This is a genomic window from Pseudomonas atacamensis, from assembly GCF_017167965.1.
GTDB lineage: Bacteria > Pseudomonadota > Gammaproteobacteria > Pseudomonadales > Pseudomonadaceae > Aquipseudomonas > Aquipseudomonas atacamensis.
The window spans coordinates 2,022,185-2,079,855 of sequence record NZ_CP070503.1 but is presented as its reverse complement, the minus strand read 5'-3'; the positions used below and the strand labels follow the sequence as shown (position 1 = coordinate 2,079,855).

General features: G+C 58.7%; 43 protein-coding genes, 2 tRNA genes and 3 rRNA genes (1 of these 48 cut by a window edge). 17 read left to right on the top strand and 31 right to left on the bottom strand.

Features of this window, described 5'->3' with window-relative positions:
* Positions 1–71 carry the beginning of a glyceraldehyde-3-phosphate dehydrogenase gene (locus JWU58_RS09490; RefSeq protein WP_016775482.1) on the bottom strand. 1,393 nt of this gene lie to the left of the window's left edge, so 71 of the gene's 1,464 nt are visible here — the first part of the coding sequence; the start codon lies at positions 69–71; its stop codon lies off the left edge, out of view.
* Between the two features lie 354 nt (positions 72–425).
* Between JWU58_RS09490 and mfd the strand changes: the two genes are divergently transcribed.
* The 3 genes from mfd to JWU58_RS09475 are packed head-to-tail and all read left to right on the top strand — an operon-like array spanning position 426 to position 7,154.
* Positions 426–3,875, top strand: a complete 3,450-nt coding sequence (gene mfd, locus JWU58_RS09485; protein WP_024013632.1) for a transcription-repair coupling factor — start codon at positions 426–428, stop codon at positions 3,873–3,875.
* 10 nt (positions 3,876–3,885) lie between these two features.
* Positions 3,886–4,452 carry a CsiV family protein gene (locus JWU58_RS09480; RefSeq protein ID WP_071173055.1) on the top strand — a complete coding sequence of 189 codons (567 nt, stop codon included), beginning with the start codon at positions 3,886–3,888 and terminating at the stop codon, positions 4,450–4,452.
* Between the two features lie 11 nt (positions 4,453–4,463).
* Positions 4,464–7,154: a DEAD/DEAH box helicase gene (locus JWU58_RS09475; RefSeq protein WP_206421821.1), complete on the top strand. Its 2,691-nt coding sequence runs from the start codon at positions 4,464–4,466 to the stop codon at positions 7,152–7,154.
* A gap of 123 nt (positions 7,155–7,277) precedes the next feature.
* Here the strand turns inward: JWU58_RS09475 and JWU58_RS09470 are convergent, their stop codons facing one another.
* The 4 genes from JWU58_RS09470 to JWU58_RS09455 form a co-directional block, all read right to left on the bottom strand.
* Positions 7,278–10,571 (bottom strand): DEAD/DEAH box helicase, encoded by a 3,294-nt coding sequence (locus tag JWU58_RS09470; protein ID WP_206421820.1) that lies wholly within the window; start codon positions 10,569–10,571, stop codon positions 7,278–7,280.
* 9 nt (positions 10,572–10,580) lie between these two features.
* Positions 10,581–11,318, bottom strand: coding sequence for an S-methyl-5'-thioinosine phosphorylase (locus JWU58_RS09465; protein ID WP_016775487.1), 738 nt, complete (start codon positions 11,316–11,318; stop codon positions 10,581–10,583).
* Positions 11,319–11,331: 13 nt separating this feature from the next.
* Complete coding sequence (gene nagZ / locus JWU58_RS09460; protein WP_241196155.1) at positions 11,332–12,342, bottom strand: beta-N-acetylhexosaminidase; 1,011 nt, start codon at positions 12,340–12,342, stop codon at positions 11,332–11,334.
* A 158-nt stretch (positions 12,343–12,500) separates the two neighbouring features.
* Complete coding sequence (locus tag JWU58_RS09455; protein WP_016775489.1) at positions 12,501–13,208, bottom strand: TetR/AcrR family transcriptional regulator; 708 nt, start codon at positions 13,206–13,208, stop codon at positions 12,501–12,503.
* A 229-nt stretch (positions 13,209–13,437) separates the two neighbouring features.
* Between JWU58_RS09455 and lexA the strand changes: the two genes are divergently transcribed.
* Positions 13,438–14,046, top strand: coding sequence for a transcriptional repressor LexA (gene lexA / locus JWU58_RS09450; RefSeq protein WP_123441984.1), 609 nt, complete (start codon positions 13,438–13,440; stop codon positions 14,044–14,046).
* Between the two features lie 10 nt (positions 14,047–14,056).
* A complete protein-coding gene (gene sulA, locus JWU58_RS09445; RefSeq protein ID WP_041477346.1) occupies positions 14,057–14,530 on the top strand; it encodes an SOS-induced cell division inhibitor SulA in 474 nt (157 codons plus the stop codon).
* Between the two features lie 97 nt (positions 14,531–14,627).
* Here sulA and JWU58_RS09440 read toward each other — a convergent pair whose 3' ends face one another.
* From JWU58_RS09440 to JWU58_RS09410, 7 genes are all read right to left on the bottom strand, one after another.
* A complete protein-coding gene (locus JWU58_RS09440) occupies positions 14,628–14,861 on the bottom strand; it encodes a hypothetical protein (RefSeq protein WP_206421819.1) in 234 nt (77 codons plus the stop codon).
* Between the two features lie 106 nt (positions 14,862–14,967).
* A complete protein-coding gene (locus tag JWU58_RS09435) occupies positions 14,968–15,492 on the bottom strand; it encodes a DUF6586 family protein (protein WP_095182364.1) in 525 nt (174 codons plus the stop codon).
* 144 nt (positions 15,493–15,636) lie between these two features.
* The gene (gene topA / locus JWU58_RS09430) at positions 15,637–18,270 is read right to left on the bottom strand and encodes a type I DNA topoisomerase (protein ID WP_041477349.1); all 2,634 of its coding nucleotides are present in this window, start codon (positions 18,268–18,270) and stop codon (positions 15,637–15,639) included.
* 114 nt (positions 18,271–18,384) lie between these two features.
* Positions 18,385–18,621: a DUF1653 domain-containing protein gene (locus JWU58_RS09425; protein WP_125918335.1), complete on the bottom strand. Its 237-nt coding sequence runs from the start codon at positions 18,619–18,621 to the stop codon at positions 18,385–18,387.
* A 92-nt stretch (positions 18,622–18,713) separates the two neighbouring features.
* A complete protein-coding gene (fadA, locus tag JWU58_RS09420; protein WP_016775495.1) occupies positions 18,714–19,889 on the bottom strand; it encodes an acetyl-CoA C-acyltransferase FadA in 1,176 nt (391 codons plus the stop codon).
* A 29-nt stretch (positions 19,890–19,918) separates the two neighbouring features.
* Entirely contained in the window at positions 19,919–22,066 is a 2,148-nt protein-coding gene (gene fadB, locus JWU58_RS09415) for a fatty acid oxidation complex subunit alpha FadB (protein ID WP_024013640.1), read from the bottom strand.
* A 526-nt stretch (positions 22,067–22,592) separates the two neighbouring features.
* On the bottom strand, positions 22,593–23,030 hold the full coding sequence (locus JWU58_RS09410) for a hypothetical protein (RefSeq protein ID WP_122699491.1): 438 nt from the start codon (positions 23,028–23,030) through the stop codon (positions 22,593–22,595).
* Positions 23,031–23,133: 103 nt separating this feature from the next.
* On the opposite strand from JWU58_RS09410, the gene JWU58_RS09405 reads away from it, so the two are divergent.
* Positions 23,134–23,571: a universal stress protein gene (locus JWU58_RS09405; RefSeq protein ID WP_016775498.1), complete on the top strand. Its 438-nt coding sequence runs from the start codon at positions 23,134–23,136 to the stop codon at positions 23,569–23,571.
* 192 nt (positions 23,572–23,763) lie between these two features.
* Here the strand turns inward: JWU58_RS09405 and JWU58_RS09400 are convergent, their stop codons facing one another.
* Positions 23,764–25,686, bottom strand: a complete 1,923-nt coding sequence (locus JWU58_RS09400; protein WP_039760799.1) for an ATP-binding cassette domain-containing protein — start codon at positions 25,684–25,686, stop codon at positions 23,764–23,766.
* 214 nt (positions 25,687–25,900) lie between these two features.
* Between JWU58_RS09400 and JWU58_RS09395 the strand changes: the two genes are divergently transcribed.
* On the top strand, positions 25,901–27,829 hold the full coding sequence (locus tag JWU58_RS09395) for a transglycosylase SLT domain-containing protein (RefSeq protein WP_071173063.1): 1,929 nt from the start codon (positions 25,901–25,903) through the stop codon (positions 27,827–27,829).
* Positions 27,830–27,934: 105 nt separating this feature from the next.
* On the opposite strand, the gene JWU58_RS09390 is transcribed toward JWU58_RS09395, so the two are convergent.
* Complete coding sequence (locus JWU58_RS09390; protein ID WP_206421818.1) at positions 27,935–28,963, bottom strand: Fic family protein; 1,029 nt, start codon at positions 28,961–28,963, stop codon at positions 27,935–27,937.
* A 55-nt stretch (positions 28,964–29,018) separates the two neighbouring features.
* Positions 29,019–30,803: an ABC transporter transmembrane domain-containing protein gene (locus JWU58_RS09385; RefSeq protein WP_206421817.1), complete on the bottom strand. Its 1,785-nt coding sequence runs from the start codon at positions 30,801–30,803 to the stop codon at positions 29,019–29,021.
* A gap of 258 nt (positions 30,804–31,061) precedes the next feature.
* Between JWU58_RS09385 and JWU58_RS09380 the strand changes: the two genes are divergently transcribed.
* Entirely contained in the window at positions 31,062–31,241 is a 180-nt protein-coding gene (locus JWU58_RS09380) for a PA1571 family protein (protein ID WP_016775501.1), read from the top strand.
* 154 nt (positions 31,242–31,395) lie between these two features.
* On the opposite strand, the gene pdxB is transcribed toward JWU58_RS09380, so the two are convergent.
* Entirely contained in the window at positions 31,396–32,541 is a 1,146-nt protein-coding gene (pdxB, locus tag JWU58_RS09375; protein ID WP_206421816.1) for a 4-phosphoerythronate dehydrogenase PdxB, read from the bottom strand.
* Between the two features lie 160 nt (positions 32,542–32,701).
* Between pdxB and JWU58_RS09370 the strand changes: the two genes are divergently transcribed.
* Positions 32,702–34,111, top strand: a complete 1,410-nt coding sequence (locus JWU58_RS09370) for an MATE family efflux transporter (RefSeq protein ID WP_123442355.1) — start codon at positions 32,702–32,704, stop codon at positions 34,109–34,111.
* Between the two features lie 48 nt (positions 34,112–34,159).
* Here the strand turns inward: JWU58_RS09370 and tusA are convergent, their stop codons facing one another.
* On the bottom strand, positions 34,160–34,408 hold the full coding sequence (gene tusA, locus JWU58_RS09365; RefSeq protein WP_016775503.1) for a sulfurtransferase TusA: 249 nt from the start codon (positions 34,406–34,408) through the stop codon (positions 34,160–34,162).
* 144 nt (positions 34,409–34,552) lie between these two features.
* Positions 34,553–35,626: a 23S rRNA (cytidine(2498)-2'-O)-methyltransferase RlmM gene (gene rlmM, locus JWU58_RS09360; RefSeq protein WP_041477361.1), complete on the bottom strand. Its 1,074-nt coding sequence runs from the start codon at positions 35,624–35,626 to the stop codon at positions 34,553–34,555.
* Positions 35,627–35,848: 222 nt separating this feature from the next.
* Here rlmM and acnA point away from each other — a divergent pair, with 222 nt between their 5' ends.
* Positions 35,849–38,590: an aconitate hydratase AcnA gene (gene acnA, locus JWU58_RS09355; protein ID WP_206421815.1), complete on the top strand. Its 2,742-nt coding sequence runs from the start codon at positions 35,849–35,851 to the stop codon at positions 38,588–38,590.
* A 314-nt stretch (positions 38,591–38,904) separates the two neighbouring features.
* Here the strand turns inward: acnA and JWU58_RS09350 are convergent, their stop codons facing one another.
* Positions 38,905–39,393 carry an SRPBCC family protein gene (locus tag JWU58_RS09350; protein ID WP_016775506.1) on the bottom strand — a complete coding sequence of 163 codons (489 nt, stop codon included), beginning with the start codon at positions 39,391–39,393 and terminating at the stop codon, positions 38,905–38,907.
* Between the two features lie 176 nt (positions 39,394–39,569).
* Between JWU58_RS09350 and JWU58_RS09345 the strand changes: the two genes are divergently transcribed.
* Positions 39,570–40,484 carry an ADP-ribosylglycohydrolase family protein gene (locus JWU58_RS09345; protein ID WP_123441977.1) on the top strand — a complete coding sequence of 305 codons (915 nt, stop codon included), beginning with the start codon at positions 39,570–39,572 and terminating at the stop codon, positions 40,482–40,484.
* A gap of 40 nt (positions 40,485–40,524) precedes the next feature.
* Positions 40,525–40,929 carry a lysozyme inhibitor LprI family protein gene (locus tag JWU58_RS09340; RefSeq protein WP_123441976.1) on the top strand — a complete coding sequence of 135 codons (405 nt, stop codon included), beginning with the start codon at positions 40,525–40,527 and terminating at the stop codon, positions 40,927–40,929.
* A 44-nt stretch (positions 40,930–40,973) separates the two neighbouring features.
* On the opposite strand, the gene mrdA is transcribed toward JWU58_RS09340, so the two are convergent.
* The 6 genes from mrdA to JWU58_RS09310 all read right to left on the bottom strand — a co-directional run bounded on the left by mrdA (position 40,974) and on the right by JWU58_RS09310 (position 48,272).
* Entirely contained in the window at positions 40,974–42,866 is a 1,893-nt protein-coding gene (mrdA, locus tag JWU58_RS09335; protein WP_206421814.1) for a penicillin-binding protein 2, read from the bottom strand.
* Positions 42,867–43,059: 193 nt separating this feature from the next.
* Positions 43,060–43,175, bottom strand: a 5S ribosomal RNA gene (rrf, locus tag JWU58_RS09330).
* A gap of 156 nt (positions 43,176–43,331) precedes the next feature.
* Positions 43,332–46,225 (bottom strand): 23S ribosomal RNA (locus tag JWU58_RS09325).
* Between the two features lie 246 nt (positions 46,226–46,471).
* Positions 46,472–46,547: transfer RNA gene (locus JWU58_RS09320), tRNA-Ala, on the bottom strand.
* 30 nt (positions 46,548–46,577) lie between these two features.
* A tRNA-Ile gene (locus tag JWU58_RS09315) sits at positions 46,578–46,654 on the bottom strand.
* Between the two features lie 81 nt (positions 46,655–46,735).
* Positions 46,736–48,272, bottom strand: a 16S ribosomal RNA gene (locus JWU58_RS09310).
* The 16S, 23S and 5S rRNA genes sit together here with 2 tRNA genes alongside, the layout of an rRNA operon.
* A gap of 667 nt (positions 48,273–48,939) precedes the next feature.
* On the opposite strand from JWU58_RS09310, the gene rhtA reads away from it, so the two are divergent.
* Both rhtA and JWU58_RS09300 read left to right on the top strand, forming a co-directional pair.
* Positions 48,940–49,827 carry a threonine/homoserine exporter RhtA gene (gene rhtA / locus JWU58_RS09305; RefSeq protein ID WP_206421813.1) on the top strand — a complete coding sequence of 296 codons (888 nt, stop codon included), beginning with the start codon at positions 48,940–48,942 and terminating at the stop codon, positions 49,825–49,827.
* A gap of 169 nt (positions 49,828–49,996) precedes the next feature.
* On the top strand, positions 49,997–50,278 hold the full coding sequence (locus JWU58_RS09300) for a hypothetical protein (protein ID WP_039759777.1): 282 nt from the start codon (positions 49,997–49,999) through the stop codon (positions 50,276–50,278).
* On the opposite strand, the gene JWU58_RS09295 is transcribed toward JWU58_RS09300, so the two are convergent.
* Positions 50,279–50,848, bottom strand: coding sequence for a TetR/AcrR family transcriptional regulator (locus JWU58_RS09295; protein ID WP_206421812.1), 570 nt, complete (start codon positions 50,846–50,848; stop codon positions 50,279–50,281). It lies immediately after the preceding gene.
* A gap of 91 nt (positions 50,849–50,939) precedes the next feature.
* On the opposite strand from JWU58_RS09295, the gene JWU58_RS09290 reads away from it, so the two are divergent.
* Positions 50,940–51,668 carry an SDR family oxidoreductase gene (locus tag JWU58_RS09290; protein ID WP_024013656.1) on the top strand — a complete coding sequence of 243 codons (729 nt, stop codon included), beginning with the start codon at positions 50,940–50,942 and terminating at the stop codon, positions 51,666–51,668.
* A gap of 41 nt (positions 51,669–51,709) precedes the next feature.
* Positions 51,710–52,306, top strand: a complete 597-nt coding sequence (locus tag JWU58_RS09285) for a 2-hydroxychromene-2-carboxylate isomerase (RefSeq protein WP_206421811.1) — start codon at positions 51,710–51,712, stop codon at positions 52,304–52,306.
* A 44-nt stretch (positions 52,307–52,350) separates the two neighbouring features.
* Here JWU58_RS09285 and JWU58_RS09280 read toward each other — a convergent pair whose 3' ends face one another.
* The 5 genes from JWU58_RS09280 to JWU58_RS09260 all read right to left on the bottom strand — a co-directional run bounded on the left by JWU58_RS09280 (position 52,351) and on the right by JWU58_RS09260 (position 57,048).
* The gene (locus tag JWU58_RS09280) at positions 52,351–54,159 is read right to left on the bottom strand and encodes an aminopeptidase P family protein (protein ID WP_206421810.1); all 1,809 of its coding nucleotides are present in this window, start codon (positions 54,157–54,159) and stop codon (positions 52,351–52,353) included.
* 68 nt (positions 54,160–54,227) lie between these two features.
* Entirely contained in the window at positions 54,228–55,394 is a 1,167-nt protein-coding gene (locus JWU58_RS09275; protein ID WP_206421809.1) for an aminotransferase class V-fold PLP-dependent enzyme, read from the bottom strand.
* 204 nt (positions 55,395–55,598) lie between these two features.
* Complete coding sequence (locus tag JWU58_RS09270; protein ID WP_206421808.1) at positions 55,599–56,213, bottom strand: LysE family translocator; 615 nt, start codon at positions 56,211–56,213, stop codon at positions 55,599–55,601.
* A gap of 101 nt (positions 56,214–56,314) precedes the next feature.
* Positions 56,315–56,584, bottom strand: coding sequence for a hypothetical protein (locus tag JWU58_RS09265; protein WP_123419085.1), 270 nt, complete (start codon positions 56,582–56,584; stop codon positions 56,315–56,317).
* Positions 56,585–56,685: 101 nt separating this feature from the next.
* A complete protein-coding gene (locus JWU58_RS09260; protein WP_206421807.1) occupies positions 56,686–57,048 on the bottom strand; it encodes an antibiotic biosynthesis monooxygenase in 363 nt (120 codons plus the stop codon).
* A 93-nt stretch (positions 57,049–57,141) separates the two neighbouring features.
* Here JWU58_RS09260 and soxR point away from each other — a divergent pair, with 93 nt between their 5' ends.
* Complete coding sequence (soxR, locus tag JWU58_RS09255) at positions 57,142–57,594, top strand: redox-sensitive transcriptional activator SoxR (RefSeq protein ID WP_056788635.1); 453 nt, start codon at positions 57,142–57,144, stop codon at positions 57,592–57,594.
* Positions 57,595–57,671 lie beyond the last annotated feature (77 nt).

Sequence of the window (57,671 nt, the reverse complement as noted above, 5' to 3'; positions counted from 1 at the left end):
GCGAGTGCTTCACGGTCGATCCATTCACCAAGACACTGGTCGGGCTTCTGAGTCACGGTAACCTTCCACATGTAGGGGCAGAAAAAAGGGGCTACATTATGCCGCCGACAAGCCCTTTCAGCAATGCGCGCTTGTCGCGCAATCGGTAACAAATTCCCGTTCAAAAAATTTACGCCTTTCTCCAGCCCAGTAAAACCGGGGCTTTCAGCGCAGTCAATTTTTCGACGACTGTTAGACGATGTCTGTAACCCTCCGTAACACCACCCGGTTTCGGCACTACATAACCATGAAAAAAGTGCTCGTTTTTATGGTTACCACTACATTTCGTCCAAACCGTGAAGATAGACGCAGTCTACAACTGACAGGCGGCACCGGAGGCCGCTACAATTACCGACTTTGTCGCAACGCCTGGAGCTCAACCTTCCGTGCCTGTTCTGCGTCTACCGCTACTCCCTGCCGAAGCAGGTAAACAGCACTGGGGCAATCTGCCCGGTGCCGCCCTCAGCCTGGCGATTGCCGAGGCTGCCAGCGCTGCCAAGCGCTTTACCCTGCTGCTGACCGCCGACAGCCAAAGCGCCGAACGGCTGGAACAGGAGCTGAGTTTCTTCGCCCCGGATTTGCCCGTACTGCATTTCCCCGACTGGGAAACCCTGCCCTACGACCTGTTCTCGCCGCACCAGGACATCATCTCCCAGCGCATCGCCAGCCTGTATCGCCTGCCGGAACTGGCCCACGGCGTGCTGGTGGTTCCGATCACCACCGCTTTGCATCGCTTGGCGCCGACCAAGTTCCTCCTCGGCAGCAGCCTGGTGCTGGACATCGGCCAGAAGCTCGACGTCGAACAGATGCGCGCGCGGCTCGAAGCCAGCGGCTATCGCTATGTCGACACGGTGTACGAGCACGGCGAGTTCACCGTACGCGGCGCGCTGATCGACCTGTTCCCCATGGGCAGCAAACTGCCGTATCGCATCGACCTGTTCGACGATGAAATTGAAACCCTGCGCACCTTCGATCCGGAAACCCAGCGTTCGATCGACAAGGTCGAGTCGGTCAAGCTGCTGCCGGCCCGCGAGTTTCCATTGCAGAAAGACGCAGTCACCCGCTTCAAGGCGCGTTTCCGTGAGCGCTTCGACGTCGACTTCCGTCGCTGCCCGATCTTCCAGGATTTGAGCAGCGGCATCACCCCGGCCGGCATCGAGTACTACCTGCCGCTGTTCTTCGACGAAACCTCGACGCTGTTCGACTACCTGCCCCAGGACACTCAGGTGTTCTCGCTGCCGGGCATCGAGCAGGCAGCGGAGAACTTCTGGAACGACGTGCGCAATCGTTACGAAGAACGCCGCGTCGATCCTTCGCGTCCTTTATTGCCACCGGCCGAACTGTTCCTGCCGGTGGAAGATTGCTTCGCGCGCCTGAAGAATTGGCCGCGAGTCGTCGCCAGTCAGCAGGACGTTGAAAGCGGCGTCGGCCGTGAGCGCTTCCCGGCCCATGCGCTGCCGGACCTGGCCATCGAAGCCAAGGCCACGCAACCGCTGGCGGCGCTGGCCGGGTTCCTCGAAGAGTTCCCCGGGCGCGTGCTGTTCACCGCTGAATCGGCGGGTCGTCGCGAAGTCCTGCTGGAACTGTTGGAACGCCTGAAGTTGCGGCCGAAAACCGTCGACAGCTGGCCAGACTTCGTTGCCAGCAAGGATCGTCTGGCGATCACCATCGCCCCGCTCGACGAAGGTCTACTGCTCGACGACCCGGCGCTGGCGCTGGTAGCGGAAAGTCCGCTGTTCGGCCAACGGGTCATGCAACGTCGCCGCCGCGAGAAGCGCAGCGACGTCAGCAACGATGCGGTGATCAAGAACCTCACCGAACTGCGCGAAGGCGCGCCGGTGGTGCATATTGACCACGGCGTCGGGCGCTACCTGGGCCTGACGATTCTGGAAATCGACAATCAGGCCGCCGAATTCCTCACCCTCGAATACGCCGAGAACGCCAAGCTTTACGTGCCGGTGGCCAACCTGCACCTGATCGCACGTTACACCGGCAGCGACGATTCGCTCGCGCCGTTGCATCGCCTCGGCTCGGAAACCTGGCAGAAAGCCAAGCGCAAAGCCGCCGAGCAGGTGCGTGACGTCGCCGCCGAATTGCTCGACATTTACGCCCGTCGTGCCGCCCGTGAAGGTTACGCCTTCGCCGACCCGAAGGCCGATTACGCCACCTTCAGCGCCGGTTTCCCGTTCGAAGAAACACCCGATCAGCAAGCGACCATCGAGGCGGTACGCGAAGACATGCTCGCGCCGAAACCGATGGACCGGCTGGTCTGCGGCGACGTTGGCTTCGGCAAGACCGAAGTGGCCATGCGCGCCGCGTTCATCGCCGTGCACGGCGGTCGTCAGGTGGCGATTCTGGTGCCGACCACCCTGCTCGCCCAGCAGCACTACAACAGTTTCCGCGACCGCTTCGCCGACTGGCCGGTGACGGTCGAAGTGATGAGTCGATTCAAATCGGCCAAGGAAGTCAACGCGGCGATCGCCGATCTGGCGGAAGGCAAGATCGACATTGTCATCGGCACGCACAAGCTGCTGTCCGACGACGTGAAGATCAAAAACCTCGGGCTGGTGATCATCGACGAAGAACACCGTTTTGGCGTACGCCAGAAAGAACAGCTCAAGGCCCTGCGCAGCGAAGTCGACATCCTCACCCTGACTGCGACGCCGATTCCGCGCACGCTGAACATGGCGGTGTCGGGCATGCGCGATCTGTCGATCATCGCCACGCCGCCAGCGCGTCGCCTGTCGGTGCGCACCTTCGTCATGGAACAGAACAAGAGCACGGTCAAAGAGGCCCTGCTGCGTGAACTGCTGCGTGGCGGTCAGGTTTACTACCTGCACAACGATGTGAAGACCATCGAAAAATGCGCCGCCGACCTCGCCGAACTGGTGCCGGAAGCGCGCATCGGTATCGGCCACGGGCAGATGCGCGAACGTGAACTCGAACAGGTGATGAGCGACTTCTACCACAAGCGCTTCAACGTGCTGATCGCCTCGACCATCATCGAGACCGGCATCGACGTGCCGAGCGCCAACACCATCATCATCGAACGCGCCGACAAGTTCGGCCTGGCCCAGCTGCACCAGTTGCGTGGTCGTGTCGGCCGCAGTCACCACCAGGCTTACGCCTACCTGCTGACGCCGCCGCGCCAGCAGATCACTTCCGACGCGGAAAAGCGTCTGGAAGCGATCGCCAATACCCAGGACCTCGGCGCCGGTTTCGTGCTGGCCACCAACGACCTGGAAATCCGTGGCGCCGGCGAACTGCTCGGCGATGGTCAGAGCGGGCAGATTCAGGCCGTCGGTTTCACCCTGTACATGGAAATGCTCGAGCGCGCGGTGAAGTCGATCCGCAAGGGCGAGCAGCCGAACCTCGATCAACCGCTGGGCGGCGGCCCGGAAGTCAATCTGCGGGTGCCGGCGCTGATTCCGGAAGATTATCTGCCGGATGTGCATGCGCGGTTGATTCTGTATAAACGCATCGCCTCGGCTACCGACGAGGAAGGCCTCAAGGATCTGCAGGTGGAGATGATCGACCGCTTCGGCCTGTTGCCGGAGCCGACCAAGAACCTGGTGCGGATCACCGCGCTGAAATTGCAGGCGGAAAAGCTCGGCATCAAGAAAGTCGACGGCGGGCCGCAAGGCGGACGTATCGAGTTCGAAGCGCAGACGCCGGTTGACCCGATGACCCTGATCAAGCTGATCCAGACGCAGCCCAAGCGCTACAAGTTCGAAGGCGCGACGATGTTTAAATTCCAGGTGCCGATGGAGCGCCCGGAAGAACGTTTCAATACTGTCGAGGCGCTGTTTGAGCGTCTCATCCCGAAATCCGCTTGAAGGACGCCCGATGCGCCTGTTCCGCTCTCTGACTTTGTTGCTTGCACTTGCAGCACCGACGGCGTTTGCCGATGACACGTATCAGGTCGAAATGATCCTGGTGCGCCAGAATGCCGTCCCGGCCATCGTCAGCCGCGCCGCCCCGGAAGACTGGGCCGCAGGCGCCCAGCGTCTGGGCAGCGACAGCCAGCGCACCCCAGCGCTGAATGATGTAGTGAGCAAACTCACCGCCAGCGGCGAGTACACCGTGCTGATGCACAAAGCCTGGCAGCAGAGCCTCGGCGAAGCGCCGGCGAAAGTCGCGGTGAGCGAAGGTCAGGAGCAGTTCGGCCAGTTCCCGATCGAGGGCACGCTGGAAATGAAACTCGGCCGCTTCACCGACGTGACCGCCGATTTCTGGGTCAATCAGATCGACGCCAATGGCCTGGTCACTGCCAGTGAGCGCCTGCGTCAGGACAGCCACACCAAGAACGGCCAGCTCAATTACCTCGACAACGGCCACCTGGCCCTGCTGATCAAGATCACTTCCCTGACCGCGCCAGCGCCTCGCGAAGCGCCTGAAGTCGTGCCGGACTGATCGAAGTCCTTATGCCGCCGCCCCTGAGCAAACCGCTGGCCCCGTCGTGGGTCAGCCGATTCAAAGAACAGAGTCTGGAGCGCGGCCGCCGCTACGCTTTGGAGAATCGGGTGCGCATCGCCCAAGTCGGCGATGCGACCATCACCGCCAGTTGCGAAGGTTCTGGCGGTAGCGTTTACCGGCAGACCATCCATCTGCGCGAATCGGCCAAAGCCACTCTGCTGCTGGTCGACGCCACCTGCACCTGCCCGGTGCGCAGCAACTGCAAGCACTGTGCTGCGGTGCTGCTGAAAATCCAGGAAACCCTCGACTACCCCGCCGCCGCGAAAGACGCCGAGCTGCTGGAAAAACTCCAGGCCGTGCTGGAAAACCGCAGCCCGAAAGCACCGCCGCAAGTGCTGGTGGACAACGTGCAACCGGTGCCGCGCCTGTGGCTGGCGAGCGTCGAGTTCAGCGCCTTCGAGCCGCGCAACGGCAAGATGCAGCGCTACATTCAGCATCGTGCGGCGCTGTCGTTCAGCTATCTGGACGAATACGTCAGCGGGCAAAAACACAGCGATATCCTGATCCGTCAGGAAGCCCAGACCCTGCGGATAAAACGTCACCCGGACGTCGAACAGTCCTACCGCGAACAGTTGCGCATCCTCGGTTTCCGCATCGCCACCCGGCAGAGCAAAGCGCTGACGGAAAGCGCCGGCGAACTCTACGAGATGGTCAACGACAGCGCCTGGCTGACCTTCACGCTCAATGACTTGCCGAAATTGCGCAGCCAGGGTTGGGAGTTGCAGATCGATGAGGAATTCGGTTTCGACCTGACCGCCGTCGACGACTGGTACGCCACCGTCGAACAGGCGCCGGAACGCGACTGGTTCGATCTGGAGCTGGGCATCATCGTCAACGGCGAGCGCCTGAGCCTGCTGCCGATCCTGCTGAATCTGATGCGCTCGCACACCGAGATCCTCAACCCGGAACGCCTCGCCCGGCGTCGCGATGACGAGCTGATTCTGGTGAACATTCCGCAACGCAGCAGCGAGCATGGGCCGTTGCAAGTGGCGCTGCCGCTCGGTCGCTTGAAGCCGGTATTGATGACCTTGGGCGAGTTCTATTTGCAGGAGCCGGGCGAAACAACGCTGCGTCTGAGCAAGGCTGACGCCACCCGGCTCAATTCGCTGGAAGGCCTGCCGCTGTTGTGGGAAGGCGGCGAGCAGATGCGCACCTTCGCCCAGCGCCTGCGCGACATCCGCGATTTCACGGCCGAAGCGCCGCAAGGTCTGAATGCAACGCTGCGCCCGTATCAGCTCGAAGGGTTGAGCTGGATGCAATCGCTGCGGCAACTGGAGGTCGGCGGGATTCTTGCGGATGACATGGGCCTGGGCAAAACCCTACAGACCCTGGCGCATATTCTCAGCGAGAAGAACGCCGGACGCCTCGATCGTCCGTGCATGGTGGTGATGCCGACCAGCCTGATTCCGAACTGGCTAGATGAAGCGGCGCACTTCACCCCGCAACTGAAAGTGCTCGCCCTGTATGGCGCCACGCGCAAGAAATACTTCGACAATCTGGCCGACTTCGACCTGATCCTCACCACTTACGCCCTGTTGCCCAAGGACCTTGAGCGCCTGGCCAAACAGCCGCTGCACGTGCTGGTGCTGGACGAAGCGCAATACATCAAGAACCCCAACAGCAAAGCCGCGCAGGCCGCCCGCGAGCTGAACGCGCGCCAGCGCCTGTGCCTCAGCGGCACGCCGCTGGAAAACCACTTGGGCGAACTCTGGTCGCTGTTCCACTTCCTGTTGCCGGGCTGGCTCGGCGACGTGAAAAGCTTTAATGCCGATTACCGTGTGCCGATCGAAAAGCGCGGTAGCGAAGTCAGACTGCAACACCTCAACGGTCGGATAAAACCGTTTCTGCTGCGCCGCACCAAAGAGCAGGTCGCCACGGAGCTGCCGCCGAAAACCGAAATCATCCACTGGGTCGAACTCAACGAAGCGCAGCGCGACGTGTACGAGACCATGCGCCTGGCGATGGACAAGAAAGTCCGTGACGAGATCACCCGCAAAGGCGTGGCGCGAAGCCAGATCATCATTCTCGAAGCACTGCTCAAGCTGCGCCAGGTCTGCTGCGATCTGCGCCTGGTCAACGACGCCACCCTGCCCGCGCGCGGCAGCACCTCGGGCAAGCTCGACAGCCTGATGGAAATGCTTGAGGAACTGTTCGAAGAAGGCCGGCGGATTCTGCTGTTCTCGCAATTCACTTCGATGCTGTCATTGATCGAAGAGGAGTTGAAAAAACGCAAGATCGCTTACGCCCTCCTCACTGGCCAGACCCGCGACCGGCGCACACCGGTGAAGGAATTCCAGAGCGGCACGCGTCAGATTTTTCTGATCAGCCTGAAGGCCGGTGGCGTCGGTTTGAACCTGACCGAAGCCGACACGGTGATTCACTACGACCCGTGGTGGAACCCGGCAACCGAAAATCAGGCCACCGACCGGGCCTATCGCATTGGCCAGGAAAAACCGGTGTTCGTCTACAAGATGATTGCCCGGGGCACAGTGGAAGAGAAAATTCAGCACCTGCAGAAGGAAAAGTCCGACCTGGCAGCGGGCGTGCTCGATGGGCGCAAGGCCGGGGACTGGAAGTTGCAGAGCGATGATATTGAAGCGCTGTTTGCGCCGTTGCCGGACAAGATCGACAAGCGTTGAAAGCGGCGTTGCTGGTTAGATAGCTTTTCGCGAGCAGGCTCGCTCCCACACGATCCAGATTCACTGAAGATCAAATGTGGGAGCGAGCCTGCTCGCGAATGGCCACACCGCGATTCAAACCCTTCAACCTCTGGAAACCGGCAACGGCGCAAACAACGCCTCGATATCACTCTGTTCCAGTTTGAATCCGCCCGTCGTGCCACCCTCCAGTACCGCCCCGGCCAGCGCCGCTTTCTCCTGCTGCAACGCCTGGATCTTCTCTTCGACGGTGCCTTTGGCAATCAACTTGTAGACGAACACCGGATTGTTCTGCCCGATCCGGTACGCCCGATCAGTCGCCTGATTCTCCACCGCCGGGTTCCACCACGGATCGAAGTGAATCACCGTGTCCGCCGCCGTCAGGTTCAGACCAGTGCCCCCGGCCTTGAGGCTGATCAGGAACAACGGCACCTTGCCGCCCTGGAAATCCCTCACCGGCGTGCGCCGATCGGTGGTGTCGCCGGTCAGCAACGAGTAGCCAAGCCCGCGTTGCTGCAATTCCTGCTCGATCAGCGCCAGCATCGAGGTGAACTGCGAGAACAGCAGAATGCGCCGACCTTCGCCGAGCAATTCTTCAAGCATCTCCATCAGGCTGATCAGCTTGCCGCTGCCCGAGCGCAACGCCTTCGCCGTCAGCGGCATATTGACCAGGCGCAGATCGCAGCAGACCTGGCGCAGTTTGAGCAGCGCATCGAGGATGATGATCTGACTGCGCGCCACGCCACTGCGGGCGATTTCGTCGCGGACCTTTTTGTCCATCGCCACACGCACCGTCTCATAGACGTCGCGCTGACCATCGCTGAGTTCGACCCAGTGGATGATCTCGGTTTTCGGCGGCAGCTCGGTGGCGACCTGATCCTTCTTGCGTCGCAGCAAAAACGGCTTTATGCGCGCGGTCAGGTGCTGCATGCGCTGCACATTGCCGTGCTTCTCGATCGGTGTGCGGTAATCGCGGTTAAAGGATTTGCTGTCGCCGAGCCAGCCGGGCATGAGGAAATGGAACTGCGACCACAGCTCACCGAGGTGGTTTTCCAGCGGCGTACCGCTCAGACACAAGCGCTGACGGGCCTGCAAGTCACGCGCGGCCTGGGCGGCTTTGCTCAGCGGGTTCTTGATGTTCTGCGCTTCGTCGAGAATCAGCACGCTCCACGACTGCGGCTGCAAGATTTCCAGATCCCTAGGCAGCAATGCGTAAGTGGTCAGCACCAAGTCGTATTCGCCCAGATTGGCAAAGTCCTTTTGCCGCCCGGTGCCGTGCAGCGCCAGGACTTTCAACTGCGGCGTGAAGCGCTCGGCTTCGTCGAGCCAGTTGGGAATCAGGCTGGTGGGCATCACCGCCAGTGCCGGACAGTCCAGACGCCCGGCGTGTTTTTCCGTGAGCAGATGCGCCAGGGTCTGTAGGGTTTTACCCAAGCCCATGTCATCGCCCAGAATGCCGCCGACCTCCAGCTCGCGCAGGGTCTGCATCCAGTTCAAGCCTTCGAGCTGATACGGACGCAGCTGCGCGTTGAGGCCGTCCGGCGCAGCAACCTGGGCGTGACTGGAATTCTGCAGACGCTTGGCAAAAGTGCGCAGACGTTCGCCGCCCTGCCAATCCAGCGGCACGCCATCGAGCATACTCAGACGCGCGGCGTCTGGAGCGGTCAAGCGCAGCGCATCACCCTGATGGCCGCCCAGGTACAACTCGCCCAGCGTCGCCATCAGCGGTTTGACCCGACTCAGCGGCAACGCGACTTTGGCGCCCGCCGGTTCGCCAAAACCGCTGGGCTTGAGCTCGATGAGGATTTTTTCATCATCGCTGCGCTGCGCCAGATTGACCGGGTCGAGCAAGCGCGGCTGGGTCCGCAACAGGTGCAGAAGGATCGGCAACAAGCTGTAACGTTCGCCGTTGACGACGATACCCAACTGCAGATCAAACCACTGATGCGTGGCCTCTTCTTCGACCTCGGCGTACCACTGTTCAACCGGTTGTACATCGAAATGGAAACCGGGACTGATCTCGATTTTCCAATCTGCGGCGCGCAGTGTGGCCAGCCCTTCGTGCATGAACCCGAGCCAGGCGGAATCATCCGGCAAGGTAAACATCTCGCCAGGACGGTCCATTGCACTCTTGCGCGTGGCTTTCTTGAAGCCATGTTTTTGCAGGTTCTGGCGCAGCTTCTTTTCCAGCGCCGGTTGACGCTGAATGCGCTGGGTTTCGCTGCCGTTGAGGATCATCACCTCCGGGTTGCGATCCACCGCCGGATGACCGTTGTAGGTAAACAGCAGAGCGGCGCGGTGCTCCAGCACATATTCCCAGCGCGAGCGTTCTCGGCCGCTGACCAGGGTCAGTTGCGGCTGCGGCAGCACGTCATCGATGATCCGTTCAGTGAGCTTGTGTGGTGGCGCAATTTGGGTCGCCGCGCTCATGCGATGGCTGAACTGCATGGCCTGACGCGCCGGAATGTCTGGCGCCAGGGTCAAATGGCAGGCGAGTTTTTCTTCCAGCTCAGTGAACAGCGGGCCAACCTGGCGCTGCTCACGATCAAGGTAATAAAGCGGCTCCAGCGCCAGCACGGTTTCCTGCGCGGCTTCGGCACTGCTCCATTGCGCGCGGAATCCGCCGTCAGCCTGCTCGGCCCAAGAGAACTGACCGACGCGTTTAGCCCCCGGTGTCAGCGCTCGCAGGTCTTCGAAGTCGAGGAACAGCCGCGAGGTGCGCAGGAGCATTTCCAGCAGTTCGGCGCCACTGCTGCCTTCCAGCGGATAGCCGCTGTAATAGGCGTGATGGGAATGCATGGCGACCAACAGCCGGGCGATGCGCAGATCCAGCTCGGACAGGTAGCCGGGCTGGCGCATGAGCATTTCCGCGAGCGAGTACATCGGTTTGACTTCGCGTAACTCGCCGCTCTTGAGCTGGTAGACCTTGAAAATATCCAGCAGCCACTTGCCGTTCGCAGACGTCGGCTTGAGCTTGTAAAACAGACGCGTACCTGCGGTTTGCGCACTTTCTTCAGCGGGCTTGGCCGGCACGGGAATTGTCGAAAGCCAATGCTCCAGCGCTCGTCCCAACGGGGTCTGCGCGTCACTTCCAGACGCATCCTCGCCAGTGCCCAGCAGGTGATAGAGCACCGCTGCGCTGTGCTTGCAGTCGATTGCAACAGGACAGCTGCACAGGCAACGCAGGTTTACCGACCCCAGCCGATCTTCGGACAGGTAAATGCTTTGCGCATACGTCTGAGGGTGAGAACCGACGCAGAACGCCTCAATCTTCCTGTCATCGATCTCGAGGATCTCGACCCGGTCATCGGCGGCATAAGCCCGGGCCTTGGCCAACGCCTTGCTACTGAATGCGTGGGTCCATGTCAGCCCTTTAAGCCGCTCGATGAAAATGCTCATGGACAGTCCTTAGCTGGCCAGCACTCGGGCCAACGTTGATTTCACCTTGCCCATGCCATCGTGCAGGGCCTGCTCGATTTCAGCCATGGTGATGACTTCGGTGGTCTTGCCGGCTGCAGGATTCACCACCAGCGCCAGACAGGCGTAATCCAGATCCAGCTCACGGGCAAGCGCCGCTTCCGGCATGCCGGTCATGCCGACGATGTCGCAGCCGTCACGCTCCAGTCGCACGATCTCGGCGACCGTTTCCAGACGCGGACCCTGGGTGCAGGCGTACACGCCTTGATCGCTGTATTCGCAGCCTTCGGCGGCGACCGCGGCAATCAGTTGCTGACGCAACGGCTCGCTGTAGGGAAAGCTGAAATCGATGTGGGTGACGTGCTCCAGATCATCGGCGAAATAGGTGTGCTCGCGCCCACTGGTGTAGTCGACGATCTGGTGCGGCACGCAGAAATGCCCGGTGCCCATGGCCGGATGGATCCCGCCAACGGCATTTACGGCGATGATCGCTTCGGCACCCGCCTGCTTCAACGCCCAGAGGTTGGCGCGGTAGTTGACCTTGTGCGGCGGGAAACGATGCGGGTGACCGTGACGGGCGAGAAACAGCACTTCCTTGCCGGCGTACTCACCAATCTGCACCTCGGCCGAAGGCGCGCCGTACGGGGTGTCGACTGCCAGCGACTGGCGAATGCTCAGGCCTTCGAGCTGAGTCAGGCCAGTGCCACCGATGATTGCGTAAACGGTCATAACGAAAAAATCCTTACTCGATCAGTTGAGCGTCTTTGAGCGCGCCGAGGGCGGTGAGCCAACGCGGGTCCTGACGATAATCGGTGCTGGCGAAGGCCTGCCCGCGCATCTTCGCGATGCGCGCGGAAGGCTTGACCTTCATACGCTGGGCGGCACTCAACGCCAGCTCGGCAGCGGCGCGGTCGTTGCACACCAGACCCATGTCGCAACCGGCACTCAGCGCGGCTTCGATGCGGCTGGCAGCGTCGCCGACCACGTGGGCGCCGGCCATCGACAGATCATCGCTGAAGATCACGCCGTCGAACTGCAACTCGCCGCGCAGGATCTCCTGCAGCCAGCGTCGGGAGAAACCGGCGGGCTGCGAGTCGACTTGCGGATAGATGACGTGGGCCGGCATCACGGCGGCCAGCTGCTTGCTCAAACGGGCGAAGGGCACCAGATCATTGGCGCGGATTTCGTCGAGACTGCGCTCGTCGTTCGGAATCGCCACGTGGGAGTCGGCTTCGGCCCAGCCGTGGCCCGGGAAATGTTTGCCGGTGGCGGCCATGCCGGCGCTGTTCATGCCGCGAATGAATGCACCGGCGAGCAAGGCTGCGCGCTCGGGATCGCCTTCGAAGGAACGGGTACCGACCACAGCGCTGCGCTGATAGTCCAGGTCCAATACAGGGGCGAAACTCAGATCGAGCCCGACCGCCAGCACTTCGGTGGCCATGATCCAGCCGCATTGCTCGGCGAGATACTCTGCATTCGGGTTGCCGGCGATGGCGCGCATCGCTGGCAGACGGACGAAACCCTGACGCAGACGCTGCACGCGCCCGCCCTCTTGATCCACCGCCAGCAGCAGATCCGGGCGAATCGCGCGGATCGCGGCGCTGAGTTCGCGTACCTGGCGTGGATGCTCGATGTTGCGGGCGAAAATGATCAGGCCGCCCACTTCGGGCTGACGCAACAATTGGCGATCTTCGGCCGTCAGCCAGGTACCGGCGACGTCCACCATCAACGAGCCTTGCAGGCCAGCAGTCATAGATATTCCTTGAAAACGAAAAACCCGATCTGCGCGCATTCGCTACCGTGGGCAATGCCCGGACGGTCAGCAGAATTCATGCAGATCGGGTTCAGTACGAGAGTCGGCATGGCCGGCTAGCTTAGCGGATACCAGCTGCCGCGCCCACCCGTGCGCGGTCAAACCTTGGCGGCGACCGGCATGGATTTGCTGCGCGGACGCAATTGCGCGCTGGCCATGGCTGTATCGGTGACGCCGGTTTCGGCGCGCATGCCGGCAGCGAGGAACGGCACCATCAGGCGCATCACTTGTTCGATGGAGGTATTGACGCCGAAATCGGTCTCGGCAATCGCGCGCAAGGCCTTGATCCCGGACATGCTGAACGCAGCGGCGCCAAGCATGAAGTGCACGCGCCAGAACAGCTCGATTGGCGGAATGCGTGGCGCCGCCTCATTGACCAGCAGCATATAGCGGCGGAACACCTTGCCGTACATGTCTTCCAGATAACGTCGCAAGTGGCCCTGGCTTTGACTGAACGCGAGGCCGAGCAAGCGCATGAAGATCGACAGGTCATTACCGCTGCGAGGCTGCACGACGAGCGCTTGCTCGACGAGAATTTCCAGCAATTCTTCGAGGGTCGGCTTGTTCTCAGGCTTGGCCTGACGGCGCTCCAGCTCTTTATCGAGACTGACGCAGAACGGACCGAGGAAGCGCGAGAATACCGCCTGGATCAGCGCCTTTTTCGAGCCGAAGTGATAATTCACCGCAGCCAGATTGACGCCAGCCTTGCTGGTGATCAAACGCAATGAGGTTTCAGCGAATCCTTTCTCCGCGAACAACTGCTCGGCAGCATCAAGAATGCGTTCAACGGTTTCCGACTGGGCCATGGCTACTCCGCCTGACAAACACTTGTTTGAAACATACGTTTCAGCCTGTGCCTTGTCAAGCCTGCCGGTTCGTTTTGGGAATGGTCGGTCAGCTATTTAACCACACAAGGCGCCGGCATTAATAAGTGCCCTGCGCGACCGCTCGGCGGGCGGCAAAAAAACGCCCATTGCCAAGACCGCTTCACTGTATATAATCCCAGTCACTGTATAAAAAGACAGAGCGATCAATATGCTAAAGCTGACGCCACGCCAAGCCGAGATTCTGGCCTTCATCAAACGTTGCCTCGAAGACAACGGCTATCCGCCCACCCGTGCGGAAATCGCTCAGGAACTGGGTTTCAAATCGCCAAATGCGGCGGAAGAACATCTCAAGGCCCTCGCCCGCAAGGGCGCGATCGAGATGACCCCGGGCGCTTCCCGCGGCATCCGTATTCCCGGCTTCGAGGCCAAGGCCGACGATTCCACCCTGCCGATCATTGGCCGAGTGGCTGCCGGCGCGCCGATCCTCGCCCAGCAGCACATCGAAGAATCCTGCAACATCAACCCGACCTTCTTCCATCCTCGCGCCGACTACCTGTTGCGTGTGCACGGCACGAGCATGAAGGACATCGGTATCTTCGACGGCGACTTGCTGGCAGTTCACACTACTCGCGAAGCGCGTAACGGTCAGGTTGTGGTTGCCCGCATCGGCGACGAAGTGACGGTCAAACGCTTCAAGCGTGAAGGCAGCAAAGTCTGGCTGATCGCCGAAAACCCCGAGTTCGCCCCTATCGAAGTCGACCTGAAAGATCAGGAACTGGTGATCGAAGGCTTGAGTGTCGGCGTCATTCGCCGCTAAAGGAGGCTCCATGCAGTTCCCACACACACCTCAGCAAACACAATTGCCTTTGTTTGAAGCGTTTCTGGCGCAGCCGATAGCGCCGATCCTCAAAGACGTGGTCGAGCGTGACTGGAATGCCAAACCTGACGCCTTCAGTGAGCTATCACTGCGCGGTGCGGCCGGGAACTGCCTGAACCTGCTCGCCCCGATCCTACGTGAGCTCAGCGAGGATCAGGATGCTCGCTGGCTGACGCTAATCGCCCCACCCGCCAGCCTGACGCAAACCTGGCTGCGCGATGCCGGCCTGAACCGCGAACGCATCCTGCTGCTGCAACCGCGTGGCACGCAGAGCGCTCAGCAACTGGCGTGCGAAGCGTTGCGACTAGGTCGCAGCCACACCGTGGTGACCTGGCTTAACCCGTTGAATGCCAATTCGAGGCAACAATTGATCAGCGCCGCGCGTACGGGCGAAGCTCAGAGCCTGAACATTCGTTTGGGTTGATTGATTGGTAATGCGCGCTGTGTGAAGCGCAGGGCTTCTCCAAGGACAGAGAAGCCGATCTGAAGCGCAAGCGACCGAGCAAAGGCCAAAGCGTGAATCAATGAAGAACCCGCGGCCCCTCTTCCTTATCAAACTCGCCTTCAACCATACGACCCGCCATCTGCACGCCGACGCTCAACATCGCTTTGGCGATTTCAACGTGCTGGCCCTGCAGGAACGTTTTGGCATCCTCGGAGAAATCCAGCGTCACCAGAGAACCTTCGTCCTCAGCCCTGCGCAGTTCGATTCGGCCGTCTGGTAACTCGACAATTTCTAGAAAGGACGTTGGCATATAGGTCTGTTCTCCACGAAAGGCAGCGATTATATAGACATCATTCGAGCTTCGCTCAGGATCTTGACCAGCAGCATGTTTCAGATTGCCACTGCGCCAAACTACCTCAGCACTCGTTCAAGCCTTCCCGGAAACGCAGGGCCAGGCCCTTGAGGTTCTGCCGCCAGCTCTCCAGCTCATCTCGACTGAGCTCTTCTGGCGCCTCTTCTTCATCAAGATTAATCGCTTGAATCAGCGGCTGCGTCACATCGCCTTTCGGCTTGCGTGGCGCCCTCGGTGGCTGAAACAGTGCTGCGTGCGCCGCCAGCAGTTTCGCCAGCCAGGTTTCCGGATTACCGGCCAGCTCGACCATTTCCGCCAGCTCCGGGATCGCTATCGATTCCAGCACTTCGCGCCTCAGCAACTCCTCCGCCCTCGGCGAATTGGCCTGCGGCAGACGATAAAAGCCAGCGATCTCATGACACAAGCCCAGCAGTGCGCCGTAGAGGTGAAACAGCGCCGACTCACGCCCGGCCTGGATCAGCGCCAGAGAATTCATCGCCCGCCCCTCTTCAGCACGCGCCAGAGCTTCGAGTGACAGGCCGGCGAAATAGATCTTCTGGTTGGTGCGGGTATAGAGTTCGTGGGCCATGACGGCAGCCTCCACAACGAAATAATTGCTTCACACAGGCCCGGCAGTGTCATGGATCAACCAATGCCAGCGCAAGCAAAAAACAAAAAGGCCGCATGAAACCCCGAAGGGTTCATGCGGCCTTTTTGCTGTTCAGACTAGCGCTTACTCAGCCTTGGCCTTTGCGCTGCGCTTGTCTTCAACAGTCCACTTGCCACCGTCGTAATACGCTTTCCAGCCTGTCGGCTTGCCGTCGACCTCGGTCTGTACGTATTGCTCCTTGGTCTTGCGGCTGTAGCGGATGACCGCTGGCAGACCGTCAGGATCCTTTTGCGGAGCCTCGCACAGGAAGTGGTACTTCGGATCGATCTCGTCCTTGTGCGGCAGAATCTCGATCACCAACGGAGCGCGGGTCTCGCGGTTTTTCGGGAACTGACTGGCGGCCAGGAACAGACCGGACGCACCATCGCGCAGGATATAGGTGTCGTTGACCTTTTCGCATTTCAGCTCAGGCATCTTCACCGGATCCATCTTCGGCGGCGCCGCGTCACCGCTCTTCAGCAGCTTGCGGGTGTTCTTGCACTCCGGGTTGGTGCAACCGAAGAACTTGCCGAAACGGCCGGTCTTGAGCTGCATCTCACTGCCGCACTTATCGCATTCCAGACTCGGACCTTCATAGCCCTTGATGCGATAGCTGCCTTCTTCAATTTCGTAACCGGCGCAATCCGGGTTGTTGCCGCAGATGTGCAGCTTGCGCTTTTCGTCCAGCAGGTAGGCGTCCATCGCCGTGCTGCAGATCGGGCAGCGATGCTTGCCACGCAGTACCAGCGATTCCGATTCGCCCTCGTCGTCTGCGGCGATTTCATCGCCCGGCACCAGGTTGACGGTAGCCTTGCAGCGTTCTTTCGGCGGCAGGCTGTAGCCCGAGCAGCCGAGGAACACGCCAGTCGATGCGGTACGAATCTGCATCGGACGACCGCAGGTGGTGCACGGAATGTCAGTCATGACCGGCTGGTTGGCGCGCATGCCGCTGTCCGGGTTTTCCGCTACTTCGAGCTTCTTCTTGAAGTCGCCGTAGAACTCGTCCAGCACATTTTTCCAGTCGCGCTCGCCCTGCGCCACGTCATCGAGGTTCTCTTCCATGCCGGCGGTGAAGCCGTAGTCCATGAGATTGGAGAAGCTCTCGGACAGACGCTCGGTGACGATGTCGCCCATCTTTTCCGAGTAGAAACGACGGTTGTGCAGGGTCACATAACCGCGATCCTGAATGGTCGAAATGATCGCAGCGTAGGTCGAAGGACGACCGATGCCGCGCTTTTCCATCTCCTTGACCAGACTGGCCTCGGAGTAACGCGCCGGTGGTTTGGTGAAATGCTGCGACGGATCGAGCTTGATCAGCTTCATCACATCGCCCTGGGCCATGTCAGGCAGCACGTCATCATCGCCAGGCTTGGCAATCTGCGGCATCACCCGGGTGTAACCGTCGAACTTGAGGATACGGCCCTTGGCGCGCAGCTCGAAGTCGCCAGCGCCGACGCTGACGGTGGTCGACAGGTACTGCGCCGGCAGCATCTGGCAGGCGAGGAATTGGCGCCAGATCAGCTCGTACAGACGCTCGGCATCACGCTCCATGCCCGCCAGCTTGCTTGGCGTAGTGTTGGCGTCGGACGGACGAATCGCTTCGTGAGCCTCTTGCGCGCCTTCCTTGCTGCTGTAGACGTTCGGCGTTTCCGGCAGGTACTTCTTGCCGAACTCGTCTTCGATGTAAGTGCGCGCCATCGCCACGGCGTCGGCCGAGAGATTGGTCGAGTCGGTACGCATGTAAGTGATGTAGCCGGCTTCGTACAGACGCTGGGCCATCATCATGGTTTTCTTCACGCCGAAACCAAGGCGGTTGCTCGCAGCCTGCTGCAAGGTCGACGTGATGAACGGCGCCGACGGCTTGCTGCTGGTCGGTTTGTCTTCGCGCTTGACGATGCTGTAGCTGGAGGACTTGAGCTTCTCCAGCGCAGCCATGGCCTGGGCTTCGTTCAGCGGCTTGAAGGCTTCGCCTTTTTCGCGAGCCACTTCGAAACGCACGGTCGAGCCTTTGGTGGTGCCGAGATCGGCATGCACTTCCCAGTATTCTTCGGGATTGAACGCACGGATTTCGCGCTCACGCTCGACCACCAGTTTCACAGCAACCGATTGCACGCGCCCGGCAGACAGACCACGGGCGATCTTGGCCCACAGCAGCGGCGATACCATGTAGCCGACGACGCGGTCGAGGAAACGACGCGCCTGCTGGGCGTTGACACGATCAATGTCCAGCTCGCCCGGCTCGGAGAAGGCTTCCTGAATCGCCTTCTTGGTGATTTCGTTGAACACCACACGCTTGTAACGGCTGTCATCACCACCGATGGCTTCGCGCAGGTGCCAGGCAATGGCTTCCCCCTCGCGATCCAAGTCGGTTGCGAGATAGATGGTGTCAGCATCCTTGGCGAGCCGGCGCAGCTCTTCGATGACCTTTTCTTTGCCCGGGAGGATCTCGTACTGGGCTTTCCAGCCGTGTTCCGGATCGACGCCCATGCGCGAGACCAGCTGCTTGCGCGCTTTCTCTTTCGGCGAGAGCACCGGACCTTCGCCCGCAGCAGCCTTGCCGCGCTTGGCGGCTGGCTCTTTGCTGGCGCTAGCCGAACCGCTGGTGGGCAGGTCTCGGATATGGCCGATACTCGACTTCACCACGTATTGGTTACCCAGATACTTGTTGATGGTCTTGGCCTTAGCCGGGGATTCCACAATGACCAGCGATTTGCCCATGGATCAGAAAATTCCTGAATTCTAGAAGTGAAAGGCGGTTGGCGCCTGACGCGGCACCGCTATATATAGTTGATACAAGGTGAGGTCAAGCGCAGGGTTGTCTGCGCAGCCGCCTCATGCCTTGTCAAAAAGGCTCGGTTCGGCTTGCACCAAAGCAAAGCGCGGCACCTGCTCGCCGTCAACCTCGACCGACTCGACGAACATGCTCAGCGGGCGCACCCAAAAACCGTAATCGCCATACAGGGCTTGGTAAAAGACCACTTCTTCTTCGGTTTCGGAATGCCGCGCAATACTGAATACACGGTATTGCGGACCTTTGTAATGTTGGTAGAGCCCAGGTTGTATCGGCATGCTTCGGCCCTCACTGAAATCTTTTCAAAAATAAATAAAAAACCCAAAACAAAAACCGGGGCACTGGGCCCCGGCTTCCATCGACGAGACGCTTAAACGCGTTCGAAGACGGTGGAGATGCCTTGGCCGAGACCAATGCACATAGTGGCCACCCCGAAGGTGCCGCTATTCTGCTTCATCACGTTCAACAGGGTGCCGGAAATACGTGCACCGGAGCAACCGAACGGGTGACCCAGGGCGATCGCGCCGCCGTGCAGGTTAACCTTCTCGTTCATCTTGTCGAGCACTTTCAGATCTTTCAGCACTGGCAAGGCCTGTGCGGCGAAAGCTTCGTTGAGCTCGAAGAAGTCGATATCGTTAATGCCAAGGCCCGCACGCTTCAGGGCTTTTTGTGTCGCCGGCACTGGACCATAGCCCATGATCGCCGGGTCCACACCCGCTACTGCCATCGAACGGATCACCGCCATCGGCTGGATACCCAGGTCCTGTGCACGCTGCGCCGACATCACGATCATGCACGAAGCACCATCGGTGATCTGCGACGAAGTACCGGCAGTCACGGTGCCGCCTTTCGGATTGAATGCCGGCTTGAGCGCCGCCAGACTTTCCAGGGTGGTTTCCGGACGAATGGTTTCGTCGTAGTCGTACAGTTTCAGGAAACCGTTCTCGTCGTAACCCTGCATCGGGATGATTTCGTCCTTGAACTTGCCTTCCACGGTTGCCTTGTGGGCCAACTGGTGGGAACGCACGCCAAAGGCATCCTGTTGCTCACGAGTGATGCCGTGCATCTTGCCAAGCATTTCAGCGGTCAGGCCCATCATGCCCGAGGCTTTCGCCGCGTACAGCGACATGTGCGGGTTCGGATCGACACCATGCATCATGCTTACGTGGCCCATGTGCTCGACGCCGCCGACCACGAACACGTCACCGTTGCCGGTCATGATCGCTTGCGCAGCAGTGTGCAGCGCGCTCATCGAGGAGCCACACAGACGGCTGACGGTCTGGCCGGCCGAGGTGTGCGGGATCTGGGTCATCAGCGACGCCATGCGCGCGATGTTCCAGCCCTGCTCCAGGGTCTGGTTGACGCAGCCCCAGATCACGTCCTCGACTTCCGCCGGGTCGACCTTGCTGTTGCGTTCCAGCAGTTTGCTGATCAGGTGCGCCGACATATCTTCGGCGCGGGTGTTGCGGTGCATGCCGCCCTTGGAGCGGCCCATCGGAGTACGACCGAAGTCGACAATCACGACGTCTCTAGGATTCAAGCTCATAAGTTCACTCTCACTCTAGTTGGGGGCGCTTAACCGAAGAAGCTCTGGCCGTTTTTGGCCATTTCGCGCAGCTTCGCGGTCGGGTGGTACAGCGCGCCCAAATCAGCGTACTGGTCAGCCAGGGCAACGAACTCGGCAACACCGATCGAATCGATGTAGCGCAGCGCACCGCCACGGAATGGAGGGAAACCGATACCGTAGACCAGACCCATGTCGGCTTCGGCGGCGGTTTCAACGATGCCGTCTTCCAGGCAACGCACGGTTTCCAGGCACAGCGGGATCATCATCCAGTTGATGATGTCTTCGTCAGTGACTTCGCGCTGCTCGTAAACGATCGGCTTGAGCACTTCGAGTACCGACGGATCGGCGACTTTCTTCTGCTTGCCTTTCTTGTCGGCCTCGTAGGCGTAGAAGCCCTTGCCGTTCTTCTGGCCCAGGCGTTTGGCTTCGTACAGCACGTCGATGGCCGAACGACGGTCATCCTTCATGCGATCCGGGAAACCTTCAGCCATGACGTCGCGACCGTGGTGACCGGTGTCGATGCCGACCACGTCCATCAGGTACGCAGGACCCATCGGCCAGCCGAATTTTTCCATGACTTTGTCGATGCGGACGAAGTCGACACCGGCGCTGACTAGCTTGGCGAAACCGCCGAAGTACGGGAACAGCACGCGGTTGACCAGGAAGCCGGGGCAGTCATTGACCACGATCGGGTTCTTGCCCATTTTCTTCGCATAGGCAACGGTGGTAGCGATCGCCAGTTCGCTGGACTTCTCGCCACGGATCACTTCCACCAGCGGCATCATGTGCACTGGGTTGAAGAAGTGCATGCCGACAAAGTTTTCCGGACGCTTGAGCGCCTTGGCCAGCAGGCTGATGGAAATGGTCGAGGTGTTGGACGCCAGGATAGTGTCCTCTTTGACCTTGTCTTCGACTTCAGCCAGCACCGCTTGCTTGACCTTCGGGTTCTCGACCACAGCTTCGACGACCAGATCGACGTGACCGAAGTCGCCGTACGACAGGGTCGGACGAATGCCGTTGAGCACTTCAGCCATCTTCGCAGCGGTCATGCGACCCTTGTCAACGCGGCCGACCAGCAGCTTGGCGGCTTCGGCCAGACCCTGCTCGATACCGTGCTCGTTGATGTCCTTCATCAGGATCGGCGTGCCTTTGGAGGCCGACTGATAGGCGATACCGCCACCCATGATGCCGGCGCCCAGTACGGCAGCCTGCTTCACGTCTTTGGCGATTTCGTCGTAGGCCTTGGCCTTTTTCTTCAGTTCCTGATCGTTCAGGAACAGGCCGATCAGGCTCTGCGCAGCAGAGGTCTTGGCCAGTTTGACGAAGCCTGCGGCTTCCACTTCCAGCGCTTTGTCGCGACCGAAGTTCGCGGCTTTCTGGATGGTCTTGATCGCCTCAACCGGCGCCGGGTAGTTCGGGCCGGCCTGGCCAGCCACGAAACCTTTGGCGGTTTCGAAAGCCATCATTTGCTCAATGGCGTTCAACTTGAGTTTTTCAAGTTTCGGTTGACGCTTGGCCTTGTAATCGAACTCGCCGGAGATGGCGCGCTTGATCAGCTCGAGGGCAGCTTCCTGCAATTTTTCAGGGGCGACTACGGCGTCGACGGCGCTGACTTTCAGCGCGTCTTCCGGGCGGTTTTCCTTGCCGGCGGCAATCCACTCGATGGCGTTGTCGACACCGATCAGGCGTGGCAGACGCACGGTACCGCCGAAGCCCGGGTAGATGCCCAGTTTGACTTCCGGCAGACCAATCTTGGCCTTGGTGGACATGACGCGATAGTCAGCCGCCAGGCACATTTCCAGACCGCCACCGAGGGCGATGCCGTTGATGGCCGCGACGGTTGGCACGTTGAGGTCTTCGAAATCGCTGAAGATCTTGTTGGCTTCGAGATTGCCAGCAACCAGCTCGGCATCCGGCAGCTTGAAGTTGTCGACAAATTCGGTGATGTCGGCGCCGACGATGAACACGTCCTTGCCGCTGCTGACGATCACGCCCTTGATCGAAGCATCTGCCTTGATGGTGTCTACGGCCTGACGCAGTTCGTTCAGGGTTAGACGGTTGAACTTGTTGACGGACTCACCCTTGAGGTCGAATTTCAATTCGACGATGCCACTTTCAAGAGCTTTAACCGTGATGGCTTTACCTTCGTAAATCATCAACTGATCTCCACGATATGGAAGCTGAACAGTACACGTCGGACGCAGGCTTATGGCTCAGAAGGACGCTTTGCTCGTCGATACTGACACCGTCCGCCTGGCACACCCGCCAACGCGATAGTCGGGATTCTGTAGGAGCAGTCTGTAAGACAAACGCTCAATTCATACGCCCGTTTGATTCGGGTACGTCACCTTCACGGAATTTCTGACAATTGTCAATCGCCCTAAATTCGGGCTGAAATGCGACTTTGCAGTCATTTCTGCACCATGATGAGCAGCAACACCCGTCTCGATGTTGAGCCATTCATAGAATCAATAGTTAGAAAAGTCGCCCTAATTTCCGCCGAGCCCTGTTCAGAAGGCTACGCTGGGGGGACTGCGAGGAAATTTGCCGGGGCGATCGAAGCGCCTGCCGCAAAAAAAGATTACCGGCCTGCCTGGCCAACCCGCCCGACGAATCATGTCGGGCTTTTTATTACTCGTCTGCCAGACCTTCCACACCGTTGCAGTGAGAAAAGTCGCCGTTTCACGCCAGCGCTTTCAGCGTCGTGTCGATATCCTGCAGAACCGTCGCCTCGCCCTTCTCGCCCCAGTACAAGGCGATCATCTGCTTGTCCGCTTCGATCTTGAAAACATTCCCCGGCAATTTTTCGAAATAATCGAGCAGGGTCCGGTCATCGCAGACTTCTTGCCATTGATTGACCCACACGCCCGGGGTTTTCTGCCAATAGGTCCAGCACGCCGGTTGACTGCCACGTCGGGGTCGGTGGTACTGGGCGCAGGGATTCGGCGGCTCCGGCAGCAGCCAGTGCGGCCACTCCTGCGGCGCCAGCTGCATCGCCAGGCCGATGCGTCGCGCCTCCATGCGCAAGGCCATGCGCCCGCTCTGCGTGCGCGATGGGCGCAACCATGCCAGTGGACTTAAAACTACCAGCAGGATTGACACCACCAGCCAGACCGTCATATCTGTACTCCCGATTTTTGATGAGCCCATTGTGTCACTTGCGAACCAATGCGCTTGAAACCAGCCATACTTACCAATATCGAACCCTCAGGAGGAGCACCTCATGCCCTACCACCACATACTGGTCGCCGTAGATTTGACCGAAGAGTGCGACCCTGTGATCCACCGCGCCCGCGAGCTGTCGGTGAGCAACGCTGCCAAGTTGTCGCTGGTGCATATCGTAGAACCAATGGCCATGGCCTTCGGTGGCGACGTGCCGATGGACCTGTCACAACTGCAACAACAGCAGTTCGATCAGGCCAAGGAGCGTCTTGAAAAACTCAAATCGAAATACCCCGAGCTCGAAGGCGCCAATTGCCATCTGACCTACGGCCAGCCACGCCAGGAAATCCATCATTTCGCCAAGGAACAAGCGTGCGATCTGATCGTGGTCGGAAGCCATGGCCGTCATGGCTTGGCACTGCTGCTCGGCTCGACCGCGAATGACGTGCTGCACGGCGCACCTTGCGATGTACTGGCGGTGCACCTGGTCAAACGTTGATCTGTCTTGCTCTTTGTGGGAGCGAGCCTGCTCGCGAATACGTCGGCACATTCAATATGAGTGCTGCCTGACACACCGCTTTCGCGAGCAGGCTCGCTCCCACAGGTGACCTGTTCCAGTCTGCAGATCGCGTTACATATGAAAAGCCCGGCGCTCATCACTGAGCGCCGGGCTTTTTCACATCAGCAGCAATCAGGCATCCAGCTCGGCCCAACGCTCCACCAACGCATCCAGCTCGGCCTGCAATTGCTCCAGCGAAGCAATCACTTTGGCCGTTTCCGCCGGCGGACGCTGGTAGAAACCGGCTTCAGCCATTTCCGCCTCAACCGCGGCGATCTGCTGCTCCTTGGCGTCGATGTCGCCCGGCAAGGCTTCCAGCTCACGCTGCAGCTTGTAGCTCAGTTTCTTCTTGGCAACCGGAGCGGCAGCGGCAGGCGCAGCCACCGGAGCCGGCTCAGCGGTAACCACCGCCGAGTTCAGGTCAGCCTTGCCCGACTTGCTTTCAGTCACGCCCAACAGACGCGGCGAGCCGCCCTGACGGATCCAGTCCTGATAGCCGCCGACATATTCACGAACCTTGCCTTCACCTTCGAAGACCAGGGTGCTGGTCACCACGTTATCGAGGAATGCCCGGTCGTGGCTGACCATCAGCACGGTGCCGTTGAAGGTCAGCAGCACTTCTTCGAGCAGCTCGAGGGTTTCCACATCGAGGTCGTTGGTCGGTTCGTCGAGTACCAGCAGGTTCGCCGGTTTGCTGAACAGCTTCGCCAGCAACAGACGCGCACGCTCGCCACCGGACAACGCCTTGACCGGCGTGCGTGCACGCTGCGGGCTGAACAGGAAGTCGCCGAGATAGCTCAGCACATGGCGGCTCTGCCCGTCGATGTCGATGAAGTCGCGACCTTCGGCGACGTTGTCGATCACGGTTTTTTCCAGATCCAGCTGATGGCGCAACTGGTCAAAGTAGGCGACGTCAATCCGGGTGCCCTCTTCCACTTTACCGCTGGTCGGTTGCAGACCGCTGAGCATCAGTTTCAACAGGGTGGTCTTGCCGGTACCGTTGGCGCCGAGCAGACCGATACGGTCGCCGCGCTGCAGGACCATGGAGAAATCCTTGATCAGGAACGGCCCGCCCGGGTGCGCGAAGCTCACGTTCTCGAGCACCATCACCTGCTTGCCGGATTTGTCCGCGGTTTCCAGCTGGATGTTGGCCTTGCCGGTACGCTCGCGACGCTCACTGCGCTCAACGCGCAGGGCTTTCAGAGCGCGCACACGACCTTCGTTACGAGTGCGGCGGGCCTTGATGCCCTGACGGATCCACACCTCTTCCTGAGCCAGACGCTTGTCGAACAGCGCGTTGGCGGTTTCTTCAGCGGCCAGCGCGGCTTCTTTGTGCACGAGGAAACTGGCGTAGTCGCCGTTCCAGTCGATCAGGCCGCCGCGATCCAGTTCGAGGATGCGCGTGGCGAGGTTTTGCAGGAAGGAACGGTCGTGCGTGATGAACAGCACGGCGCCCTGGAAGTCTTTCAGCGCCTCTTCGAGCCAGGCAATCGCACCGATGTCCAGGTGGTTGGTCGGTTCGTCGAGCAGCAGCAGATCCGGTTCGGACACCAGCGCCTGCGCCAGCAGCACGCGGCGACGCCAGCCGCCGGAGAGTTCGGCGAGGGTCTTGTCGGCCGGCAGTTGCAGGCGGCTCAGGGTGCTGTCGACCAGCGTCTGCAAGCGCCAGCCGTCACGGGCTTCAAGGTCGTGCTGAACGTGCATCAGCTTGTCCAGATCGGCGTCGGTGACGATGTTCTGGCTCAGGTGATGGTATTCGGCGAGCAAGGCGCCAACACCGTCGAGGCCTTCAGCCACCACGTCGAATACCGTCCGATCGTCGGCAACCGGCAATTCTTGCGGCAATTCGCCGATTTTCAGACCGGGGGCACGCCACACCGAGCCGTCATCGGGCTTCTGGTCGCCCTTGACCAGTTTCATCATGCTGGACTTGCCAGTGCCATTGCGGCCGATGATGCACACCCGCTCACCACGGGCGATCTGCCAGGACACCTTGTCCAACAACGGCATAGCGCCGAACGCAAGGGACACATCGCTGAATTTGAGCAGGGTCATGAGCTTCTCCAAAAACCGGGCGCGCATTCTACCTGACTTGAGGCTTCAGCAGGCCGGCAATTTGTCTGTCGAAGCACTCTGCACAACATTTGTTGCGAACTTGTGCAGCGAGGCTCGCAAAGCTTTCGCCGCTTGCTGGCAAAAGGCTAAGCTACAGTCAATTCAGTGCGGATTTCGATCGGCACTTGTCATGATTTCTCTGCCCGGATGTCTCATGCGCAGTCGCCTTTTCAGTGTTTTGTCCTGCTTGTTTCTTACCGCCGCTGCCGCTCAATCCGTCCAGGCGGTGGACCTGTCCACCCAACGCCAGTATTACGATGAAGCCAAGCGCGCCTTGGCCAAGGGTGATACCGGCCCGTATTTCCGTTACAGCCAGGCGCTGGCCGATTATCCGCTGGAGCCGTATCTGGCCTACGACGAACTGACCGCCCGCCTGAAGACGGCGAGCAACGCGGAAATCGAGAAATTCCTCGCCGAACACGGTGACCTGCCGCAAGCCAACTGGATGAAGCTGCGCTGGTTGCGCTGGCTCGCCGACCGTGGCGACTGGGCGACCTTCGTCAAGTATTACGATCCGAAGCTGAATTTCACAGAACTGGACTGCCTCAACGCGCAGTACCAGATCAGCCACGACAAGAAAGCCGAAGGGTATGCCAGTGCGGAAAAACTCTGGCTGACCGGCAAATCGCAACCGGCCGCCTGTGACGCGCTGTTCGGCATCTGGGCTGCCGACGGCCAGCTTACCGAGCAGAAACGCTGGGAGCGCACCAAACTTGCCGCGCAGGCCCGCAACTATCCGCTGGCCAACAGCCTGATCAACGGCCTCACCACCCTCGCCCCGCGCGGTCGCTTGCTGGTCGACGTGGCGCAGAAACCCGAACTGCTCAACCAGCCGTCGCGCTTCACCCCGGCCGACGAGCCGATGTCAGACGTCGTCAGCCTCGGCCTGCGCCGCCTCGCTCGGCAGGATCCGGACAAGGCCATGGCTTTGCTCGACGGTTACGCCAGCAGCATGCATTTCTCTCGTGATGAGAAAGTCGCGATTGCTCGCGAGATCGGCCTGACCCTTGCGCGCCGCTTCGACAGCCGCGCGCTGGATGTCATGACCAAATACGATCCGGAGCTGCGCGACAACACCGTCTCGGAATGGCGCCTGCGCCTGCTCTTGCGTCTGGCACGCTGGAATGATGCCTATGAGCTGACCAAACGTCTGCCGCAAGACCTGGCCACCACCAACCGTTGGCGCTACTGGCAGGCGCGCAGCCTGGAACTGGCCGAGCCACAAAACCCGCAAGCGCTGACCCTGTACAAGAATCTGGCGCGGGAACGAGACTTCTACGGCTTCCTCGCCGCAGACCGTTCACAATCGCCTTACTCGCTGAACAACAAACCGCTGGTGCTCAGCCAGGCGCTGATCAACAAGGTCCGCAACACCCCCGGCGTACGTCGCGCGCTGGAGTTTCATGCACGCGGGCAGATCGTCGATGGGCGTCGCGAGTGGTATCACGTCAGCCGTCATTTCAACCGCGATGAAATGGTCGCCCAGGCCAAACTGGCCTACGACCTGAAATGGTACTTCCCGGCGATTCGCACCATCAGTCAGGCGCAATACTGGGACGATCTGGACATCCGCTTCCCGATGGCGCACCGCGATACCCTCGTGCGTGAGGCCAAGGTGCGCGGCCTGCATTCGAGCTGGGTGTTCGCCATCACCCGGCAGGAAAGCGCCTTCATGGACGACGCGCGCTCCGGCGTCGGCGCCAGCGGCCTGATGCAATTGATGCCCGGCACGGCCAAGGAAACCGCGCGCAAGTTCAGCATCCCACTGGCCTCACCGCAGCAAGTGCTCGATCCGGACAAGAACATTCAGCTCGGCGCCGCTTACCTCAGCCAGGTGCACAGCCAGTTCAACGGCAACCGCGTGCTCGCCTCCGCCGCTTACAACGCCGGGCCGGGCCGCGTGCGTCAGTGGCTGCGCGGCGCTGATCACCTGAGTTTCGACGTCTGGGTGGAAAGCATCCCGTTCGACGAAACCCGTCAATACGTGCAGAACGTGTTGTCCTACTCGGTGATCTACGGGCAAAAACTCAACTCGCCGCAACCGCTGGTGGATTGGCATGAGCGGTATTTTGATGATCAGTAACGGGTAATGCCGGTTACGTAGAAGCCACCGAAGACAGCGATCTTTTGATCTGGCTCAACAAAAATGCCCGCACTGCAATACGGGCATTTTTTTAGCGCAGCAGATCTATCTTTTCGCCTGCACGACCTTGAGCTTGCCCTCTTCTGTGAGCAGGTATTTCTGAACGGGACTGTTCGGACTTTGAGGATCCGTCATTTCGACCAATCCCGCTGCCAGTGCCGGTTTAAGGTAGTTGGATCTAAATGTCGCCCTATGTGTAAGACCCAATTCGCCCATTAGCTCACTGGTTTTCAGCGCCCGGTTTTGCAACGTTAGCAAAAGCCTCTTTACTGGGTCGGTTACTGGGTCGGTTACTGGGTCGGTCACAGACTCGCTTTCGACGGCTTCGCGCAGTGCAAGACTCAACGCGTGGAGCATGAATTCAACAAACGGCGTCGATTCTGCCATCCGGTCCGCCGTCGAGAGCGCAGCGTAATAGGCGTCCTGTTGATCCCGGATAACCGCCTCAACTGGCAAGTAGGCAAGCACCGGTCGCCACTGGCTGAGAATCAGAGTTTGCCAGAGACGCCCCATCCTCCCATTTCCATCCGCGAAAGGATGAATAAACTCGAATTCGTAATGGAAGACACAACTGATGATCAACGGATGCCAATCAGATGAGCCAAGCCATGCCAAGAGGTCATCGACCAGATCCGCAATCCGGCTCGGGGGCGGCGCCATATGCACCAACTGATTGCCTCGATAGATGCCAACGCCCGTACGGCGTAATTGCCCACTATCCTTGATCAAACCGTGCATCAATAACTCATGGGCTCGCAACAGATCAGGCTTGCTCCCCGGATTCCAGGTGGGCATCGACTCATACGCCGCAAAAGCGTTGTGAACTTCCTGTATCTCCTTGGGCAACCCCAGGACTCGACGCCCGGCAATGACCGCAGTGACCTGTCCAACACTCAATGTATTGTTTTCGATAGCCAGCGAAGCCTGAATCGTACGGATTCGATTGCTTCGACGCAGCTGAGGCGTCTGCGGACTATCGTCCACAGCCAAGAGCTGACCTATCTGTTCGCTGATTTCGGCGATCAGCGTAATCATTCGTGCAGTCAAGGTCAGCGGCGGCTGATAACGACTCATATCCTCATCCTGAAATCATGCAGTTCGTAATGATGCCCGATGTTGGCGCCATGCATCAGTTCTGTTTAGTCGCCTCATAACCATCATTAAACTGCAACGCCGCCAGCCGCGCGTACAGTGGATTGCTGGCGATCAACTCCTGATGTGTCCCCACCGCTACCAGCTTGCCTTGATCCATCACTGCAATCCGGTCAGCGTTCTTCACCGTGGCCAGTCGGTGCGCGATGACCAACGTGGTGCGGTTTTCCATCAGCGTTGGCAGGGCCTGCTGGATCAGATGCTCGCTCTGGGCGTCGAGGGCACTGGTGGCTTCGTCCAGGAGCAGGATCGGCGCGTCTACCAGCAAGGCGCGGGCGATGGCCAGACGTTGGCGCTGACCGCCGGACAACCCGAGGCCGCCATCTCCCAGATGAGTTTGATAGCCGTCCGGCATTTGTTCGATGAAGTCGTGGGCGTGGGCAATTCGCGCAGCTTCCTCGACCTGTTCAAGCGTGGCCGTCGGGCAGCCGTAGCGAATGTTGTCCTCCACACTGCCGAAGAACAACGCAGGAGTTTGCGAGACCAGGGCGAAACAGCGGCGCAGATCCAGCGGGTCAAGGCTGGTCAGCGGCACGCCATCGAGGAGAATCCGGCCCTCGCGCGGATCGTAGAAGCGCAGTAACAAGTCGTAGACCGTGGACTTGCCCGCGCCCGACGGCCCCACCAATGCCAGGGTTTCGCCCGCCCTCACCGTCAGACTCAAGCCATCAACGGCGTAGCTTTGCGGACGCGACGGGTAGGAAAAACGCACGTCGCGCAGTTCAAGTTCTCCTTTGACTCGCGCTGGCAGAGTGACCAGTCCGGTCGACGGTGGCTGGATGATGTTTTCCGAGCGCAGCAATTCCGCGATGCGTTCAGCGGCACCCGCAGCGCGTTGCAGTTCGCCGATCACTTCGCTCAGCGTGCCGAACGCGCTGCCGACAATCAGGCTGTAGAAAACGAATGCCGCCAGCTCGCCGGCCGAGATACGCCCGGCCATTACGTCCATGCCGCCGACCCACAACATCACCGCCACTGCGCCAAGCACCAGCACGATCACCAAAGTAATTAACCACGCTCGCTGGAAAATCCGTTTGCGCGCGGTTTCGAACGCCTGCTCGACGGTCGAAGCGAAACGCTGCTCGTCCTGAACCTGGTGGTTGTAGGCTTGCACGGTTTTGATCTGGCCGAGGGTTTCCGACACATAGCTGCCAATGTCGGCGATACGGTCCTGGCTCTGGCGCGAGAGATTGCGCACGCGGCGGCCGAAAATCAGGATCGGCGCGATCACCAGCGGCAGTGCAATCACGACAATGCTGGTCAACTTCGGATTGGTGATGAACAGCAGCACTACACCGCCGATCACCATCAGCAGATTGCGCAGGAACAGCGAGAGCGACGAACCGATCACCGATTGCAGCAAGGTGGTGTCAGCGGTCAGGCGCGACTGGATTTCCGAGCTGCGGTTGTCCTCATAAAAGCCCGGATGCAGATACACCAGGTGATTGAACACCTGACGGCGAATGTCGGCGACCACGCGCTCGCCTATCCACGACACCAGATAGAAACGGGCAAAGGTGCCCAGCGCCAGCCCGAGCACCAGCAACATGAAAATGCCGATGGACTGATTGAGCAGATGCGGCGAACGGGTCATGAAACCCTGGTCTACCAACAACTTGATGCCCTGCCCCATCGACAGGGTAATGCCGGCGGTGACGATCAGCGCGAGTAGAGCGCCGAAGGCATGCCAGCGGTACGGCAGGAGAAAATGACTGGTCAGGCGCAGGGCGCGCCGGTGTCGGGAAGAAAGCATGGAGATCATGGAGTTCACGTCTGCGCAGATGGATCGGGCCAGCCTACAGACTCAGATGGGGTGGAACTCTGTAAATCACAATGAGTCAGGTTAAATATGCCCGGGATGTCCGGATGCTAGAAACGATTGGTCTAAGGTTGCGGTTGAGACGAGCGGTCATTTCTGTTTGAGTAGAGATGCCGCCCGCCGACAGACCGCAGGGAGTTGTCACAGCCTGGTCACGTGGCGGTTTTAACTTAGGCACACAACCTGATGAGGAGACAGGCCATGTCCTTGCAACACAGCAGCGAAGACAAGATTGAAGTGATGCGCACCAAACCCGGTCAGTCTCTGGGTTGCTCGATTATCGATGAGCAGGGCCGCGAAGTACCGATCACTGAAGACATGATCCAGGACGCTTGCCGCGAACTGGAGAAGCGATTGGTCAAGCCTGCCGAACAAGAGTGATGTAGCCACCGTCTTCCCGACCCGGCCCTGATTGGCCGGGTTTTTTATATCTGTAATTTAGCTGCGAATCGTGTAGGAGCTGCCGAAGGCTGCGATCTTTTGATCTTCAAAAAGCAAGATCAAGAGATCGCAGCCTCGTTTCACTCGACAGCTCCTACAGGACACGGGTTGCCCCCAGCGCCTCTACAATCTGCCGCAACCCCGGCGCATCACCTTCAATTCGCACCTTCAGCCCTTCGATCTCGCGTCGCACCGGATATTGCTTGCGCAACACGTCAAACGCCGCACGCTGCTCAGCGACATTTCCCACCAGACTGCGGCGGAAATCCGCATCATCGCGGCGCGGGTCGTACACGCCCCGGCACAACATCGCCAACGCCCACGCCGGATCGCTGTCACCGTGCAGGGAAACTTCCGACAACCAGGTTGCTGGCAGCAGATCGCTGAGCGCGATAGCTGCAGGTTGGCCGCTGAAAGCGCAGTAGGCCTGATAGATCTGCGCGGTCCCGCGTTGCTTGCCGTCGAGGCTGTAACCGGCAATATGGGGCGTGGCCAAAACGCAGAGCTCGGCCAGCGCAGGGTCGACTTCCGGTTCCTTCTCCCAGACGTCGAGCACCGCTTGCAGGTCCTCGCGCTCCAGCAGCACCTCACGTAGCGCAACGTTATCCACCACAGGGCCGCGCGCCGCGTTGATCAACCATGCACCCTGCTTGAGTTGCTGCAAACGCTGTTGATCGAACAGGTGCCAGGTTGCAGAGTCGCCGCTGCGGGTCAAAGGCGTATGCAGACTGATCACGTCGCACTGTTCGATGATCTGCTCAAGGCTGACATAATCGCCGCCCTCGGCAGCCTGACGTGGCGGGTCGCAAACCTTGACGTTCCAGCCCAGGCCCTTCAGGACCTTGATCAAGCGCCCCCCCACTTCACCGGCGCCGACAACGCCGTAAGTACGCTGCGTCAGATCAGCCCCTTCGATTTCGGCCAGCGTCATCAGACTGCCCAGTACGTAATCGACCACCCCACGGGCATTACACCCCGGCGCGCTCGACCAGCAGATCCCGGCCTCGTTGAAGTAATCGAGATCCAGATGATCGGTGCCGATGGTGCAGGTGCCGACAAAGCGCACCTTGCTGCCATCAAGCAGCGCGCGATTGACGTTGGTCACCGAACGCACCAGCAACACATCGGCGTGCTCGACCGTCGCGCGGTCAATGGAGCGGCCCGGCACTCGGCGGATGTCACCGAAACCGGCAAAAAAGGCATCGAGCAGCGGGATATTTTCGTCGGCAACAATCAGCATGGCGGGCTCCTTGGGCGGATCGGCAGTTTAGGTGCTGACGCGTCGATCAGCCAGCAGGGTTTGCGCTTACAAATACGCAACAGAGGATTTTTCCTGACCGAGGCGTCAGCGGCGTAGAATGCGCCGCTCTGCGCATCGATACTTTCTGGACGCTTTGCCTGTGAACCCTGTAACTGACCAACCTGTCGCCGTCTCGCTGAGCCGCCCTGCGCGGATTCGCCTGGAGTTGAAAAACCTGCTCGCCCTCGCCCTGCCGATCATCATCGCGCAACTGGCGACCACGGCGATGGGCTTCGTCGATGCGGTGATGGCCGGGCGCGTCGGGCCCAAGGACCTGGCGGCAGTGGCACTGGGCAACTCGATCTGGGTCCCGGTGTTTCTGTTGATGACCGGCACCCTGCTGGCCACGACACCAAAAGTCGCCCAGCGTTTCGGCGCCGGCAAGCACAGCGAAATTGGCCCGATTGTGCGTCAGGCGTTATGGCTGGCATTGGTAGTCGGATTGATCGCCACCTCGATGCTGATCGCTGCCGAGCCGGTGCTACATCTGATGAAAGTCGATCCGGAGCTGATCAGCCCGTGCATGCAATATCTGCACGGCATCGCCAGCGGCTTGCCGGCGGTGGCCTTCTATCACGTGCTGCGCTGCACCAGCGACGGCATCGGCCGCACCCGCCCGGCCATGGTGCTGGGCCTGTGTGGTCTGGCGCTGAACATCCCGCTGAACTACATCTTCATCTACGGCCACTTCGGCGTGCCGGCCATGGGCGGCGTCGGCTGCGGCTGGGCCACGGCAATCGTGATGTGGGTGATGGCGCTGGGCCTGGCCGGGTACGAACGCTGGGCACCAGCCTATCGCTCAAGCGAACTGTTCAGCCGTTTCGACTGGCCGCAGTGGACGGTGATCAAACGTCTGCTGTCGATTGGTTTGCCGATCGGCATCGCGGTGTTTGCCGAGTCGAGCATTTTTGCCGTGATCGCCCTGCTGATCGGCAGCCTCGGCGCGACGGTGGTGGCCGGGCATCAGATCGCGCTGAACGTCAGCTCGCTGGTGTTCATGATCCCGTACTCGCTGGGCATGGCGGTTACCGTGCGTGTCGGCCAGGCGCTGGGCCGCGAGGAACCGCGTGAGGCGCGTTTTGCCGCTGGAGTCGGCATGGGCACGGCGCTGGCCTACGCCTGCCTGTCGGCGAGCCTGATGCTGGCGCTACGCGAGCCGATTGCGGCGATCTATACCGCTGATCCAACGGTGATTCACATTGCGGCGATGCTGATTGTCTATTCAGCGCTGTTCCAGTTTTCCGATGCGATCCAGGTGACTGCGGCAGGCGCACTGCGTGGTTATCAGGATACTCGGGTGACGATGATCCTGACCCTGTTCGCCTACTGGGGGATTGGTTTGCCGGTCGGTTATGCGCTGGGCCTGACCGATTGGCTCGGCGAGCCACGCGGTCCGAGCGGTTTGTGGCAGGGTTTGATCGTAGGCTTGAGCTGCGCAGCGTTGATGCTGTCGATTCGTCTGACACGCAGTGCGCGCAAGCGGATTCGAATCAGTCGTTCGGCGGGTTGATCACCCATAAAAAAAGACCTGCATTTGCAGGTCTTTTTTTGCCCTGAGTCAGGACTTCTTGCGAATCCAGTACAGATAGGTGCCGGCCTCTTCATGCTGGCTGACCAGTTCATGGTCAAGAAACACGCAGAACTTGGGGATATCGCGCTTGGTCGAGGGATCGGTGGCGATCACCTTGAGCAGGCCGCCGGGTACCAGATCGCGAATGTGCTGGTGCAACATCATCACCGGCTCCGGGCAATTGAGGCCGGTGGCGTCGAGGGTGCCGTCGACCGGGGTATCGATCATTTCACTCATGGTTCACTCCAGAAACTGGCCGGCATTGTCGCGCATTGCTTGGGATATCGTCCAACCCATGTGGGAGCGAGCCTGCTCGCGAAGGCAATCCGTCAGCCCCACCGCTTTCGCGAGCAGGCTCGCTCCCACAGGTTCAGTGTTGTGTCAGCGCGATTTGGTTTTCCTGGTGTCATGCCGGCGCAAATGGCAAGTCACTTCCTCGCGGTCGTGATACAGCTGCTTGCAGCCGATATCAACCTTGATCCCACGCGCCTTGAATCCATCGGCAATGCGCTCGAGCAGACGTTTCACTTCGGCATAACGCTGCTTCATCGGCAGCTTCAGGTTGACCACTGCTTCGCGGCAATGTCCTTCGCCGATCCACTCTTCCAGCATCGCCGCGTTGCGCGCAGGTTTCTCGACGATGTCGCAAACCATCCAGTCCACCGGCTGCTTCGGCTTGAAGGTGAAACCGTCTGCCATCAGATGCTGGACCAGCCCGGTTTCCATCAGGCTTTCAGCCATCGGGCCGTTGTCGATAGCCGTCACCAGCATGCCACGGTTGACCAGTTGCCAGGTCCAGCCGCCCGGCGCGGCGCCGAGGTCAACGCCGGTCATGTCGCTGTGCAGGCGGTCTTCCCACTGATCACGTGGAATGAAGTGGTGCCACGCCTCCTCCAGCTTCAAGGTCGAACGGCTGGGTGCCTCGCGAGGAAACTTCAGGCGCGGGATGCCCATCGGCCACATCGCCGAATTGCCGGCATCGGCCATGCCGAGAAACACTTCGCGACCACTTTTGAAGGTCAGCAACAAACGCGGCTTGCTGGCGTCTTCCACCAGTTTGCCAGCGGCGGTCAGCGCCTTGCGCAGCGGGCCTTCGAACTTTTTGCAGAAATTCGACAGTTCCTTGCCGTCATTGGTATCGACCACTTCCAGCCACAGACTGCCAAACACCGGGAAATCGGCCATGTGCGCGAGGATTACGCTGATGCGATCGTTTTCCGGCAGATCGATGAAAAAGCCGCGCGCCCACTGCCGAGGGAAGATCAATTCGGCGAAACGCTGACCGCGCATCAGGCGTTCGGCGCCGTCGGCTTCGGTGCAGACAAACTCGGCGCAGGCCGTGGCGGTTTTGGCTTTGGCGTAACCGGCGACATTGAGACGGGCGGCGAGATCGGAAATCTCCGAACAGACTTCGCCTTCGAAGCCGGGCCGGCAATGCATGAATAGGGTGTTCATTCTTACTCCTGGGCAGCGGTCGATCATTCGGCCGCTGCGCGATGCTCAAGCCTTGCGTTGCCGCAATGCCTGTCACGAAAACCGGCGCATGATAGCTGAAGTCGGAACCATGGTTGCGCCGATAGAGTCCAGTTATTAGCCAGCTACTCAAAACAGGGCTAGGTTTAATGCTCTGCCCGTCCCCTCAGTCCGTAGCCGTGCGGACTCAAAGGAGTGATCGTAATGCCGTCCCTCGATAGTCTGAAGTCACTGAAAACCCTACAAATCGACGCCACGACCTACCACTATTTCAGCCTGCCGGAAGCCGCCAAAAGCCTGGGCGATCTCGACAAGCTGCCGATGTCATTGAAGGTCCTGCTGGAAAATCTGCTGCGCTGGGAAGACGAAAAAACCGTCACCGGCGCTGACCTCAAAGCCATCGCCGCCTGGCTCAAGGAGCGCCGCTCCGATCGCGAAATCCAGTACCGCCCTGCCCGTGTATTGATGCAGGACTTTACCGGCGTCCCCGCCGTGGTCGATCTCGCCGCCATGCGTGCGGCAATGGCCAAGGCCGGCGGCGATCCGCAGCGGATCAATCCGTTGTCGCCGGTGGACCTGGTGATCGACCACTCGGTGATGGTCGACAAGTTTGCCAGCGCCAGTGCGTTTGAACAGAACGTCGACATCGAAATGCAACGCAACGGCGAGCGCTATGCCTTCCTGCGCTGGGGCCAGAGTGCGTTCGATAACTTCAGCGTGGTCCCGCCGGGTACCGGCATCTGCCACCAGGTCAACCTTGAGTACCTCGGCCGCACCGTTTGGACCAAAGACGAGGATGGCCGCACCTACGCCTTCCCCGACACCCTGGTCGGCACCGACTCCCACACCACCATGATCAACGGTCTCGGCGTGCTCGGCTGGGGCGTTGGCGGGATCGAAGCGGAAGCGGCGATGCTCGGGCAACCGGTGTCGATGCTGATTCCAGAAGTGATCGGCTTCAAACTCACCGGCAAGCTCAAGGAAGGAATCACCGCCACCGATCTGGTGCTGACCGTAACGCAGATGCTGCGCAAAAAAGGCGTGGTCGGCAAATTCGTCGAATTCTATGGCGACGGCCTCGCCGACCTGCCGTTGGCAGACCGCGCGACCATCGCCAACATGGCTCCGGAATACGGTGCGACGTGCGGTTTCTTCCCGGTCGACGATGTCACGCTGGAATACCTGCGCTTGTCCGGCCGGCCGCCGGAAGTGGTGAAGCTGGTCGAGGCCTACACCAAGGCTCAAGGCCTGTGGCGTCTGCCGGGTCAGGAGCCGGTGTTCACCGACAGCCTGGCCTTGGACATGGGCAGCGTGGAGGCAAGCCTGGCCGGACCGAAACGTCCGCAGGATCGCGTCTCCCTGCCGAACGTCGCGCAGGCCTTCAGTGATTTCATCGACCTGCAATTCAAACCCACCAGCAAGGAAGAAGGACGCCTGGAAAGCGAGGGCGGTGGCGGCGTGGCGGTGGGCAACGCCGATCTGGTGGGCGAAGCGGACTACGAATACGAGGGCAAGACCTATCGCCTGAAAAACGGTGCCGTGGTCATCGCCGCGATCACTTCCTGCACCAACACTTCCAACCCGAGCGTAATGATGGCTGCTGGACTGCTGGCGAAAAAAGCCGTCGAAAAAGGCCTGACACGCAAGCCTTGGGTCAAAAGCTCACTGGCCCCCGGCTCGAAAGTGGTCACCGACTACTACAAAGCTGCCGGGCTGACTCAGTACCTTGATCAGCTCGGGTTTTCGTTGGTCGGCTACGGTTGCACCACCTGCATCGGCAACTCCGGGCCACTGCCGGAGCCGATCGAGAAAGCCATTCAGAAAGCCGATCTGACCGTCGCGTCGGTCTTGTCCGGCAACCGCAACTTCGAAGGTCGCGTACACCCACTGGTGAAAACCAACTGGCTGGCCTCGCCTCCGCTGGTCGTCGCCTACGCACTGGCTGGCAGCGTGCGCACCGATATCAGCAGCGAACCGCTGGGCGAGGATCAGCAGGGCAATCCGGTGTACCTGCGCGATATCTGGCCGAGCAGCCGGGAAATCGCCGAAGCGGTGAATCAGGTCAACACGGCGATGTTCCACAAGGAATACGCCGAAGTGTTTGCCGGCGACGAACAATGGCAAGCCATCGAGGTGCCGCAAGCGGCGACTTACGTGTGGCAGGACGATTCGACCTACATTCAGCATCCACCTTTCTTCGACGACATTTCCGGCCCTCTGCCGGAAGTGAACGACGTCAAAGGTGCGCGAGTCTTGGCTTTGCTCGGCGATTCAGTGACCACCGACCATATCTCCCCCGCCGGCAACATCAAGATCGACAGCCCGGCCGGGCGATACCTGCAGGAAAAAGGCGTCGAGCCGCGCGACTTCAACTCCTACGGTTCCCGTCGCGGCAATCATGAAGTGATGATGCGCGGCACGTTTGCCAACATCCGTATTCGCAACGAGATGCTTGGCGGCGAGGAAGGCGGGAACACCATTTACATCCCCACCGGGGAAAAAATGGCGATCTATGACGCAGCGATGAAATATCAGGCTTCGGGGACGCCGTTGGTGGTGATTGCCGGTCAGGAGTACGGCACCGGGTCGAGCCGTGACTGGGCGGCGAAAGGCACCAATCTGCTGGGCGTCAAAGCGGTGATTGCGGAGAGTTTCGAACGTATTCACCGCTCGAATCTGGTCGGCATGGGTGTGCTGCCGTTGCAGTTCAAGCTTGATCAAAACCGCAAGAGCCTCAATCTGACCGGCAAAGAGTCGTTCGAGATTCTGGGATTGACCGGCGTCGAGCTAAGGCCGCGGATGAACCTGCCGCTGGTTATCACTCGGGAGGATGGGCGTCAGGAAAGAATCGAAGTCTTGTGCCGCATTGATACGCTGAATGAGGTCGAGTACTTCAAATCCGGGGGGATTCTGCATTATGTGTTGCGGCAGTTGATTGCTTCGTGACGGGGTGACATTCGCCCAGGCTGTGATCTTTTTGACTTGGCTTTCAAAAGCAGGATCAAAAGATCGCAGCCTTCGGCGGCTCCTGCATTCAGGCGAAAAAAAACCCGCCGAAGCGGGTTTTTCCCAAGACCATTATCGACTCCCTGTCGGCAGCGATCCTTGCTATGGTCGATCGTCCATGATCCTGAAACACTCCCTGTGTCTCAGTTGATGTGTGTAGATTACCCAGTGGATCCAATCAGCAATAGTCGTAAAAGCTACCAGCACGTGTAAGACATTCGCCATACAAACACTTCCGAAAACCCTTAGGTCCGTCAGGCACCGCCGCTTTCACGAGCCCTGGCGCTTTCGGCGAGAAACTGTTCAAGCCTGCTCAACTGCTCCTCCCAGCCGCGACTGTCCATGTAATACGCCTCTTTCTGACGGATATCAGGGATGTGCGCGAAGCCGGATTCCGAGACCTTGAGTAGAGTGCCGTCTTCGAAGTCCTGCAATTCGAACTTGACCAGCGTGGTCGGCTCTTGTGAATAGTCGATCTTCGGGTTGACTGCATACGGGTGCCAGCGAAAAGAAAACAACTGCTGCGGCTCGACCCGCTCGATCAGCACATTCCACAATACGTGTTCATAACCGGGGTACGTGACCTGACCCTGCGTCCACTCGCCGGCAATGAAACGCCGGCCCTCGAGCGCCACGCCAAACCACTGGCCAAACGCCTCTGCATCGACCAATGCACGCCAGACGTGGGAACGCGACGCCTTGAGCGTGATCTTGCGTTCGAAACTGTTAGGTACTGGTTTCATACGTCACCTCCTGTTCTGAACACTAGGCTTGTATGACCACATGTCCAATGCGAAGTTGTATCGAAGCGCTGCAGACACCGATTCGAGCGGACACATTCTGCGGTAGTTTGCGCTCTGTGATCGGCGCCGCATGACCTGTTATCTTTCCAGCGAATCCGCAGAAACAAGGACGAATCATGCAGCCCTCTCTTGCCGATCGGTATCGCGGCGCCCTCCTCGGCCTGGCTTGCGGCGATGCGGTCGGCACAACAGTTGAGTTCCAGCCGCGAGGATCATTCCAGCCGCTGAGCGACATGGTCGGCGGTGGCCCGTTCCAGCTCAAGCCAGGGCAATGGACCGATGACACTTCAATGGCACTGTGCCTGGCCGAGAGCCTGCTGCGCAAAAACGGTTTCGACGCGGCTGATCAGATGGGCCGCTATCTCAATTGGTGGAAATGGGGATACCTGAGCTCCACCGGCGAATGCTTCGACATCGGCATGACCGTCAGCCAGGCGCTGGAACAGTATCAGCGAACCGGGGAGCCTTTCGCAGGGTCGACTGATCCGTTGACAGCTGGTAACGGGTCGCTGATGCGGTTGGCACCAGTCGTGCTGTTTTATTTTCCGGACGCTCGACAGATCCAGATCCACGCTGCCGACAGTTCGCGCACAACCCATGCGGCGCCGGAGGCAATCGAGTGCTGCCAATTGCTGGCTGATCTGATTGCACGAGCGCTTGAGGGTGCGGAGAAAACACAGCTTCGCCGGGCGCCACTGCTTAAGCTTTCCCAGCCCAAGGTGGTTGCGATTGCTCAGGGTGAGTACCTTCACAAAGCGGAAACTGAAATAAAAGGCAGTGGCTATAGCGTCCAATCGCTGGAAGCCGCTTTGTGGTGCTTTCACCATACGCAGACATTCGCCGAAGCGGTGTTGAAAGCAGCCAATCTCGGTGATGATGCGGATACAACGGCTGCTATCGCGGGTCAGTTGGCAGGTGCTTACTACAGCGCTCGGGCGATCCCCGAGCACTGGCTGGAGCAGTTGCATGAAGGCGAGGAAATCACCGCCACTGCGGATCGCTTGCTTGAGGCCTCCCGGCTACGTACATAACAATCGATACACTCTTTCCACTCGAGATAGCGAGAACCTTATGTCAGTACGTTTGCTTCTGGCCTCTGTGCCTTTTTTGTTTGCCCCTTTCGCCCATGCCGCCGTTGATTGCGCCAACGCCAGCGATCAGGCGACGATGAATCAATGCGCGGGGCAAGCGTTCAAAGCGGCGGACAAGGAATTGAATACGATCTACCAGCAGATCACCGGGCGTCTCAAGGACAACCCGGACGGAAAGAAGCTGTTGGTCAACGCGCAGCGGGCGTGGGTCAGCTTCCGGGATGCCGAGTGCAAGTTTTCGGCTTCTGGGGTGGCGGGCGGGAGTGTTTATCCATTGGTTTACAGTGGCTGTCTCACAGCCGTCACCAAGGCTCGGGTAGAAGCCTTCAAGCAACATTTGAACTGTGAGGAAGGTGATATGAGTTGCCCAGTACCCGGTGCGTAATCACAGGCTCCGCTTAGGGAGCCTGTGCTGTGAACCGTTACGCCTCAGACGTGAGGATCGCCCGGCGCTTTGCTCGGCGCTGCGTATTGCGGCTTGAGGTGGCCTTCCTTATCGAGTAACCAGGCGTCCATGATCTGCCGCACAACGGGACCGGCAACACGACCACCCGCCTCGCCGTTCTCGATCATTACCGAGATGGCGATCTTCGGATGTTCGGCCGGTGCGAATCCTACAAACAGGGCGTTGTCACGGTGGCGCTCGAGGGTTTTCTCACGGTTGTAGCGCTCACCCTGCTTGATCGCAACCACTTGCGCCGTACCACTCTTGCCAGCGATGCGGTATTGCGCCCCCGCAGCCGCCGCTCGGGCGATGCCTCGAGCATCGTGCATGACCATCTGCATTCCGTGATTGACCTGCTCCCAATCGCGCGGATCTTTAAGCAGAATGTTCGGCATCGGGTGCTCGTCAACCGGCGCAACGCCGTCGACCGACTTGGCCAGATGCGGTCGATTCCATATCCCTTTGTTGGCAATCAGTGCAGTGGCTTGGGCCAATTGCAGCGGTGTGACCTGCATGTAGCCCTGGCCGATGCCGAGAATAACCGTCTCGCCGGGATACCACGCCTGTCGCCGTGTAGCGCGTTTCCACGCTTGCGACGGCATCAGACCTGGCGATTCTTCAAACATGTCCAGCGAGACTTTTTCTCCAAGGCCGAACATCGCCATGTAGTCGTGCAGACGATCAATGCCAAGCTTGTGCGCCAGATCATAGAAGTAGGTGTCGTTCGAGCGCATGATCGCCGCGTCCATGTCCACCCAACCATCACCGCTGTGGTTCCAGTTGCGATACTTGTGATCGAAATCCGGCAATTGGTAGTAGCCGGGATCGTATACGCGGGTCTGTGGGGTCACGACGCCCGCGTCCAGACCAGCAATGGCGACTTCCGGCTTGATCGTCGAGCCTGGAGCGTACAGGCCGCGCAGTACGCGGTTAAACAGCGGACGGTCGATGGAATCGCGCAACGCTGAATATTCCTTCGAACTGATCCCGGTGACGAACAGATTCGGATCGAAACTCGGATTGCTGACCATCGCCAGCACTTCTCCAGTGGACGGATCGAGCGCTACCACCGAACCACGACGGTCGCCCAAAGCAGCTTCAGCGGCCTCCTGCAGCTTCACGTCGAGGCTGAGGACGATATTTTTACCTGGCACCGGATCGGTGTGCTTGAGTACCCGCAACACACGGCCTTGAGCATTGGTCTCGACTTCTTCGTAACCGACATGGCCGTGCAACTGCGTCTCATAAAAACGCTCGATACCGGTTTTACCAATGGATTGCGTACCTCGGTATTCCACGGAGTCGAGGGTTTTAGCTTCCTTTTCATTGATCCGACCGACATAACCGATCGAATGGGCGAAATGTGCGCCTAGGGGATAGTGCCGGACAAACTGCGGTTCGACATCAAGTCCCGGTAAGCGAAACTCGTTAACCGCCAGGATGGCAATCTGCTCTTCCGTCAGCTCATAAAACAGGGTGACCGGTGTGAACGGATGCCGGGATTGCTTCATCGCCTTGTCGAATACCGTGCGGTCTTCAGCAGGCAAGTGCAGCAAGTTGATGACTTCGTCCAATTCTTGATTGACGTCGGTGGCACGCTCACGGGTGATGGTCAGGTTGTAGCTGGGGCGATTGTCGGCGAGCAACACACCGTTGCGGTCGTAGATCAATCCACGCGTTGGCGGTATCGGGAGGACATGAACGCGATTGTTTTCGGAGATGGTCGAGTGGTAGTCGAATTCCACGACCTGGAGGATGTACAGGCGCACCACCAGAGCGCAGCTGATGGCGAAGACAAACAGAGCGCAGGCGATCAATCGTTTGTTGACCAGCCGCGTCTCTTTTTCATGATCCTTGATCGGGATTGGTTCAGGCATTTCTACAGCAACTCTTTGACATAAATGAATGCCGATCCATGGGCATGACATCAGTCCGTTAAAAAACGAGCTGCACCATACCAAAACTCGCCATCCACTTCAGGATGAATTTCCCCGGTGGCAGGCTGTAAGAACTTTCTCGCAGGCAAAACAAAACCCCAACTGCTTTCGCAATTGGGGTTTCGGAATTTAATCTTGACGATGACCTACTCTCACATGGGGAAACCCCACACTACCATCGGCGATGCATCGTTTCACTGCTGAGTTCGGGATGGGATCAGGTGGTTCCAACGCTCTATGGTCGTCAAGAAATTCGGGTACTGACTCGTGACCAGATGGCCTCGCTTCAGCAAATTGGGTATGTGACAGCTTTCGGTGTTTGTGCGTTTCGAACTTTCGGTTCGTTTCGTCTTCACACACCGCAATCTGGCGCCTTTTCAGGTCAGCAAATTGCTTGGGTGTTATATGGTCAAGCCTCACGGGCAATTAGTATTGGTTAGCTCAACGCCTCACAGCGCTTACACACCCAACCTATCAACGTCGTAGTCTTCGACGGCCCTTCAGGGAACTCAAGGTTCCAGTGAGATCTCATCTTGAGGCAAGTTTCCCGCTTAGATGCTTTCAGCGGTTATCTTTCCCGAACATAGCTACCCGGCAATGCCACTGGCGTGACAACCGGAACACCAGAGGTTCGTCCACTCCGGTCCTCTCGTACTAGGAGCAGCCCCTCTCAAATCTCAAACGTCCACGGCAGATAGGGACCGAACTGTCTCACGACGTTCTAAACCCAGCTCGCGTACCACTTTAAATGGCGAACAGCCATACCCTTGGGACCGGCTTCAGCCCCAGGATGTGATGAGCCGACATCGAGGTGCCAAACACCGCCGTCGATATGAACTCTTGGGCGGTATCAGCCTGTTATCCCCGGAGTACCTTTTATCCGTTGAGCGATGGCCCTTCCATACAGAACCACCGGATCACTAAGACCTACTTTCGTACCTGCTCGACGTGTCTGTCTCGCAGTCAAGCGCGCTTTTGCCTTTATACTCTACGACCGATTTCCGACCGGTCTGAGCGCACCTTCGTACTCCTCCGTTACTCTTTAGGAGGAGACCGCCCCAGTCAAACTACCCACCATACACTGTCCTCGATCCGGATAACGGACCTGAGTTAGAACCTCAAAGTTGCCAGGGTGGTATTTCAAGGATGGCTCCACGCGAACTGGCGTCCACGCTTCAAAGCCTCCCACCTATCCTACACAAGCAAATTCAAAGTCCAGTGCAAAGCTATAGTAAAGGTTCACGGGGTCTTTCCGTCTAGCCGCGGATACACTGCATCTTCACAGCGATTTCAATTTCACTGAGTCTCGGGTGGAGACAGCGCCGCCATCGTTACGCCATTCGTGCAGGTCGGAACTTACCCGACAAGGAATTTCGCTACCTTAGGACCGTTATAGTTACGGCCGCCGTTTACCGGGGCTTCGATCAAGAGCTTCGCGTTAGCTAACCCCATCAATTAACCTTCCGGCACCGGGCAGGCGTCACACCCTATACGTCCACTTTCGTGTTTGCAGAGTGCTGTGTTTTTAATAAACAGTCGCAGCGGCCTGGTATCTTCGACCGGCATGAGCTTACGGAGCAAGTCCTTCACCCTCACCGGCGCACCTTCTCCCGAAGTTACGGTGCCATTTTGCCTAGTTCCTTCACCCGAGTTCTCTCAAGCGCCTTGGTATTCTCTACCCAACCACCTGTGTCGGTTTGGGGTACGGTTCCTGGTTACCTGAAGCTTAGAAGCTTTTCTTGGAAGCATGGCATCAACCACTTCGTCACCCAAAGGGTAACTCGTCATCAGCTCTCGGCCTTAAGATCCCGGATTTACCTAAGATCTCAGCCTACCACCTTAAACTTGGACAACCAACGCCAAGCTGGCCTAGCCTTCTCCGTCCCTCCATCGCAATAACCAGAAGTACAGGAATATTAACCTGTTTTCCATCGACTACGCTTTTCAGCCTCGCCTTAGGGACCGACTAACCCTGCGTCGATTAACGTTGCGCAGGAAACCTTGGTCTTTCGGCGTGGGTGTTTTTCACACCCATTGTCGTTACTCATGTCAGCATTCGCACTTCTGATACCTCCAGCAAGCTTCTCAACTCACCTTCACAGGCTTACAGAACGCTCCTCTACCGCATCATCCGAAGATGATACCCGTAGCTTCGGTGTATGGTTTGAGCCCCGTTACATCTTCCGCGCAGGCCGACTCGACTAGTGAGCTATTACGCTTTCTTTAAAGGGTGGCTGCTTCTAAGCCAACCTCCTAGCTGTCTAAGCCTTCCCACATCGTTTCCCACTTAACCATAACTTTGGGACCTTAGCTGACGGTCTGGGTTGTTTCCCTTTTCACGACGGACGTTAGCACCCGCCGTGTGTCTCCCATGCTCGGCACTTGTAGGTATTCGGAGTTTGCATCGGTTTGGTAAGTCGGGATGACCCCCTAGCCGAAACAGTGCTCTACCCCCTACAGTGATACATGAGGCGCTACCTAAATAGCTTTCGAGGAGAACCAGCTATCTCCGAGCTTGATTAGCCTTTCACTCCGATCCACAGGTCATCCGCTAACTTTTCAACGGTAGTCGGTTCGGTCCTCCAGTCAGTGTTACCTAACCTTCAACCTGCCCATGGATAGATCGCCCGGTTTCGGGTCTATTCCCAGCGACTAGACGCCCTATTAAGACTCGCTTTCGCTACGCCTCCCCTATTCGGTTAAGCTCGCCACTGAAAATAAGTCGCTGACCCATTATACAAAAGGTACGCAGTCACAGAACAAAGTCTGCTCCCACTGCTTGTACGCATACGGTTTCAGGATCTATTTCACTCCCCTCTCCGGGGTTCTTTTCGCCTTTCCCTCACGGTACTAGTTCACTATCGGTCAGTCAGTAGTATTTAGCCTTGGAGGATGGTCCCCCCATATTCAGACAAAGTTTCTCGTGCTCCGTCCTACTCGATTTCATGACTAAGAGATTTTCGCGTACAGGGCTATCACCCACTATGGCCGCACTTTCCAGAGCGTTCCGCTAATCTCAAAGCCACTTAAGGGCTAGTCCCCGTTCGCTCGCCACTACTAAGGGAATCTCGGTTGATTTCTTTTCCTCAGGGTACTTAGATGTTTCAGTTCCCCTGGTTCGCCTCTTGCACCTATGTATTCAGTACAAGATAACCATCTTATGATGGCTGGGTTCCCCCATTCAGACATCTCCGGATCAAAGTCTGTTTGCCGACTCCCCGAAGCTTTTCGCAGGCTACCACGTCTTTCATCGCCTCTGACTGCCAAGGCATCCACCGTATGCGCTTCTTCACTTGACCATATAACCCCAAGCAATCTGGTTATACTGTGAAGACGACATTCGCCGAAAATTCGAATTTCTCAACTAAGAGAACTCACAAATTTTACCTTAGCCTGATCCGTTACCAGTGAAAGTAACGTTCAGTCTATCTTTCTATCACATACCCAAATTTTTAAAGAACGATCTAGTCAAAGACTAGAAATCAACATTCATCACCAACCGGTGGAATGCTCATTTCTAAGCTTTCAAACTTCAGAAGCAGTAGTGGTGGAGCCAAGCGGGATCGAACCGCTGACCTCCTGCGTGCAAGGCAGGCGCTCTCCCAGCTGAGCTATGGCCCCGTATTTCTACAGGCGTTTCCCACACAAAATTGGTGGGTCTGGGCAGATTCGAACTGCCGACCTCACCCTTATCAGGGGTGCGCTCTAACCAACTGAGCTACAGACCCAATTTCGGGCTGCTTCTATCGTCTTCTTCAATGAATCAAGCAATTCGTGTGGGAGCTCATGCAGCAGCTGATGTCGTCGATTAAGGAGGTGATCCAGCCGCAGGTTCCCCTACGGCTACCTTGTTACGACTTCACCCCAGTCATGAATCACACCGTGGTAACCGTCCTCCCGAAGGTTAGACTAGCTACTTCTGGTGCAACCCACTCCCATGGTGTGACGGGCGGTGTGTACAAGGCCCGGGAACGTATTCACCGCGACATTCTGATTCGCGATTACTAGCGATTCCGACTTCACGCAGTCGAGTTGCAGACTGCGATCCGGACTACGATCGGTTTTATGGGATTAGCTCCACCTCGCGGCTTGGCAACCCTTTGTACCGACCATTGTAGCACGTGTGTAGCCCAGGCCGTAAGGGCCATGATGACTTGACGTCATCCCCACCTTCCTCCGGTTTGTCACCGGCAGTCTCCTTAGAGTGCCCACCATTACGTGCTGGTAACTAAGGACAAGGGTTGCGCTCGTTACGGGACTTAACCCAACATCTCACGACACGAGCTGACGACAGCCATGCAGCACCTGTCTCAATGTTCCCGAAGGCACCAATCCATCTCTGGAAAGTTCATTGGATGTCAAGGCCTGGTAAGGTTCTTCGCGTTGCTTCGAATTAAACCACATGCTCCACCGCTTGTGCGGGCCCCCGTCAATTCATTTGAGTTTTAACCTTGCGGCCGTACTCCCCAGGCGGTCAACTTAATGCGTTAGCTGCGCCACTAAGAGCTCAAGGCTCCCAACGGCTAGTTGACATCGTTTACGGCGTGGACTACCAGGGTATCTAATCCTGTTTGCTCCCCACGCTTTCGCACCTCAGTGTCAGTATCAGTCCAGGTGGTCGCCTTCGCCACTGGTGTTCCTTCCTATATCTACGCATTTCACCGCTACACAGGAAATTCCACCACCCTCTACCATACTCTAGCTTGCCAGTTTTGGATGCAGTTCCCAGGTTGAGCCCGGGGATTTCACATCCAACTTAACAAACCACCTACGCGCGCTTTACGCCCAGTAATTCCGATTAACGCTTGCACCCTCTGTATTACCGCGGCTGCTGGCACAGAGTTAGCCGGTGCTTATTCTGTCGGTAACGTCAAAATTGCAGAGTATTAATCTACAACCCTTCCTCCCAACTTAAAGTGCTTTACAATCCGAAGACCTTCTTCACACACGCGGCATGGCTGGATCAGGCTTTCGCCCATTGTCCAATATTCCCCACTGCTGCCTCCCGTAGGAGTCTGGACCGTGTCTCAGTTCCAGTGTGACTGATCATCCTCTCAGACCAGTTACGGATCGTCGCCTTGGTGAGCCATTACCTCACCAACTAGCTAATCCGACCTAGGCTCATCTGATAGCGCAAGGCCCGAAGGTCCCCTGCTTTCTCCCGTAGGACGTATGCGGTATTAGCGTTCCTTTCGAAACGTTGTCCCCCACTACCAGGCAGATTCCTAGGCATTACTCACCCGTCCGCCGCTGAATCCAGGAGCAAGCTCCCTTCATCCGCTCGACTTGCATGTGTTAGGCCTGCCGCCAGCGTTCAATCTGAGCCATGATCAAACTCTTCAGTTCAAACATCTTTGGTTTTTTAAGAAACCCTAAACTTGGCTCAGCAATCGTTGGTTACATCTTTGATTTCTCGCGGAGTAACTTGTGATGCTGATAATCTTGTTGACTATCAGTCTGACTGCACAAGCACCCACACGAATTGCTTGATTCAGTTGTTAAAGAGCGGTTGGTTAAGATCTTTCGTCTCAACCGAGGCGCGCATTATACAGCAGCCTCATTTGCTGTCAAGTGATTATTTTCAGAAGCTTTCGAAGAATTCTTCAACAACTTCAACCACTTGCGCTTCCGATCTCTCGTTAGCGGGAGGCGAATTCTACAGCGTTAATCGCTGCTGTCAACACCTCTTTTTCTCCGCTTTCGACCGAGAAGATCGAACCGTTAAAAGAGCCAAACATCACCACTCTCTCAACTCCTTCCAGGCTTCGATGATCTGAAGCAAGCCGCTGTCGAAAACTGCGTAACTCTTTGAATCTCAAGGAGTTTTCCGTTTCGACTGCGCCGGAAGTGGGGCGAATTATAGACCTCTGGAATCTGCCGTCAACCGTTAATTTCGCTTTTCTTTCAAATCAGCAAAAACGCTTTCTATATATAGACGCGCCCTCATCCAATGCGCAGTATATTGCCCACTACCACAACAATACTGTGTTTTTGCCTTGGATGCTGCCGCGCAATGAATGATCAACCTCGCTCCCTTGCTTCCACATTGTTTCCGGTTTGCCTGCTCATGATAGCCATGGCGTCCATCCAGTCGGGCGCTTCTCTGGCCAAAAGCATGTTCCCCATTATCGGCGCACAAGGAACAACCACTCTTCGCTTGATCTTTGCCAGCGTGATCATGGTGCTGATACTGCGCCCATGGCGTGCAAAGCTGACCGCCAAGTCTCTTCGTACCGTCATCGTCTACGGAATGGCATTGGGTGGAATGAACTTCCTCTTTTATATGTCGCTGCGCACAGTGCCGCTGGGCATCGCCGTTGCGCTGGAATTCACCGGCCCTCTGGCTGTAGCTATATATGCCTCTCGCCGCCCCATCGATTTTGTATGGATTGCGCTTGCTGCGGCCGGCTTGCTTCTATTGATACCTACCGGGGCAACCACTGCCGGCATTGATCTGGTCGGAGCGGGTTATGCGCTGGGCGCCGGAGTGTGCTGGGCGCTGTACATTCTGTTCGGGCAAAAGGCCGGCGCCGACAACGGGGTGACGACGGCAGCCCTCGGCGTGATGATCGCCGCGCTGTTCGTGGCGCCGATCGGCATTGTTCATGCCGGCGCTGCGCTGCTTACACCATCGCTGATTCCGATCGCTATCGGCGTCGCCATTCTGTCCACCGCCCTTCCCTATACCCTGGAGATGGTCGCCCTGACGCGTATGCCCGCGCGCACCTTCGGCACGCTCATGAGTATCGAACCGGCCTTCGGAGCACTATCAGGTCTGCTTTTTCTCCAGGAATACCTTTCATTGTCACAATGGCTGGCCATCCTGTGCATTATTCTGGCGTCAGTGGGCGCAACCATGACCATGGGCAGCGGAGCAAAGCCTGCTGTCGCGGCCGACTGAAGCGTAATAGAAAGTGGGGTCTGGTAATTGGCGCTCATTTAGGCCATGTTTAGCTTCGTAACCCATCGCCATGCATGGATTTTTTCGCAAAGGACGGCACAACGCTGCAAACGCGAGCGAATACAGGCAGACCCGAGCACCAGACTCGTGGCCGCTATTAAGGATGGTAATGAAACGAATTTTGCTACTGATCGCCCTGCTGGCGATCGCGAGTTGCGCAGCGACCTCGGAAACCCAGGTCAAACGCGGCAAGAAGGGGCTGCACATCAACTGTTCCGGACTTTCCTCCTCATGGGACAAGTGCTACACCAGCGCCGCCAATTCCTGCGCGCCCAAGGGCTACAAGGTGATCGCCAAATCCGGGGACGCCGTCGAAGAACCTGGCGATTATCCGTTCGGCTTGAACCCCGCCGGTTATACCAGCCGCAGCATGATCGTCATCTGCAAATAACTACTCGACTCGCGGCAAAGCGAGCTGACGTGTAATTTCCTCGTGACTCGAGCGCAACACCGTACGCTGCACGTCCGGTGTTGCCATCATCCGTGCGACCACCAATGCGCCCACGCATTGCGACAGCACCGACCAGGCCAGACTTTCGCTTTCCAGTATCTCGGCCCAGCCCCGCTGAAGACGGCAGATCCAGTCTTCAGCCTGCTCACGCACCAGTACATCGGCACGGGCAATCTCCGCGCCCAATGTCGGCAGCGCGCAACCGGCCTCGGGTTGCTCGACGTGGGCCATGCTCAGGTACTGCTTCAGACAACGCTCCAGCCGCTGCCGATCTGCACCGCCCTGGCCACCAAGGCGCTCAAGACTTTCACTCAACTCTCGCTCGACGATGGCAGCGAACAACGCATCCTTGGATGAAAAGTGGCTGTAGAACGCGGCGCCACTCAAACCGATGGCTTTCATCAGGCCATCCACGCCCACCGTGGAAAACCCCGATTTCTTTGCCGACAGCGCGCTGCTTTGCAGCAATCGTTCGCGGGTTTCCGATTTGTGTCCGGCCGAATAACGCATGTCATCTCCTGAAGTAGATCGCCTTGACGCTGCCCGAATCCTAGCATAACGTCCGTTAACTAAACGATCGTTAACCCAAAGGGATTCACCCATGAATAACAAGAAGGTCGTGTTGGTTGTCGGGGCCGGTGATGCCACGGGCGGGGCCATTGCCAAGCGCTTTGCCAGTGAGGGGTTTATAGCCTGCGTGACCCGGCGCAGCGCCGACAAATTGCAGCCTCTGGTTGACGCAATCATCGCTGAGGGCGGTGAGGCCCATGGTTTTGCCTGCGATGCGCGCAAGGAAGATGACGTCATCGCCTTGATCGAAGATATCGAAACCCGCGTCGGCCCGATCGAGGCCTTTGTCTTCAACATCGGCGCCAACGTGCCCTGCAGCATTCTCGAAGAAACCGCGCGCAAATATTTCAAGATCTGGGAGATGGCCTGCTTCTCCGGTTTTCTCAATGCCCGTGAAGTGGCCAAGCGCATGGTCACTCGGCAGCGCGGCACGATTCTGTTCACTGGTGCCACGGCCGGGCTGCGCGGTGCTTCTGGATTTGCCGCTTTCGCCGGAGCCAAACACGGCATCCGCGCACTGGCGCAAAGCATGGCGAGAGAGTTGGGGCCGATGAACATTCATGTCGCCCACGTCGTAGTTGATGGTGCGATCGATACCGACTTCATCCGCGACAGCTTTCCCGAGAAATACGCGACCAAGGATCAGGACGGCATTCTCGATCCAGGGCACATCGCTGAAAACTATTGGTATCTGCACAGTCAGCCACGGGATGCCTGGACCTTCGAGCTGGACCTGCGCCCATGGAACGAACGCTGGTAAGCCCTCCCCCCTCATTACAACAATAAGAGAGCGATTTGATCATGACGAAAACCGTGGAATTCTATTTCGACCTCGGCAGCCCCACCACCTATCTGGCGCACACCCAGCTAGCGAAAATCTGCGCCGATACCCAGAGCGAACTGATCTACATCCCGATGCTGTTGGGTGGCGTGTTCAAAGCCACCGGCAACGCTTCGCCGGCAATGATTCCGGCCAAGGGCCGCTACATGTTTCAGGACCTTGATCGCTTCGCCAAACGCTACGGCGTACAGCTCAGATTCAATCCGCACTTTCCAATCAACACGCTGATGCTGATGCGTGCCGTCACTGGCATGCAGATGCGCCAGCCGCAGCGTTTCGCCGAGTTCGTCGATTGCCTGTTCAAGGCGCTTTGGGTAGAAGGCCGTAACCTCAACGATCCGCAAACCGTTGCCGCCGTGCTGACTGAAAACGGCTTCGCCCCCCAAGAGATAATGGCGCTGACCAACGATGAATCAGTAAAAGCCGCACTCAAGGAAAACACCGAAGCCGCCATCAAGCGCGGCGTTTTCGGTGCCCCCAGCATGTTCATTGGCGATCAGTTGTTCTTCGGTCAGGATCGACTCGACTTCGTAGAAGAGGCATTGCGCCAGGATTGAAGCCGAGACCCAAGGCACCGCGAGCGGCGCCTTGGGTAAATCGATCAAATGGCCACAGTGCGCTCGTTCAGCCAGCTCAGCGCCGCGCCATCCAACAACGGACTCAGACGCTCGCGTACTTCGCTGTGATAAGCATTGAGCCACTGCTTTTCTTCGTGGGTCAGCAGGTCAGCAATCAGGCAGCGGGTATCGATCGGGCACAGCGTCAGGGTTTCGAACTTGAGGAAGTCGCCGAATTCGCTGCTGCCGGCCTCGCGGTTCATCGCCAGGTTCTCGATGCGCACGCCCCAGCGGCCCGGGCGATAAGTGCCGGGTTCGATCGAGGTAATCATCCCCGGCTGCATCGCCGTCTGCGGTGCCGGTGCCGCTTGATAAGCGATCACTTGCGGACCTTCGTGAACGTTGAGGAAATAGCCCACGCCATGACCGGTGCCGTGACCGTAGTCGACGTTGTCAGCCCAGATCGGCGCACGAGCGATGGCGTCGAGCAGCGGCGACAGAATGCCTTTCGGGAATCGTGCCCGCGACAGCGCAATCACACCCTTCAACACGCGCGTGCAATCCTGTTTCTGCTCCTGAGTCGGCGTACCCACCGGGACCATGCGCGTGATGTCTGTGGTACCGCCGAGGTACTGGCCACCGGAGTCGATGAGCAACAGACCATCACCCTCGATTACCGCATGCTCCTCTTCAGTAGCGTGATAGTGCGGCATCGCGCCATTGGCGTTGAACGCGGCAATGGTGTTGAAGCTCAGCGAAACGTAATCGGGACGACGTTCACGGGCAGCGGTAAGTTTCTCGTCGATGGTCAGTTCGGTGATGCGCTCGCGCCCCCACGCTGACTCCAGCCAAGCAAAGAATTCGCACAACGCCGCGCCATCCTGCTCCATGGCTTTACGGATGTGTTGAGCGTCGGCTTCGCTTTTCTGCGATTTGGCCAACGTAGTCGGGTTGAGACCCTCGACCAGTTTCACGCCACTGTCCAGGTTATCCAGCAACCCCGTGGTCACTCGCGCCGGATCGACCAGCAGGCTCGCGCCGCTCGGCACAGCACGCAACGCATCGGCCACTTCGCTGTAGTCACGCAGCGTCACGCCATCCTGCTCCAGTACCGCGCGCAGATCGGCATCGACCTTGCTCAGCGCCACAAACAGCGTGGCCTGTTGCTGATTGATCAAGGCGAACGAAACAAACACCGGATTGAACGAGACATCACCACCACGCAGGTTGAACAGCCAGGCGATGTCATCCAAGGTGGCGATGAAGTGCCAGTCGGCACCACGTTCTTGCAAGGTTTCGCGCAATTTCGCGAGTTTCTCGCCACGGCTGACGGTCGCTTGCGGCGGCAGATGCTGATAGATCGGCGCGTTCGGCAGGCTCGGGCGATCACGCCAGACTTCCTGCAACAGGTCGATATCGGTGCGCAGGCGAGCGCCGCGTACTTCAAGTTTGCTGCTCAGCGTGCGCGCCGAAGCCACCGCCATTACCGCGCCATCCACCGCAACCACGCCGCCCTCGGGGGTTTGCTCCGCCAGCCAGTCCAGCGGGCTCGGTTGCCCCGGTTGCAGCTTGACCAGTTCGATGCCGCTGCCGTTGAGCTCTTTCGTCGCCTGTTCCCAGTAACGACTGTCGGCCCACACACCGGCGAAATCCGCAGTGACGATCAGCGTACCGACCGAACCGTGGAAACCCGACAGCCATTGCCGGCCCTGCCAGTAACCCGGCAGGTATTCCGAAAGATGCGGGTCGGCGGACGGCACCAGCAGCGCATGGATGCCTTCGCGGCGCATCAGTTCACGGGTATGCGCCAGGCGCTGAGGCACCGATCCTTCGGTCAAGGTGTGGGAACTCATCATGTCTCCTGCTAATCGCGTCATCGTTATTGTTCGTAGCCTTCGCGGCCATGGAAAGCGTCTGCTGTTTAGAGCCCTGCCGCCCAGAATGCCGGGGCACTGGCACAGGCGGTGGTGATCAGGTCAACGGCCTTGTCGACATCCTCAACGGTGGTAAACCGCCCGAGGCTCAAGCGAATGGTGCGCCCCGCCAGCCGCGCATCGTGTCCGAGCGCGAGCAGCACGTGGGACGGCGCATTACTTGCGGAATTACACGCCGACGTCGCGGAAAACGCGATCGAATGGCTCAATGCGGCGCTGTTGAACTCGCCCTCGCTGAAGGTCAGGCTCAGGGTGTGCGGAATGCGTTGCGAGGCACTGCCATTGAGGCGCACGCCGGGCAACTTCAAAAGCTGTTCGAGCAAGCGTTCGCGCAAAGCGATGATGGACTTTTTCTCTTCATCAAATGCGTCGGCGGCCAAAGCGAAAGCAGCGCCCATCCCGGCAATCTGATGAGTCGCCAGGGTTCCGGAGCGCAGGCCACCTTCATGACCGCCGCCGTGGATCTGTGCCTGCAAGCGTTGCTGCGCCTGCGGGCCGACATACAAAGCGCCGATGCCTTTGGGCCCGTAGAGTTTGTGTGCGGAAAACGACATCAGGTCCACCGGCCAGCGGCTCAGATCGATCGCGACCTTGCCCGCGCCTTGCGCCGCATCCACATGAAACAACGCCTGCCGACTACGCACCACTTCGCCAATCGCCTCGACATCATTGACCGTGCCCAACTCGTTGTTGACCAGCATCAGCGAGACCAGAAAAGTGTCGTCACGCATCGCTTCGCTGACCGCTTGCGGCGTGATCAAGCCTTGGGCGTCCGGCACCAGATAGGTCACGGCAATGCCCGAGTCCTGCAATTGCCGCGCGGTGTCGAGAATGGCCTTGTGTTCGATCTGACTGGTAATGATGTGCCCGCCGCAAACGCCACGGGCCTGGGAGACGCCTTTGAGAGCGAGGTTGTTGGATTCGGTGGCCCCGGAGGTCCAGACAATCTGCTCAGGCTGCGCGCCGACCAGATCGGCGACTTGCCGACGTGCCTGCTCGACCGTCTGCCGGGCCTGCCGGCCAAACGCGTGGGAGCTGGACGCCGGGTTACCGAAGTTACCGTGAAAACCCAGACATTCGATCATCACCTGGATGACCCGCTCGTCCACCGGGGTGGTGGCGGCGTAATCGAAATACAACGGACGTGTGTTCATAAAGGACTCGCAGAGCGTGTTCCGGGATCAGGAGGCTCGTGTCTGCAAACGACGATGCACAGCCTCGTGAGCTGTGCATGGGTTCGAGAGCGTCATCAATACCTGATCGGATGCCGTTAAAGAAGTAGGGCTTCATTAAAAGTGCGTAGGAACGCTCCTGAAACCGAGCTTAACAGGCATCGGGCCGGCGATTGAAGCAATGCGTCAGTGAAAGCTTTCGAGAAGTAACGGATACAACGAGGTCACCAACAGCGCTGCCATGCCCCAATTGAACACGCGCAACCAGCGCGGATCTTTCAGCACATTGCGCAACAGCGTGCCGCACGCCGCCCACAGGCCGACACTGGGCAGATTGATGATGGCGAACACCGCCGCGATGATTACGACGTTATAGAAATAACCCTGCATCGGCGTGTACGTGCTGATGGCGCCGATGGCCATGATCCACGCCTTGGGATTGACCCACTGGAACGCCGCGGCGCCCAGATAGCTGATCGGTTTCGCCTCGCCGTGGGCACTGTCGCCGACCGGGCCGGAGTGGGCGATCTTCCACGCCAGATACAACAAATACGCCGCGCCGACATATCGCAGCACCGTATACAGAATCGGATAGGCCTGAAACACCGCGCCAAGGCCGAAGCCCACCGCTACCACCAATAAAAAGAAGCCGCAGCTGATGCCGAGCATGTGCGGAATGGTGCGGTTGAAACCGAAATTCACTCCGGACGCCAGCAACATGGTGTTGTTCGGCCCCGGTGTGATCGAGGTGACAAGGGCAAACAGGGCAAAGCCCAACAGCAGATCAAGCGAGAGGTTCATCGAGGCAGTCCATCCAGGGTCATTCAGCTGTTGACCCTATCCCACACGGCCCGGCAAACCCACGGACAGTTAGGGAAAACTTCAAGCAGTACAGTTTGCTTTCAGCTCGGGCGACCGTGCAGCTGTACGGCACGTTCGGCGCTCATCTCACCCTGTTGATCGAAGCCGAAAGTCTTCTGCGGCTGGCCGAGCAACTGGGCTTTTTTCGCGTGGTATTCGTCGAATGACAAGCCGCTGCGGTTCAGCGCTTCCAGCGCCAGTTCGCGGGATTCTTCAGCGGTGTATGGGCGCAGCTCTGGCGAAACATGGCCGGCACAACCGGCGAGTACGGAAACAGCGAGCATCAGCGAAACAGTCAGTAAACGGTTCATGGGAGCGTCCTGGCGAGCAATGTGGGGTCGATGGAGAAAGGCTACGCCCGGGCACGCTCGCGCAGAAATCAACGCTCTCAATAGTGGCTATCAGCTTTGCGCTAATACTGGCTGACCGGCAAAAGGCAGTGCAGCGCGTCGTCGTGGCTGCGGGCGATACTGCTGTGCACCTGGAACGAGTTGAAGGTCACGTTTTTCGCCCGATGGGTGCGGATCAATTGCCAGAAATCCTCCTCGCCGCTTTCGAAACTGCGAAACGCCGCCTCCCCCGCTTCGCGGCTCTGCCATTGCAAAAAGCTCAGCACGCGGCGGCCGTCGTCGCTGGCCTGCACGCTGGCGCTGAGAAACCCGTCGTAACGCTGGGCCAGCCCCTCGGTCTGCGTGGCCAGTGCCGAGACCAGCGCTGCTTGCTGGCGGGGTTCGATTTCGAATTCGATCAATTGGGTAAAGCTGCGATTGCTCATGGAAAGCCCCCACTCATCTTGAAGCGAGCCTTGCGACCCGAAGAGCTGCAGGGTAAAACCTCTAGTTAAGTCAAGGTCAAGAGTATTTTTTGCATGATCAGCAAGGACCAGGTGCACAAGCCTCTCACCGTCGGCGAAGTTGCGGCGCGCAGTGGCGTCGCGGTCACCGCGCTGCATTTTTATGAAGCCAAAGGTTTGATCAAGAGTGAGCGCAATGCCGGCAATCAACGCCGCTATCCGCGCGCCGTACTGCGCCGGGTGGCGTTGATCAAAGTCGCACAACGGCTGGGGATACCGCTGGCGGAAATCGGCGAAGCGCTGAAGATCCTGCCGCAGGATCGCGCGCCGTCGGCGGCGGACTGGAAAATGCTGTCTGAACAATGGCAGCGCGAGCTCGATGAACGGATCAGGCAACTTACGTTGATGCGCGATCAGCTCACCGGGTGCATCGGCTGCGGCTGTCTGTCCATGGAGGCGTGTCCGTTACGCAATAAAGGCGACATGCTCGGTGACCGAGGCCCAGGCCCGCACTTTCGCGATGAGTGATGACGCTGCTCGTCGGCGAACAATTTGCGCAGCAAGGACGGTTCTATAGTGATTGCTCCGGGTAAATCCGGTGTAAC

Coding starts and splice junctions, on each gene's coding strand:
- JWU58_RS09475 (WP_206421821.1), top strand. CDS start 4,464: ATGCCGCCGCCCCTGAGCAAACCGCTGGCCCCGTCGTGGGTCAGCCGA.
- JWU58_RS09350 (WP_016775506.1), bottom strand. CDS start 39,393: ATGAAACCAGTACCTAACAGTTTCGAACGCAAGATCACGCTCAAGGCG.
- soxR (WP_056788635.1), top strand. CDS start 57,142: ATGATCAGCAAGGACCAGGTGCACAAGCCTCTCACCGTCGGCGAAGTT.
- JWU58_RS09435 (WP_095182364.1), bottom strand. CDS start 15,492: ATGGCCCACGAACTCTATACCCGCACCAACCAGAAGATCTATTTCGCC.
- JWU58_RS09390 (WP_206421818.1), bottom strand. CDS start 28,963: ATGAGTCGTTATCAGCCGCCGCTGACCTTGACTGCACGAATGATTACG.
- JWU58_RS09275 (WP_206421809.1), bottom strand. CDS start 55,394: ATGAACACACGTCCGTTGTATTTCGATTACGCCGCCACCACCCCGGTG.
- JWU58_RS09470 (WP_206421820.1), bottom strand. CDS start 10,571: ATGAGCATTTTCATCGAGCGGCTTAAAGGGCTGACATGGACCCACGCA.
- fadB (WP_024013640.1), bottom strand. CDS start 22,066: ATGATTTACGAAGGTAAAGCCATCACGGTTAAAGCTCTTGAAAGTGGC.
- JWU58_RS09465 (WP_016775487.1), bottom strand. CDS start 11,318: ATGACCGTTTACGCAATCATCGGTGGCACTGGCCTGACTCAGCTCGAA.
- topA (WP_041477349.1), bottom strand. CDS start 18,270: ATGGGCAAATCGCTGGTCATTGTGGAATCCCCGGCTAAGGCCAAGACC.
- pdxB (WP_206421816.1), bottom strand. CDS start 32,541: ATGCTGATTGTTGCCGACGAAAATATCCCGCTGCTCGATGCCTTTTTT.
- JWU58_RS09345 (WP_123441977.1), top strand. CDS start 39,570: ATGCAGCCCTCTCTTGCCGATCGGTATCGCGGCGCCCTCCTCGGCCTG.
- JWU58_RS09340 (WP_123441976.1), top strand. CDS start 40,525: ATGTCAGTACGTTTGCTTCTGGCCTCTGTGCCTTTTTTGTTTGCCCCT.
- JWU58_RS09405 (WP_016775498.1), top strand. CDS start 23,134: ATGCCCTACCACCACATACTGGTCGCCGTAGATTTGACCGAAGAGTGC.
- JWU58_RS09265 (WP_123419085.1), bottom strand. CDS start 56,584: ATGAACCGTTTACTGACTGTTTCGCTGATGCTCGCTGTTTCCGTACTC.
- JWU58_RS09455 (WP_016775489.1), bottom strand. CDS start 13,208: ATGGCCCAGTCGGAAACCGTTGAACGCATTCTTGATGCTGCCGAGCAG.
- lexA (WP_123441984.1), top strand. CDS start 13,438: ATGCTAAAGCTGACGCCACGCCAAGCCGAGATTCTGGCCTTCATCAAA.
- JWU58_RS09385 (WP_206421817.1), bottom strand. CDS start 30,803: ATGATCTCCATGCTTTCTTCCCGACACCGGCGCGCCCTGCGCCTGACC.
- nagZ (WP_241196155.1), bottom strand. CDS start 12,342: ATGACTGCTGGCCTGCAAGGCTCGTTGATGGTGGACGTCGCCGGTACC.
- JWU58_RS09410 (WP_122699491.1), bottom strand. CDS start 23,030: ATGACGGTCTGGCTGGTGGTGTCAATCCTGCTGGTAGTTTTAAGTCCA.
- fadA (WP_016775495.1), bottom strand. CDS start 19,889: ATGAGCTTGAATCCTAGAGACGTCGTGATTGTCGACTTCGGTCGTACT.
- JWU58_RS09440 (WP_206421819.1), bottom strand. CDS start 14,861: ATGCCAACGTCCTTTCTAGAAATTGTCGAGTTACCAGACGGCCGAATC.
- tusA (WP_016775503.1), bottom strand. CDS start 34,408: ATGAGTGAAATGATCGATACCCCGGTCGACGGCACCCTCGACGCCACC.
- acnA (WP_206421815.1), top strand. CDS start 35,849: ATGCCGTCCCTCGATAGTCTGAAGTCACTGAAAACCCTACAAATCGAC.
- mrdA (WP_206421814.1), bottom strand. CDS start 42,866: ATGCCTGAACCAATCCCGATCAAGGATCATGAAAAAGAGACGCGGCTG.
- JWU58_RS09395 (WP_071173063.1), top strand. CDS start 25,901: ATGCGCAGTCGCCTTTTCAGTGTTTTGTCCTGCTTGTTTCTTACCGCC.
- JWU58_RS09290 (WP_024013656.1), top strand. CDS start 50,940: ATGAATAACAAGAAGGTCGTGTTGGTTGTCGGGGCCGGTGATGCCACG.
- JWU58_RS09480 (WP_071173055.1), top strand. CDS start 3,886: ATGCGCCTGTTCCGCTCTCTGACTTTGTTGCTTGCACTTGCAGCACCG.
- sulA (WP_041477346.1), top strand. CDS start 14,057: ATGCAGTTCCCACACACACCTCAGCAAACACAATTGCCTTTGTTTGAA.
- JWU58_RS09380 (WP_016775501.1), top strand. CDS start 31,062: ATGTCCTTGCAACACAGCAGCGAAGACAAGATTGAAGTGATGCGCACC.
- JWU58_RS09400 (WP_039760799.1), bottom strand. CDS start 25,686: ATGACCCTGCTCAAATTCAGCGATGTGTCCCTTGCGTTCGGCGCTATG.
- JWU58_RS09300 (WP_039759777.1), top strand. CDS start 49,997: ATGAAACGAATTTTGCTACTGATCGCCCTGCTGGCGATCGCGAGTTGC.
- JWU58_RS09280 (WP_206421810.1), bottom strand. CDS start 54,159: ATGAGTTCCCACACCTTGACCGAAGGATCGGTGCCTCAGCGCCTGGCG.
- rhtA (WP_206421813.1), top strand. CDS start 48,940: ATGAATGATCAACCTCGCTCCCTTGCTTCCACATTGTTTCCGGTTTGC.
- JWU58_RS09260 (WP_206421807.1), bottom strand. CDS start 57,048: ATGAGCAATCGCAGCTTTACCCAATTGATCGAATTCGAAATCGAACCC.
- JWU58_RS09425 (WP_125918335.1), bottom strand. CDS start 18,621: ATGCCGATACAACCTGGGCTCTACCAACATTACAAAGGTCCGCAATAC.
- JWU58_RS09295 (WP_206421812.1), bottom strand. CDS start 50,848: ATGCGTTATTCGGCCGGACACAAATCGGAAACCCGCGAACGATTGCTG.
- rlmM (WP_041477361.1), bottom strand. CDS start 35,626: ATGAACACCCTATTCATGCATTGCCGGCCCGGCTTCGAAGGCGAAGTC.
- JWU58_RS09285 (WP_206421811.1), top strand. CDS start 51,710: ATGACGAAAACCGTGGAATTCTATTTCGACCTCGGCAGCCCCACCACC.
- JWU58_RS09270 (WP_206421808.1), bottom strand. CDS start 56,213: ATGAACCTCTCGCTTGATCTGCTGTTGGGCTTTGCCCTGTTTGCCCTT.